The organism is Labrys monachus (genome assembly GCF_030814655.1).
In the GTDB taxonomy this organism is placed as follows: Bacteria; Pseudomonadota; Alphaproteobacteria; order Rhizobiales; family Labraceae; genus Labrys; species Labrys monacha.
Genome location: NZ_JAUSVK010000001.1, coordinates 2,500,647 through 2,557,815, shown reverse-complemented (window position 1 = coordinate 2,557,815; position 57,169 = coordinate 2,500,647). Strand labels below are relative to the sequence as shown.

Here is a 57,169-nt window from a genome sequence, read left to right as displayed (position 1 = left end):
TATTCGGAACGCTCGGGGATCGTCGACATCGGGCTCGAGGGCAAGATGCTGGCGGGGGCCTTCGCCGCGGCGGTGACGGCGGCGACCTTCGGCTCGGCCTGGCTCGGCCTCGCCGCCGCCGTGCTGACGTCGGTCGGCTTCTCGCTCCTGCACGGCGTCGCCTCGATCCGCTACCGCGGCAACCAGGTGGTCTCGGGCGTGGCGATCAACATGCTGGCGCTCGGCCTCACCGCCTTCATCGGCAATGTCTGGTATGGGCAGGGCGGCCGCACGCCCGATCTGTCTGGCGCCGCGCGCTTCCAGCCGGTCGACCTGCCGGGCGCCCAGGCCGTGCTCGGCGTGCCGGTGGTCGGCCAGATCTATTCGGACGTGCTGTCCGGCCATTCGATCCTGGTCTATTTCGCCTTCGCCTGCGTGCCGCTGACGGCCTGGGTGCTCTACAAGACCCGCTTCGGCCTCCGCCTGCGCGCCGTCGGCGAGAACCCGCAGGCCGTGGACACCGCGGGCATCTCGGTCTCCTGGCTGCGCTACCGGGCCGTGCTCGTCTGCGGCGTGCTGACCGGCGTCGCCGGCGCCTATCTGTCGACCGCCGATTCCGCCGCCTTCGTCTCGAACATGACGGGCGGGCGCGGCTATATGGGCCTCGCCGCCCTGATCTTCGCCAAATGGCGGCCCTGGCCGGCCCTCGGCGCCTGCCTGCTGTTCGGCCTGCTCGATGCGATCTCGATCCGCATCGGCGAGGGACTGGTCGTTCCGGGCATCGGGCAGGTACCCTCGGAACTGATCAGTTCCCTGCCCTATATCCTCACCGTGCTGATGCTGGCCGGCTTCGTCGGCGCGGCCAATCCGCCCCGGGCGGCGGGCATGCCCTATCTGAAGGAACGCTGACGTGATCGACGACCTCTTCGACGCCGCCAGGGCCGTGCGCGACAACGCCCACGCCCCCTATTCGCGTTTCAAGGTGGGCGCCGCCATCCGCGGGCGCTCGGGCCGGATCTATGCCGGCTGCAACGTCGAGAACGCGGCATTCCCGGTCGGCGCCTGCGCCGAGGGCGGCGCGATCTCGCTGATGGTGGCGAGCGGCGAGACCGCCATCGCCGAGATCCTGGTGCTGGGCTGGATGGATGCGCAGCCCGACGCGCCGGGCCTGACGACGCCTTGCGGCGGTTGCCGCCAGCGCATCCGCGAATTCGCCGCCCCCTCGACGCCCATCCATATCGCGGGCCCCAAGGGCCTTCGCCGCAGCTTCACCCTGGCGGAACTCCTGCCGGAAAGCTTCGGCCCCGACAATCTGGCGTAGCCCTCCAGGGATCGCAGGCATCCTGCTGCTCTCCCGGCAAGCGCGGCGTTTCCGAAGATGCAGGCAGGATGCCTACGGTCCCGGAGCTACAGCGCCATCAGTTCGGCGAAGCTCGCCAAGAGCAGGGCCGCCGTTGCGGCGATCAGGGCGACCGCGACCCAGAAGTGCGCTCTGTCGTCGGCGGCGCCGCCGCCTTTCAGGACGATGTGCATGCGTTCGATCATCGGACCGCTCAACCTCGACACTATCGACGAGCACATTGGCGCATGGAGGGTGCCGCCGGGTTAACGGGGAGCGCGATGGCGGACCCGCTTCGAATCATGGTTGAGAAGAGGTGAGCGAGGCGAATCGCCGCCGGCCCCTCCGGCAAGCCTCAGAGGAAGGAATGTCCGGCGCCGTCCCAACCGAGGTCGAGATGCGCGGCCACGCTCGCGGCGATGTCGGCGAAGCTGTCGCGCCGGCCGATGGTTCCCCGCCGGCCGGCGAGGCGCGCCAGGACCGGCACGAATTCGCGGGTATGATCCGTTCCGGGCCAGGTCGGATCGCAGCCATGATCCGCGGTGACCACAAGGAGATCGCCGTCCCCGAGGCGCCCGAGCAAAGCGGGCAGGCGCGCATCGAAACGCTCCAGCGCGGCGGCATAGCCCGCAACGTCGCGGCGATGGCCGTAGAGCATGTCGAAGTCGACGTAATTGGCGAAGAGGAAGCCGCCCGGCGGCAGGCGGTCCATGGCCTCCAGCGTAGAATCGAGAAGGGCGTCGTTGCCGGCGCCCTTCAGGGTCTCGCCGGTGGCGCGGTGAGCGAAGATGTCGCCGATCTTGCCGATGGTGACGGTGGTCCGCCCGGCCCGGGCGAGGATGTCGAGCAAGGTATCGGCAGGGGGCGGCACGGCATAGTCCCGCCGGTTGGCGGTGCGCATGAAGCCGGTCGCGGCGTCGCCGACGAAGGGCCTGGCGATCACCCGGCCGATATCGAGCGCATCGACATGGCGGCGCGCGATCCCGCAGAGGCCGAGCAGTCGATCGAGCCCGAACGCCTGCTCATGAGCGGCGATCTGCAGGACGCTGTCGACGGAGGTGTAGACGATCGGCCTGCCGCTGCGAACGCTTTCCTCGCCCAGTTCGGCGATGATCTCGGTGCCGGAGGCATGGCAGAGGCCGAGCACGCCGGGCAGGCCGGCCTCCGCGACGATGGCGGCGATCAGGCCGGGCGGAAAGACCGGCGGGACCTTCGGGAAATAACCCCAGTCGAAGGGGACCGGAAAGCCGGCGATCTCCCAATGGCCCGAGGGCGTGTCCTTGCCCTTCGACCGTTCCTCGGCATAGCCCCACAGCGCCTCGTCATCTCCCGGCGCTTCCAGCCCCGCGGGCCTGCGACCCGTCGCCGCCTGCGCGGCCGCTCCCAGGCCGAGGCCGGCAAGCACGGGCAGGCGAAGCGGGCCCGACCGCAGGCCGGCCCGGTCGGCGCGCCCGGCGGCGCAGGCCTCGGCGATATGGCCGAGCGTATCGGCGCCGGCATCGCCATAGGCGGCGGCATCGTCGGCCGAGCCGATGCCGAAGGAATCCATCACCAGGACGAAAGCGCGCGCCATCGTCAGGCTCCTCCGATCCGCTCGAGCACCGGCGGCAGCGGCGCCTGCCCGGCCTCCGCCGTCCGGTAGGCGCGGCGCAGCGCCATGCCAGCGGCTTCAGCGCTCGCCTCGCTGCGCGCATGCACCATGCCGAGGGGCCGGTCCGGCCCCACCCTGTCGCCGAGGGCCGCGAGCGCGGTGAAGCCGACGGCATGGTCGACCCCGTCCCCCGGACGGCTCCGGCCGCCGCCAAGCGCCACCACGGCGAGGCCGACGGCCCGGGTGTCGATGGCGCCGACCGGCCCGGCATCGGCGGCAAGGACCGGCCGGATCACCGGCGCGACGGGCAGATGCTTCTGCGGATGCTCGACGAGATCGGACGGGCCGCCGAGGCCGGCCACCATCCTGGCGAAACGCTCGGCACCGGCGCCGCTCGCCAGCGCCTTGCCGATCATCGCCTCGCCCTCCTCGCGGCTGCCGGCGAGGCGCCCGAGCACGAGGATCTCGGCGCCGAGCGCCAGCGTGACGGCTTCGAGGCGGGTATCCCGATGTACGCCGGTGAGGAAGTCGAGGGCGTTGCGCATCTCCACCGCATTGCCGGCCGCGCTCGCCAGCGGCTGGTCCATGGCGGTGATCAGCGCCGTGGTCGGCAGGCCCGCCCCCGTTGCGACCGCGGCGATCGAGGTCGCGAGCTCCCGCGCCCCCTCCAGGTCCGGCATGAAGGCTCCGGAGCCCGTCTTCACGTCCATGACGAGGCCCTGGAGCCCTGCCGCAAGCTTCTTCGACAGGATCGACGCCGTGATCAGTGGGATGGATTCGACCGTCGCCGTCACGTCGCGGACGGCGTAGACGGTGCCGTCTGCCGGCGCGAGCTCGGGGGTCGGCCCGATGATCGCCGCTCCCGCCTCGCGCACGACTTTGCGGAAAAGCGCCAGGCCGGGCTGGGAACGGTAGCCGGGAATCGAATCGAGCTTGTCCAGCGTGCCGCCGGTATGGCCCAGCCCCCGCCCCGAGATCATCGGCACGAAGCCGCCGCAGGCCGCGACGAGCGGCGCGAGCATCAGGCTGACATTGTCGCCGACGCCGCCCGTCGAGTGCTTGTCGAGCACCGGACCGGGCAGGCCCGGCACCGACCAGTCGAGCACCGTGCCCGAGCGCGTCATCGCCCGCGTGAGCGCGATGCGCTCGTCCATGGTCATGCCTCGGAAGAAGACCGCCATGGCGAAGGCCGCGACCTGCGCATGGGTGACGCTGCCGGCGACGAGGCCGCCGACGAAGGCATCGATCTGCCCGGCGGAAAGCACGCTCCCGTCACGCTTCCTGCGGATGATCTCCTGGGGAAGATCCGTGCTCATGCCGCCGTGATCCGGAAGCCGGTGGCCGCGCGCTGCATGTTTCCTCCCCGTGCCAGGCATGGTCGTTGCGATGCCGGGGACGATAGCGCCGCGGGTCGGGGATGCAAGGGCGCCAGCGCCCGGGAAGATCGGAGGCAGCCATGACCGCGCGGCGAAAGAATTGCCAACATTAATAAAAGTTTATAGTCCTCGCCCCCGTCTCCACCGGCTTTCGGCACGCAGGTTGCTATGTTAAGGGGGAGGCGGCGGCCCGCCGTGGAACCATGCGGGCCGTGCGGTTTGACAGGTCGATGAGGACTTAGACGCAATGGCGGAACGCCGTTCGAGCTTTGAATATGAAGATCTTCTGGCCTGCGGGCGCGGGGAAATGTTCGGTCCCGGCAATGCGCAATTGCCGCTGCCTCCGATGCTGATGTTCGATCGCATTTCCGAGATTTCCGAAGAAGGCGGGCCCAACGGCAAGGGCCTCGTGCGCGCCACGCTCGCCGTCCGGCCCGACCTTTGGTTCTTCCCCTGCCACTTCCAGGGCGACCCGGTGATGCCCGGCTGCCTCGGCCTCGATGCGCTGTGGCAGATGACCGGCTTCTTCCTCGGCTGGATCGGCCAACTCGGCCGCGGCCGCGCGCTCGGCGTCGGCGAGGTCAAATTCACCGACCAGGTGCTGCCGAGCGTCAAGCACGTCGAATACGGCGTCGATTTCAAGCGCGTCTTCAAATCAAAATTGGTGCTCGGCATCGCCGACGGCTGGCTGAAGGCGGATGGGCGCACCATCTATGAGGCCAAGGATCTGCGCGTCGGTCTGTTCCAGACCCAGCCCGCATAGGTCTGGCGCATTTTTGGGCATGACGGCCGAAGCACCGCGTGGCTAGACTGGACTTGCCTATCCTGATGCGTTTTGACATGAGACGGAGGCAAGCGCGGAGCACCGGCTCCGCGTTGGTTTCAGTGTGATCAATCCAGGGCCGCCAGCGGCCCTGCATGTTGTGGATGCGGTTCCGGAGGCAGGCTTCCGGGACCCGGGTTTTAGGCGGCGCAGCCGTGACCGCTTCGGCTGAAGCGGCACCGCTCCGGCGCAATTTCGGAAGGGACCGCCATGAGACGTGTCGTCGTCACCGGCATGGGCATCGTGTCTTCGATCGGCAATTCCACCCAGGAAGTCCTGTCGAGCCTGCACGAAGCCAGATCCGGCATCACGAGGGCCGAGCAGTTCGCCCAGCACGGCTTCCGCTGTGAGGTGTACGGCGCGCCGACCCTCGATCCGGCCACCCTCGTCGATCGCCGGGCGATGCGCTTCCACGGCGGCGGCACCGCCTGGAACCACGTCGCCATGGACCAGGCGATCCGCGATTCCGGCCTTGAGCCGAACGAGATCTCCAACGAGCGTACCGGCATCATCATGGGCTCGGGCGGCCCCTCCACCCGCACCATCGTGGATGCGGCCGACAAGACCCGTGAGTCCGGCTCGTCGAAGAAGGTCGGGCCCTTCGCCGTGCCGAAGGCGATGTCCTCGACTGCTTCGGCCACCCTTGCGACCTGGTTCAAGATCAAGGGCCTGAACTATTCGATCTCCTCGGCCTGCGCGACCTCGAACCACTGCATCGGCAATGCCTATGAGGCGATCCAATACGGCAAGCAGGACGTGATGTTCGCCGGGGGATGCGAGGAGCTCGACTGGACGCTCGCGGTGATGTTCGACGCGATGGGCGCGATGTCCTCGAAATACAATGCGACGCCGGCGGTGGCCTCGCGGCCCTATGACAGGAATCGCGACGGCTTCGTGATCTCGGCCGGGGCGGGCGTCCTCGTGCTGGAGGAACTGGAACATGCCAAGGCGCGCGGCGCGCGCATCTATGGCGAGATCGCAGGCTATGGCGCGACCTCCGACGGGCACGACATGGTCGCCCCCTCCGGCGAGGGCGCCGAGCGCTGCATCCGCATGGCGCTCTCCACCGTGAAGGGCAAGATCGACTATATCAATCCGCATGCGACCTCGACCCCGGCAGGCGATCCGCCGGAAATCGATGCGATCCGCAAGGTGTTCGGTGCCGGGGACAAATGTCCGCCTATCGCGGCAACCAAGGCGCTGACCGGGCATTCGCAGGGCGCCACCGGCGTGCAGGAAGCAATTTATTCACTTCTGATGATGAACAATGGCTTCATCTGCGAAAGCGCCCACATTGAGGAGCTGGATCCGATCTTCGCCGACATGCCGATCGTGCGCAAGCGCATCGACGACGCGAAGATCAGCCACGTCCTGTCCAATTCCTTCGGTTTCGGCGGCACCAACGCTGCGCTGGTCTTCAAGCGTCTCGACGCGTGAGGCCCGGCCGGACAGCCGACGCCGCCCTTCCGCGGGGAGGACGGCGGCCATGACAGCCCGTGGTTCATGACCGCGAAAAGTCATGGGTAACAAAGGGATAGATAATGTGATCGGCGGCCGGCCCAAAGTGCCGGAAGCTTAATCGAACTGTGCTAAAAGAACGATGTGGATACGGCCTGGTCAAGCACGGATCGGCTGGCGTCCGCACGAACACGATACACCGGATATTGGAGTTGCACGCCATGACAGGGCTCATGCAGGGTAAGCGCGGTCTGATCATGGGCGTCGCCAACAACCATTCGATCGCCTGGGGAATTGCCGCGAGCCTGGCCAAGCAGGGCGCCGAACTCGCCTTCACCTATCAGGGCGAGGCCCTGCAGAAGCGGGTCGAACCGCTGGCCAACAGCATCGGCTCGTCGCTGCTGCTGCCCTGCGACGTCGAGGACATCGCCTCCGTCGATGCGGTGTTCGAGGAACTCGCCGCGACATGGGGCACGATCGACTTCCTTGTGCACGCCATCGCCTATTCGGACAAGAACGAGCTCAAGGGCCGTTATGCCGATACCTCGCGCGACAACTTCACGCGGACGATGGTGATTTCCTGCTTCTCCTTCACGGAGATCGCCAAGCGTGCGGCGGCGCTGATGCCGCATGGCGGCTCGATCGTCACCCTGACCTATGGCGGGTCGACGCGCGTCATGCCGAACTATAATGTGATGGGTGTCGCCAAGGCGGCGCTCGAGGCCTCGGTGCGCTATCTCGCCTCCGATTTCGGCCCGCAGGGCGTTCGCGTCAACGCCATCTCGGCCGGCCCGGTCCGCACCCTGGCGGGCGCCGGCATCGCCGATGCGAGGCTGATGTTCAATTACCAGCGCAGCCATGCCCCGCTGCGGCGTACCGTCAGCATCGAGGAGGTCGGCGGCTCCGCGCTCTATCTCCTGTCGGACCTGTCGACCGGCGTCACCGGCGACATCCACTTCGTCGATTCGGGCTACAACATCATCTCGATGCCGCATCCCGAGGCGCTGAAGGCACAGGAAGCCGCAGAGGCCAGCATCCCGACCAAGGCGGCCGCGGAATAAGTGTCCCGGGAGGGCGGACAGCCTGTCCGCTCTGCCTGCGGGTCTGAGCGTTTCGGCAGGCGGACGGCATGTCCGCATTCCCCAATCGCCAAGTTCGTGCGCCAAGTTCGTGCGCCAAGTTCGTGCTCGACTGCCCCGGGGGCGAATATGTCCCCGGCAGGAGGCTTTTTGGAAGCGTCTTCCGATTTTTGACGGAAGCAGCGGAGCGTCAAGGACGCGTCTCAACGAAGACTGAGACCCGATAGCGTTTCCAGGGAAACGCTTCTGCTTAGTGGCCGTAGACTTCCTGATAGGCGCTGCGGAGCATGTCCGTGCGATCGGCCCGAAGGTCGGTCAAATCGGCGTTCGACAGAGAATTGATCTCGTCGATCATGCGCCGAAAGCGGGCGCGCTTGGCCAGACGGTCCTTGAGGTGAGCGATGATGCTTGCGAAAATCATGATGTGTTCCTTTCTGTTGAGTGCATTCTCCTCTTTTTTTGCTGCGTTGCAACAATCCATACCGCAACGCAGTGCCGCTTTCAGCGCATAGCTCGGGCATGTCAGTGCCCAATCCATGCGCTGAGAACATGGGTAAGTTGCATTTTTTCTAGGCTATGAGCCCTTTTGCTCGGCAATCTCGACATCGATCTGCCGGATCGCCTCGCGGATCTTCTCGACCTTGGCTGCCGTTTCGCGCGCCTGCCGCTCCGAATGGGCGTCCTTGTGCCTTTGCAGCGCCTGTATCTTGGACTGTTTGAGGAGCATGGCGATCTCGGCGGTCATCTTCGCCTTCTTCAGGGATCGTTCATCCATCGCAGCGGTTCCTCTCGTGCTATCCGGATATCTTCTCTACCGCAGGACGCCGGCCTTATGCACGCGCGACGTCGGCCGAGGCCGATCGGCCGCCCACGGCAAGCGCCCGGTCGACGGCAGCGAGGGCGTGGATGGTGGTGGTGTCGAACAGCGGCACGGCACTGTCCTCCGCCGAAACCAGCAGCATGATCTCGGTGCAGCCGAGGATCACGGCCTGCGCGCCGCGCTCGACCAGCCTTGCGATGACCTCGCGATAGGCGAGGCGCGAGGCGGGCTTCACCACGCCGGCGACGAGTTCCTCATAGATGATGCGATGCACGGCCTGCCGATCCTGCGCGTAGGGGATGACGACGTCGAGGCCGTAGGCACCGGCGAGGCGGCTCGTGTAGAAATCCTGTTCCATGGTGAAGGCGGTGCCGAGCAGGCCGACGCGGCGCAGTCCCGCTGCCCTGATCCTCTCGGCCGTCGGATCGGCGATGTGCAGCAGGGGAATGGAAACCGCGCCGGTCACCGCATCCGCCAGGCGGTGCATGGTATTGGTGCAGATCACGATGAAGTCGGCACCGCCCCGCTCCAGCCGCCGGGCGGCGTCGCGCATCGCCTCGGCCAACCCTTCCCAGTCGCCGGCATGCTGCAGCCGCTCGATGTCGCCGAAGTCGACCGACCACATCAGGCTGCGGGCCGAGTGGACGCCGCCGAGCCGGCGTCGGACCTCGCGGTTGATGATGCAGTAATATTCCGCCGAACTCTCCCAGCTCATGCCGCCGATGAGGCCGATGACCGCTTGCCGAGCCATGCCTTGTCCTTTCGCCGGCAGGGGCGCCGGCCCGCCCCTCAATAGCCCATGCCGCCGGCCTCCGCAGCCCTCCGGACGATGGCGGAGCCGCGCAGGGAACGCCGGGCGCAAGATTGCCGTTCAACCGCCGGCCATTTTGCTCTAGGTCTCACCGCTACCGACGAAACAGCCAATCCCAGGATTCCTTCATGAGCGACACCTTTCCCGACCGCCTCTCCGTCAATCCGAACAGCCCCCATTACGACGAGGCCTTGTTGGGACGTGGCATCGGCATCCGCTTCAACGGCGTCGACAAGAACAATGTCGAGGAATACTGCATCAGCGAGGGCTGGGTCCGCGTCGCCGCCGGCGCCGCCAAGGATCGCGCGGGCAATCCGCTGACCATCAAGCTCAAGGGCACGGTCGAGCCTTATTTCCGGACACAGGCTTGAGCGCAACCGCCGGCCCGGCACTCGTTCCGCGCCCGCACCAGCTGCAGGCGCGCGACGCGATCCTCGCCGCCCGTTCGGCCGGCCGGTCCGGCTTCCTCCTGGGCGATCTCACCGGTCTCGGCAAGACGCTGTCGGCCTGGCTCGCCATCGCCGCCATGCCGGAAGCCGAGGTGCTGGTGATCTGCCCCAAGGGTGCCATTCCGCAATGGCGGCGGACGATCGCGCAGGCGGGGGCGGCCCCCAAATCCGTCACCCTGCTCAATTTCGAGCGCACGAAATCGCTGCTCGCGCCGCCGGCGGCGAGCACGCGGCGTTCCGTCCGCGGCCGGAACAACGAACTGGCCAAGCACGGCACGCCCAGGCGCATCTGGCCGCTGGTGGTGATCGACGAAAGCCACCGTATCCGCAATCCCGCTTCGCAGCAGGGCCTGGTCTGCCGCCAGATCGCGGCGGCGGCCTCCTTCACGCTCTATATGAGCGCGACGGCCGGCCAGGCGCCGCACGAGCTGTCCTATCTCGCGCGGCTGATGGCGGAGGCGACGGGCAGCGCCGGCGGCGACCTCGATTCCTTCCGCGCGCTGATGAAGACGCTGCGAATCGGGCGCCCGCGCGGCCGCTGGAAGAACTGGTCGTGGGAGCCCAATGACGGCGACCGGCGGGTGATGTCCGAACTCCTCTACAAGGGCCGGAAGGCCATCGGCCTCAGGCGCCGCCCGGAAGACATCGCCGGCTGGCCGGAAGTGCAGCGGGAACTCGCGCCCACGGCTCTCGAGCCCGCCGAGCGCCGCCTCTACGAGGCGACCTGGCGCGAATTCCGGCGCGAGCTCGGCCTCCTCGGCGGCAGCACCCGCCGTCCTGCGGGCTGGGCGGCCGATCTGCGCTTCCGCCAGAAGGGCAGCCTCCTGCGCATCGCCGGCACCGCCGATTTCGCCGACGATCTGATGGCGAACGGGCAGCAGGTCGCGTTGTCGGTGGCCTTCCTCGAGACCAGCGCGCTGCTGGCCTCCAGGCTCGCCGGCCGGGGCTGGCGCGTCGGCGAGATCAACGGCACCCGGTCCGGCGAGGAGAACGAGGCGGTGCGGACCGCGTTCCAGCGCGGCGAACTCGACGCCGTCGTCTTCACCGTGACCGAATCGATTTCGCTCCACCGCGGCGAATTGCCGGGCGGGGAGCGCGAGCGCTCGCTCGTCATCCATGACATGCGCCACAGCGCCATCCAGCTGCAGCAGATCGAAGGCCGCTGCCATCGCGACGGCCAGCGGGCGGTGATCTACTACGCCTATGCGGAAGACACGGTCGAGGAGCGGATCGCCGCCACCGTCATCGCCCGAATGGCGGACATGGACGGCATGGCCGGCGACGACACCGCCCTGCTGGACGAGATCGCCCGCGTCATCGAGGAATAGCCCGGGAGCACAGGCATCCGTCCGCTCCCGCACCGCCGAAAGAGGGCGCGATCCTGTCCCGCCCGAATCATGGGGTTCTGAGCGCCGCCCGCACCCCTGAAAAGCAAAACCCGGCACGAGGCCGGGTTTTGACGATAGCGGATGGCGAAGGATCAGAATTTGTAGCTGACGCCCAGCTCGGTCGTGGTCTCGTTGAAGCGGGTCTTCACCCGGTCGCCGAGCAGGGTCATGTTCTGCTTGCCGAAGTCGGTGTAGCGGACTTCGCCGCGCACGATCCAGTTCTGGTCGATAGCGTATTCGACGCCGGCGCCCGCCGTCCAGCCGACACGGGTCTTGCTCGACGAATCGGAACCGGTGCCGGGAATCTCGACGCTGAGCTTCTCGTCGGCGAAGGCGACGCCGCCGGTCACGTAGGGCAGGATCTGGTCGAAGGCATAGCCGGCGCGGGCGCGGACCGAACCCTGCCAGTCGCTCTTGAACTTGGCCGAGCCGAAGGTGCCGTCGACGGTCTGGGAGGTCGTCTTCGACAGGCTGGTGTAGTCGATGTCGCCTTCGAGGCCGATCACGACATTGTTGTCGAATTCCTCATTGTAGCCGGCATGAGCGCCGCCGATGAAGCCGGTGTTGTTGAACTTGGCGCGGATGCCGAACTCCGAATCGGTGCTCTTGGCGTCACCGAAGACGGCGCCGGCGTGCACACCGGCGTAGAAGCCGGTCCAGCTGAACACGGGTGCGGCGATCGGCGCAGCAGGCTCGACCGACTGGGGGGCGAGATCGGCCGCAAAGGCCGAGGTCGAGGTGAGCAAGAGGGCCGCGAGGGCCAGACGGATCTTCATTTAAATCAAACTCCAACTACTAGAAGACGTTGAACGGACAATGCCAGAAAACCGACGCAGAGTCTGTAACCGCAAAGCCACACTCACCCAGCGATTCTTGACCGGAAGGGGTAAATTTTGTGTCAAAATTCAGGCTTAGAGATTCATTGCTATGGTTAATCGCGGATGAATATTCGTTCATCCAATCACAACAGGCATCAATTCTTCATATTTCCGATCGCCCCCGAAAACATTACATAAGAAATGCTGCAATATAACATTGAAATGTCGAAGTGAAACGCAGACGAAAGGGTGGGTATCGGCGCACCACCAGGCAATAGGGCCCGAGCGGTGCGGCGTTCAATTGCTTTTGCGCCGCGGCATTACGCCGGCCGAAAGAAAACGGCAGTCGCGCCGGCAGCAACGAGGTCGCAGCCGGTTGACCGGCTGCCGGCGCGCGGCGGCGCCCCGGCGTCCGCCCTGCCATAAAAAAGGAGGGAGCGCGCGTCTCCCTCCTGCTTCGGTCTTGCCGCAATCGCCTCTGTTCAGAGCACGAAGAACCAGTTGGCGAGGAGAACCACGGCGAGGCCCGCCACCAGGGTGAGATAAGGCAGCATGCCCGCCTTCTTCACGGCGAGGTCCGATTGCTTGAGGCCGAGATCAGCCAGCATGTGCTCGGGGAACTTGCCGCCGTCCTGCACATAATGCCGGAAGCAGAAGACGGGGATGATCAGCGCGGCGAAGATGAGCCCCGCCCACAGCGCGTTCGGGTTCCAGGTCTTGGCGCCGGCGCCCATGAAGACGGCGTTGACATAGGCGAAGATGGCGCCGAGCGCGATGACGAAGGCCGGCGCCTTCCAGGGCCGCGCGATATGGCCGTTGTCGACGCGATGGATCCACCCGGCATTGAGGTTGAGGAAGTTGAAGATGATATAGCCGCAATTGGAGACGGCGAGGATGAAGAAGAAGCTGGTCGCGTCCGTCGAGGCGATGGCGAGCACGATCAGGTTGCAGACGAGATCGGTCCACATCGCACGCGTCGGCGCGCCGTGCGCGTTCACATGGCTGAGGTAGCGCGGCAGCCAGCCGTCGACCGATCCCTGGTAGAGTGTGCGCGAGGATCCGGCCATCGCCGTCATGATCGACAGCATCAAGGCGAGGATCATCAGCATCACCAGGAGATTGGTGATGAGCGTGCCGCCATGCACCATCTGCGCCATGGCCGAGGCGACGCCGGAGCCGTCGACGATCGAGGGCGCCAGCATGCCGTCGAGGCCGAGCACGCCCTGGAAGGTGAAGGGAACGAGGATATAGAGCAGCAGGCAGAGCAGGCCCGAATAGAAGATCGCCTTGAAGGTGTCGGTGCCGGGGTCCTTGAACTCGCTGGTGTAGCAGACCGCCGTCTCGAAGCCGTAGGTCGACCAGGCGGCGATGAACATGCCGCCGAGCACCAGGGTCCAGCCCGGGATGTTCCAGCTGCCGGGCGCGGGAGCATAGGCGCTCGCCAGCGGTACCAGCGGCGAGAAATTCGCCCAGTTGATCTGGCCTGTGATGATCGGCACGACGCCCACGATCAGCATCGGGACGATGACGAGCAGGCCGATATATTTCTGCATGTTGGCGGTGCCGAGGATGCCGCGATGCTGGATGGCGAAGGTGATCAGCATCAGCACCGCGCCGATGAAGAAGGTGGCGTTGAGCGAGAAGCCCACCGGGCCTAGGGTGTGGCTGAACAGCGCCCAGCTGCGGATCGCCGGGGTCGCCGCAGTGGTGACGGCGATGACCGCGTCCGCGGGGGCCGTGCCGGCATGGCCGGCGATGTAGCTGACCACCTCGGGCGAGGTCGGCGTGAAGACCGGGATGGGGAACAGGGCGTTGAGGATATAGGCTGCCGCGATCGAGCAGCCGAGCGAGAGAACCGGCGACCAGGCGAACCAGTTGCACCAGACCGACAGCGGCGCGATGAACTTCGAATAGCGCAGCCAGGCGGTGGCGCCATACACCGAGGCGCCGCCCGACTTGTTCGGGAACAGGCCGGCTATCTCGGCATAGGTGAAGGACTGGATGAAGCCCATGATCATGGATGCCGTCCAGATCAGGAAGGCGAGCGTTCCCGTCGTGCCGGCGATGCCGCCGATGGAGAACAGCACCAGCGCCGGCACGCCGCTGGCCACCCAGAAGGCGCCGCGCCAATCGATATGGCGCAGAAGCTGGCCCTCGCCTTCCGCGCTCGTCACATAGCCTGTCGTTGTCGTCATCAATCGTTCCCCACGCTTCGTCCTGATGGATGCTTTGCGCGGCGGTCAGCCATGGCGGAACGGTGTGTCGTCACGGCCAGGCTTTACCCACCGTCTCTCTTTTTTCCTATGAGTGAAGAGTGACACACTGCTGCCGGGCGTCAATATCTTGTTTTCGGCGAGGTGCGGCAAACGCACGCCAAAGCGATTATTTTTTAGGCAGGCAAGGGTCCGCCGGCGCGCCGCTCTCACCGATCGCACCGCCCTTGGAGAAAAGAATTCGGCCGCCGATAATTTCCTGCTGGACAAACTTGTTTCTTGTCTGGAAAATTTCAGCCCATCAGCGGGCGATGACAGCCGCGCAAATCACACAGGCGATCCGAAGGGAAGCAGCGATGTCGGCAGCGAAAATGTGGGGCGGCGAACCGTTCTGGGGCCTCGGCTTCGAATGGGATCCGCAATGGATGCTCACCGAGCGGCAGAAGGCGCTGCAGGCCAAGCTCATCGAGCTCTGCCAGACCGAGCTGCGCGCCAATGCGATCGAGAGCGACAAGAACCGCATCTATCCGCGCAAGAATTTCCAGATCCTGGCCAGGCACGGCTTCCTCGGCCTGATCGTGCCGAAGGAACTCGGCGGCCTCGGCGAGAACCACACCTGCGCCGCCATGGTGGTGGAGACCATCGCCCGCTATGGCTGCGCCTCGACGGCGATGTGCTACACCATGCATACGGGCGCGGTCGCCGCCGCGCTGCTGCGCCACCATGACAACCCCGCCCTCAAGGACATCCTCAGCCGCATCGACAAGGACTGCCTGATCGGCACCCTCTCCTATTCTGACCCCGAGACCGGCTCGCATTTCTGGTACCCGATCTCCTCCGGCGCGGAAGAGACCAAGGACGGCTGGCACGTGCGCAAGAAGGCGTCGTGGACCACCTCCGGCGGCTTCGCCGACTGGTATATCGTCCAGACGACCAGCCCGAACTTCAACGGCAATTACGCCGACCTGTCCTGCTTCCTCATCCTCGGGGACGAGGCGAGCTACGACCCGGCGAGCTGGAACGGCCTCGGCCTGCGCGGCAACCAGTCCGGCCCGCTGGAGATCAACAAGGTGGTGCCGAAGAACCGCCTGGTCGGCCCGGTCGGCGACGGCGCCCGCTCCAATGACGAGGTGGTCGACCCCTACTTCCTGCTGTGCTCCTCGGCCTGCTGGAGCGGCATTGCCCTCGGCATGATCGACATCGCCAAGGCCCACACCACCAAGAAGACCCATAAGGATGTCGGCATGCGCGTCGCCGATTATCCGACCATCCAGGACTATGTCGGCGAGGCCATCATCGACACCAATGTCGTGCGCTCGATGGACTTCCTCATCGCCAAGGCGCTCGACGACGCCACCAACAACAATGACTGGTCGATCCACAAGGACGACGTCACCGTGCTGCCGCGCGCCAGCCTGCTGCACTGGCTGTGGCAGCTCAAATTCGCCGCCGCCAAGAACGTCGCCCATGTCTCGGACAAGATGCTGCATGCCTGCGGCGGCACCGGCTACAAGCCCGAGCTGCAGATCGAGCGCTATCTGCGCGACGCCAAGGCGGGCTGGGTGATGGGGCCGACCAACGAGGTGCTGCGCCAGTTCGTCGGCAAGGCCTCGCTGCTCGGCTTCGAGGCGCTCGATTACTGGAACACCTCGATCAACGAGCGTGTTCTCAACAACGAGATCAAGAAGATGGACGCCGACGGCAAAAGGGCGCTGGCCGAGCGCCTGCTGGCCGAGGCGAATCCGAGCGCGATGCGCAAAACGGCGTAGGATCGGACCGGGGCGCTCCGGCGCCCCGCCTTCGACGAGCATGCGAGGAAAGATGGCCCAGGGCTCTGCAACCAAGCCGATCGCAGCGGGGACGGACTCTCACCACGAGATTCTCGATCCCCAGCGATTCCGTGGCGCTCTCGGCCTGTTCGCGACCGGGGTCACCATCGTCACCGCCAGCCACCGCGAGGCGGGGCTCATCGGCATCACCGCCAATTCCTTCAGCTCGGTGTCGCTCGACCCGCCTTTGGTGCTGTTCTCGGTGGCCAACACCGCGCGCAGCCTCAAGGCCTTCCTCGAGGCGCCGGGCTTCGTCGTCAATGTGCTGCGCCGTGACCAGCGCGCCTTGTCGAGCCGCTTCGCGCGGCAGGGCGAGGACAAATGGGCCGGCGTCGCCTACACCGCCGGCCGCTTCGGCGCGCCGATCCTGCCCGACACCATGGCCGCCTTCGACTGCCTGCATTACGCCCAGTACGAAGGCGGCGACCACCGCATCATCGTCGGCCGCGTGGTGGCGATGGAGCACAATGTCGAGGGCGAGCCGCTGCTGTTCTTCGGCGGCCGGTACCGAGCGCTCGGCGAGGAGATCACGTGATGGCGGGCGGGCTTGCGATATCCGGTTGGAAGGGGGGGCGTTGCCCCTCACCCTTACCCCCTCCCCGTAAGAACGGGGCGAGGGGGCGTCCGGCGCTTGTGCGAGATGACGAACGCACGGAGCAGGCCTCGACGTCGAAGTCCCCTCGCCCCGCCTGCGGGGAGAGGATAGAGGTGAGGGGCCGCGCCCCCCTGGCCCAAAAACCTGTTCTCAAGACCTCCCCGGCGAGGCCCGGCCATGCATGAGAGCCTGCGCATCCGCGGCGGTTCGAGCCAGGTCTTCGCGCTCGGGGAAGGCGACCGGCTCACCCTCTATGACCTCGAAGGCGGCCAGGACGCCCTGCTCTACGCCTTCTCGCCCGCCGACACCCTGCCCTCCTCCCACCCCGCCGCACCGCCGGGCGCCTTGGCGGATCTCATCGCCGCCAACGAGAATGCGGGTCCGACGCGCCATCGCCTCGCCGGCCGCGACCTCGCCGCGGCACGCGGCATCCTCGTCTCGGGACGTGAGGCCGGCGCCGGCGAGGCGCTGAGCCTGTCGGCCGCCGCCGACATGACCCTCGTCCTGGTGGTGCCCTCAGCCCCCTCGACCGCCGACGCGGTCACCCCCGCCACCGATTTCGGCGCGGAGATCGCGCGCTCCGAGGCGAGGCCCGCCGTCGGCAGCCAGCCGGCGCCCCCGCTCGCCGAGCCCCTGCTCGACCTGCGCATCAAGGCGGCGACGGCCGAGCGCTTCGAGGTCAAGGCCGGGCAATATATCGAGATCATGGACATCGACGGGCGCCAGTGCTCGGACTTCCTGGCCTTCGACACCGCTTTGCTGGCCGAAGGCATCGAATGCGGGCTCGACGCCACTGCGACGCGCACGATCATGGGCCGCGCCTATCCCGGGCCCGGCCTGTTCTCGAAATTCTACGACCAGCGCATGCGCGCCACCGTCGAGGTGATCCAGGATACCTGCGGGCGGCACGACACGTTCGGCCTCGCCTGCACCATGAAATATTACGACGACATGGGCTATCCGGGCCATGATTCCTGCTCGGAGAACTTCAACAAGGTGCTGGCCCCGCTCGGCATCGCCGCGCGGCCCGGCTGGCCGGCGATCAATTTCTTCTTCAACACGCAGGTCAACCATGACGGCACCATCGGCGCGGACGAGCCGTGGTCGCGCCCGGGCGACTATGTGCTGCTGCGCGCGCTGACCGACCTGACCTGCGCCGCCTCGTCCTGCGCCGACGATATCGACCCCGCCAATGGCTGGAACCCGACCGACATCCAGGTCCGCGTCTACGGCGCGGAACATGAATTCCCCAAAGCGATCGCGACCCGCATGACACCCGATTCGCCGCCGGTCTTCACCAAGGAGACGGCCTTTCATTCCAGGATCGCCCCCCTGTCGCGCCGCATGGTCGAATATCGCGGCTATTGGCTCGCCAATTCCTTCCTGGCCGACGGTGCGGTCGCCGAATATTGGGCCTGCCGCGAGAAGGTCGCGGTAATCGACCTCTCCGCCCTGCGCAAATTCGAGGTGCTCGGCCCCGATGCCGAGGCGTTGCTCGACCATGCGGTGACGCGCGACATCACCAAGCTCGCCGTCGGGCAGGTCGTCTACACCGCGATCTGCTATCCGCATGGCGGCATGCTCGACGACGGCACCGTGTTCCGGCTCGGGCCGCAGCAGTTCCGTCTCGTCTGCGGCGATCCCTATGTCGGCGTGCATCTGCGCGCCCTCGCCGCGCAGAAGGGCTTCAAGGCCTGGGTGCGTTCCTCGACCGACCAGCTCCACAACATCGCGGTGCAGGGGCCGCGCAGCCGGGAACTGCTCGGCCGGATCGTGGTGACGCCGCCGACGCAGCCCTCCGTCGCCGAGCTCGGGGTGTTCCGCTCGGCCATCGGCCGCCTCGGCCATGCGCAGGGGCCGGCGGTGGTGGTGTCGCGCACCGGCTATACCGGCGAACTCGGCTATGAGATCTGGTGCCATCCGCGCGACGGCGTGGCGCTGTGGGACGCGGTGTTCGACGCGGGCAAGCCGCTCGGCGTGGTGCCGATGGGGCTCGAGGCGCTCGACATGCTGCGCATCGAAGCCGGCCTGATCTTCGCCCATTACGAATTCTCCGACGAGACGGACCCGTTCGAGGCCGGCATCGGCTTCACCGTGCCGCTGGTTTCCAAGAAGGGCGATTTCGTCGGCCGCGAGGCCCTCCTCCGACGCAAGGCGGAGCCGCAGCGCCGGCTGGTCGGCCTGGAGATCGAGGGGCGGGAGAGCGCCCATCACGGCGACCCCGTCTTTGCCGGCCGGGCGCGCATCGGCGTGGTCACCTCGGGCATGCGCTCGCCCATCCTCGACAAGACCATCGCCCTCGCCCGCGTCGACATCGCCTCGAGCGCCATCGGCACGGAGATCGAGATCGGCAAGCTCGACGGCCACCAGAAGCGGCTCAAGGCCAAGGTGGTGCGCTTCGCCCATTACGATCCCGACAAGACCAGGGTGAGGATGTGAGGGGGACCTCTCCCGGAGACGCTGCATCGCCAGGCGGCGCTGCGCCGCTCCGGGATGGCGGGAGGCGTTGTTTCACGGTCCCGTGTCTGCGGCGCAGCCTTGCATGCTGCATCGCGCACGGGATAACCAACCAGAGAATGCCGGTGCGAAGACCGGCACACTGCAGAGGGAAATATCGATGAGCGTTATGTCGTGGCGGCGATCGCCGCTCGCCGACCGTCACCGGGCGCTGGGTTCCACTCTCGAAGACTGGAACGGCATGGAGACGGCCTGGACCTATTCCACCAGCGATCTCGCCGACGAGCACGAGGCGATCCGCACCAAGGCGGCGCTGATGGACGTCTCGGGCCTGCGCAAGGCGCATCTGGTCGGCCCGCATTCGCATCAGGTGCTGCAGCGCCTCACCACCCGCGACGTGCGCAAGATCTATCCCGGCAAGTCGGTCTATGCCTGCGTCCTCAACGATGCCGGCAAGTTCACCGACGACTGCATCCTCTACCGCACCGGCCCCAACAGCTGGATGACGGTCTATGGCTCGGGCACCGGCTTCGAGGACATGGCCCGCGACGCCGTCGGCAAGAACGTCGCCGTGCTGTTCGACGACGACCTGCAGGACCTCTCCCTGCAGGGGCCGCTGGCGGTGAAATATCTCGCCCGGCATGTGCCCGGCATCGAGAGCCTCAAATATTTCCACCACATGCAGACGACCTTGTTCGGCAAGCCGGTGATGATCTCCCGCACCGGCTATACCGGCGAGCGCGGCTACGAGATCTTCTGCCGCGCCGAGGATGCCCGCGAGATCTGGGACACCATCCTCGCCGAAGGCAAGGAAATGGGCATCGTGCCCGCCTCCTTCACCGCGCTCGACTGGCTGCGGGTCGAAAGCTACCTGCTGTTCTATCCCTATGACAATTCGCAGATGTATCCGTTCGAGAACGAGGGTCCCGGCGACACGCTGTGGGAACTCGGCCTCACCTTCACGGTCTCGCCCGGCAAGACCGGCTTCCGCGGCGCCGAGGAGCATTTCCGCCTGAAGGGCAAGGAGCGCTTCAAGATCTTCGGCGTGCTCGCCGAGACCGACAGGATCCTCGATGCCGGCGACGAGCTCTGGGCGCAGGGCCGGAAGGTCGGCGTCGTCACCTGCGGCATGTATTCGCGCCTGACCGGGCGTTCGATGGCGATCGCCCGCATGGACGTCGACGTCGCCGTGCAGGGCACGCCGCTGGAAGTGCGCGGCAAGGCCGTGCAATGCGCGGCGATCGCCCATACGATCACCTTCGACGATCCGGAGAAGAAGAAGCGCACGGCGGCCTGAACGCGGCGGAAGATCGGCCTTCGGTCCTCGTCTCGACCGGAGGCCGACCCCCGGCACATGGCCCGCTCCTTGCTTGGTGAATGCACGTTTCATTGCGGAGACAAACGAACTGCCATGCTCGTATCCGGCATCAAGAGCCGCCCCGTCTACGGCACGCTCAGCCCCCATGCGACCGCCAGCCTCCACCTGATGGTGGCGGACGGCGAAGGCGCGGCGGCCATCCTCGACCTCGCCAGGACCGCGCCCGACGATTTCTTCGGCAAGGCGCACATCATCTATGTGGCGGGCGCAGCCGCCGCGAAGGATTACGGTGGGCGCCTGCGGGCCCTCGGCCCCGACATGTTCTACGAGGGCCCGACGATCGCCGCCGCGCTGCCCCGCCTCGCGCAGACCCTCGCCAACGCCCATATGGGCACGCAGATCTATCTGGCGGGCACCGAAAGCCTGATCGGCCAGGCGATGAAGGCGGCGATCGAGGCCGGCGTCGACCATCTCTCGATCCAGACCGAGCATCGCGGCTCGGAAGCGCGCCGCGTGCAATGCGTCCACTGCAAGGGCATCACCGAGGACGTCCATGTCCAGCCGGTGACCTGCGCCCATTGCGGCCTGACGCTGCTGGTGCGCGACCATTATTCCCGCCGGATCGCCGCCTTCCAGGGCGTGTGCATCGACGCCGAGGTTCCCGGCGAGGTCCCCCCCATCCAGGAGGCCTTCCCATGAGCGACAAGACCCCCAAGATCGCGGTGCGGGTCTGCGAGGTCGCCGAGGTGACGCGCGAGATCAAGCGCTTCCGCTTCACGCCGGTCGACGGCTCGCCGCTGCCGACCTTTTCCGGCGGCGCGCATGTCGTGGTCGAGATGCAGGACGGCGAGACGCTGCGGCGCAATCCCTATTCGCTGATGAGCCCGCCCTCGCAGACCTCCAGCTACACGATCAGCGTCCGGCGCGACGATGCCGGGCGCGGCGGCTCGCGCTTCCTGCACGATGCGGTGGCCGAGGGCGCGGAACTGCTGATCAGCCATCCGGTCAATCTCTTCTCGGTGGACCAGCGCGCGAAGAAGCATCTCTTCTTCGCCGGCGGCATCGGCATCACGCCCTTCCTCGCCATGATGGCGCAGCTGTCGGACGAGGATCGCGGCTTCGAGCTGCATTACGCCATGCGCTCCAGGCAGCACGGCGCCTATCTCGACGAACTCGCCGAGGCCTATGGCCGGCGCGTCCATTTCTATTGCGACGATGCCGGCGAAGCGATCCCGCTGGCGCGCCTTCTCGGCAGCCAGCCGCTCGGCACGCATCTTTATGTGTGCGGCCCGGCAGGCATGATCGAATGGGTGCTCGGCACCGCCCGCCGGCTGGGTTGGCCGGAGCAGAACCTGCATCACGAGCGCTTCCTCGCGCCCGCCTCCGGCTCGCCCTACACGGTCGAGCTGGCGGCGTCCGGCCGGACCGTCACCGTCGGCCCGCATCAGAGCATGCTGGAGGCGATCGAGGCGGCCGGCGTCGACGCGCCCTATCTGTGCCGGGGCGGGGCGTGCGGCCAATGCGAGACGCGGGTCGTCGCCTGCGACGGCACCCTGCTGCACAACGACCACTATCTCTCGGATGCCGAAAGGGCGTCGGGCACCAAAGTGATGCCCTGCGTCTCGCGCTTCGAGGGCGAACGGCTCGTGCTCGACCTGTAATCCCGGGCCGCGGCAGGCTGCCCACAGGGTGCTGATCTGCCGTGGAAAACGCGGACGGGGAGGGGCGATCACCGATCGCCCGTCTTGGAAGCGCGGAGCTGCGGCGAGGAAGAAGGTCGATCGGTGATCGACCCTCCGATCGTCCGCCTGCGTTGGTGCATACGGGCAAATGCCCGCCGTTTCAATCTCTTACAGCCGGAGGGCATCGCCATGGGCATCGAATTTCGCAAGGAAACCTTCCGCGACGACTTCACCTTCCGCAACAGCGAAAAGGCGATCCGGCGCTTTCCGTTCCCCTTCGACAAGGACGCCTACATGTATGCGGTCAACATCGAACCGCATACGGCCGGCCCGGAAGGATCGGTGTACGAGCATCCGATCGACGTCGACGAGCATTATGTCTCCGAAATGGCCGACCGCGCTTTGGTGCTGAAGGAGGATCCGCTGCGCTGCCAGTCGCTGCCGCATATGACGCTGGCGGGCTGGGACCTGCTCGAACTCCTGATGGTCTCCAAGGCCACCTCCTATCCCGAGCATTTCGAGCTTCACCGCGACGGCGACCAATGGCGCTGGATCAACCGGCCGCTCGGCATCGACGACCGCTTCACCTTCGGCGATCTCGCCACCCTGCCCTACGGGCCGATGGAATACATCACCCGCCAGAGCCAAGGCGATTTCTGCATCCTCGACCAGCGCGACGGCAATCTGTGGATGGATGCCGGCATCGTCACCACGCAGGCCGACTGGTCGCTCGACTTCGATATCGGCATGAACTTCTTCGAATGGCACGGCCCGGTGCCGCTGGCGCATGAGCTCGGCGTGTTCGAGCGCGCGCTGAAATTCATGCTCAATCTGCGCCAGGGCTCGCCGGTGCGCCGGCTCAACTGGACGATGACGATCAATCCGCGCCTCGACACCTCGCCGGAGAACTACCACAAATGGGGGCCGGACCGGACGACGATCACGCCCGAGAATGTCGGCAACAAGCTGCATCTGCGCGTCGAGCTGCAGAGCTTCTTCCGCCTGCCGCGCTCCAACGCCATCGTCTTCCCGATCCGCTGCTACCTGATCAAGCTGGAAGAACTGGTCACCATCCCCAAATGGGGCCGCCGCCTGCACCGGGTGCTGCAGAGCCTGCCGCCCGAACTCGTCGACTACAAGGGCTTGTCGCGCTACCGCGACACCGCCATCGCCTGGCTTTCCCAATATGACGACGGCGCCCCGACCAGCCCCGGCGGCTGGCCGGATTGAATCCGGCCGGCAGCGGCATCCGAACGCTGGATTCACGGATCCATGATAGCCTCGCGGGCACAACCGCGAGGGAACCGGCATGGATATCCGCTATCAGTGGCTGAAGCTGACCAGGAACGGCAATATTCGCAACTACACGGTCACACGGCAATTCTTCAACGAAGACCTGTCCTGCGATGCAGCCTTGACGGCCACCAATTTCGAAGGGGTCAGGGGCGGCTCGTTCTGTACGGCGGGCTTTGTCCAATGCACGAGCGAGCGAGGCGTCGAGGAATTCGCCGGCGGCCTCTGGGACAACCCCTCCGGCTATGATGCGCTGAACGATTACGATACCTGCTTCCTGCAGCGCGACAATGTGACGACCATCACCATGGCCTTGACGGGCAACCAAGGCGCCATGGCCCGATTCGCCTTCTTCATCAGGTCTCCAACCGGCTCCGAAACGAAATCGGCACGCATCTGGAGCGATATGGCAGGACCTCGCCAGACCGTGTTCGCCATCGACACTGCAACGGGCGAGGCGGTGCACATCCACGAGACATATGGCGACAAGGATTTCCTCGCCCGCGTATCGGCGGATGACGGTCTCGAAAAGGCCGCCCTCGCACTGGCGGCAAGGGGAACGAAGGCGAGGCTGACCGCGATCAAGGCCGCGAAGACCTTCCGTTATGATCCTCTGAAGCACTACCGGTTCGATAGTGCCCGCAAGAGTGTGGTCGCCCTGCCGGCCGGCGATCCGAAATAGCCGGGCCGGCGCAAGCCCTTCCTACCGCTTGATCGCGATGCTCCGGCCGGCGCCCTCGGGCAGCGGCAGGCCGGCATCCTCACGGGCGAGCGCGGCAAGGATCGTGCCGCTCTCGGCCAGCCAGGGCGCGGATTTCGGCGCCTCGCCGCCTTGGTCGATCGACATCAGGAGCTGTTCGGAGGTCGCCGCAAGGACGTCGCGGCTCGTGTCGCGCATCGACAGGAACACCCGCACGCGCTTGGCGTCGACCTCCAGCACCTGGCAGGCGACGGCGAGCGGCGCCCCGAGCTTGACCTCGCGCAGGAAGCGCACATGGGTCTCGAGCGTATAGACGGTGTGCCGCGTCGCCTGGCGGACCTCGGCCGTGAGGCCGATGCGCTCGACGAAGACATCGACCGCTCGCGCGAAGATGACGGCGTAATAGCCGTCATAGAGATGGCCGTTATAGTCGATCCATTCGGGACGGACGGTTTCGTCGAGGAGATGCATGGAAGATCCTGGGATCGCAGGCGTCCCGCCCACATGCGCTAACATAACGGAAATACCCGCCTTCTCCCGGTTCGGGAGAAGGTCCCGGCAGGGGGATGAGGGTCTAAACTTCAATGCAGATAGCTCAATAGTCGCGCTGGAATTGCAGAAGTCTAGACCCTCATCCGGCGCTTCGCGCCACCCCCAGCATTTCCGCAGGAAATGCGAAGTCCCGCATGGGAGAAGGAAAATCGCGCTATTGTCGGCAAAGTTAGCGCATATGGGCGAGACGCCTGCTCTTGAAACATCGCGGTTCGGGAGAAGCAGGCTGGAAGCCTGGGTCCCGGGATCAGATCCTTCCCTCCAGCCCCTCGGCTTCGGGCCAGTATTTCTTCGCCAGCGCCATCACCTCGATGAGGAAATCGTCGCGGCGGCGCTCCAGTTCCTTGATCGGGCGGCCGGCGGCCTGGTGCTCGCAGCCGTCGGCGACGCGGTCGATCAATTCCTCGGTCAGTTCCGGCGCGACCAGCTTGGTCCAGGGCAGCTTCAGCGCCGGGCCGAACTGGTGCAGCATATGGCGCATGCCGCCTTCGCCGCCGGCGAGGTGGAAGGTGAGGAAGGTGCCCATCAGCGACCAGCGCAGGCCGCAGCCATAGACGACGGCGGCGTCGATTTCCTCGGTGGTCGCCACCCCGTCATTGACGAGCCAGAGCGCCTCGCGCCACAGCGCTTCCATCAGCCGGTCGGCGACGAAGCCCTCGATCTCGACGCGCACGTGCAAGGGGCGCATGCCGATGGAAGCATAGAACGCCTTGGCGGTCTCGACAGCTTCCGGCGACGTCGCCTTGCCGCCGAGGACCTCGACCAGCGGCAGGAGGTAGACGGGATTGAAGGGATGGCCGACGACGAGGCGCCCGGGGCGCTGCATCCGCGCCTGCAGGCGGCTCGGCAGCAGGCCCGACGTCGAGGAGGCGATGACGGCACCGGCCGGCGCAGCCGCGTCGATCTCGGCGAGCAGATCCTGCTTCAGTTCCTCGCGCTCCGGTGCGTTCTCCTGGATGAAGTCGGCCTTGCCGACGGCCTCGGCGACGCTGGCCGCGAAACTCAGCCGCTTGCGGTCGGCGCCCGGCGCCAGGCCGCTGCGTTCCAGCGCGCCCCAGGCATTGTCGACGGCGGCGCGCAACTTCGCCTCCGCATCGGGGCCGGGGTCGTAGGCGACCACGTCGAGCCCATGGGCGAGCGCCCGCGCCGCCCAGCCGGCGCCGATGACGCCCGTTCCGACAATCGCCAAGGTCATGGCCATCTGCGTTCTCCTGTTCGAACGGAATAGACAGGGCAAAGGCCGCCGCGCCTTTGCATGACGCGACACGCCCAAGGCCGGGCGCGACAGGATCGCGTCCCGGGGACCATCGGCGGTCCGGGCCATGCCGCCTGTTCCGTTTTTGCCGGGATGCGTCGCTTCGGGTCTGGATTTGCGGCCGGCGCCATGATGATGTCGCCGCCCAACCAGCGGTTATTCCATGTCCGTCATCGCCGATTCGCCGAGCCACCGATCCGACCATCGGATCGGCGTCTTTTTCGTCGCCGCCTCCGCGCTCGCCTGGAGCGCCAGCGGCATCTATGTCCGCCTTCTCTCCATCGATGCCTGGACGACGGTCAGCCTGCGCGCGGCCATCGGCGCCGCCTACCTTATCGTGGGCCTCCTGGTGACGCATCGGCGCAACGCGCTGGCCGTCACCCTCTCGATCGGCTGGCTCGGCATCGCCGTCGCGGCCTGCGCCTCGCTGTCCATGCTGGCCTTCGTCGGCGCGCTCTATCACACCAGCATCGCCGACGTGTCGGTGATCTATGCGACGACGCCGTTCGTCGCCGCCGGGCTGGGCTGGCTCGTCCTGAAGGAGAGCGTGCCGCTGCGCACCTTCGCCGCCGCGCTCGCGGCCCTGATCGGCGTCGCCATCATGGTGGGCGGCTCCTTCGGCTCGGGCCGCCTGCTCGGCGATGCGCTTGCCCTGGCGATGGCGCTGACCTTCGCCATCGTCGCCATCATCGCACGCGCCCGTCCGGGGCTCGAAATGCTGCCGACCAACGTCCTGTGCTGCCTGTTCACGGCCCTGGCGGGCCTTCCCTTCGCCGCACCCGCCACCGCGACGGCGCAGGACTGGCTGGTGCTCGCCGTCTTCGCCTTCACCTCGATCCCGCTCGCCTTCTTCATGTTCCTGGCCGGCGCGCGGCGGATCCCGGCGGCCGAATCGGGCCTGATCACCACGCTGGACGTGGTGCTTTCGCCGCTCTGGGTCTATCTGATCTTCGCCGAGAATCCGGGGCGCGCCGCTCTGGTCGGAGGCTGCGTGGTGTTCGTGGCCGTCGTCTGGCACATCCTCGGCGGGCTGCGCCGGACGTAAGGGGCTCCGGCGCCTCGGGCCGCAATTCAGGCCCGGGCGGGATCGGCGTCCGCGCCGCCCGGCAAAGCGCGGGCGAAGGCCGCCAGCATCACGCCGGCCAGCACCACGGCGCCGCCGACGATGGTCGTCAGCCGCGGCGTCTCCTGGAACAGGAGAAACACCCAGACCGGGCCGAGGATGGTCTCCGTCTGCGCCAGCAGGACGAGTTGCCCGGCGCCGACATAGCGGGCGGCGCGGTTGAGCAGGATCATGCCGCCGCCGATGAAGACGCCGCCATGCACCAAGGCGGCGAGGTTCTCCGGCATGGGCGTCGCCACGCTCCCACCCGTCATCCACAGCATCAGGCCGCAGCTGACGATGGTGAGGAGCGCCCAGCCGAGGACGACGCCGGACATGTCGCGGTCGCGGCCGAGCCGGGCGATGATGGAATAGAGGCCATAGGCGCAGCCGGTGCCGAAGGCGGCGAGATTGCCGATCGCATCGCCGCTGCCCAGTTCCCCCCAGGTCATGACCAGGAGGCCGGCGACACCGACGGCGATGCCGAGCCAGGTGCCGAGGAGGATCCTCTCGCCGAGGACCAGCCAGGCCAGCAGCGCCCCGATCAGCGGCGCGGCGCTGGAAAACAGCATGGCATTGGCAATGGTCGTCGTCTTCATGGCATAGATGAAGAGGAAGGCCATCAGCGTCATGCAGACCGCGCCGGCGAAGCCGAGCCAGCCGCTCCTCGCCAGCTGGCGAAGCGGCGAGAGTCCCTGCAGCAACGCCATCGCGACCATCAGGGGCAGCAGGCCGAGACCGCGCCAAAGCAGATACTGCACCGCGTCGAGATGCGGCGACAAGCGCACGGTGACGCTGCCGAAAGAGAACACCGTGCCGGCGGCGAGCGCCAGGAACGCGCCGAAATAGACGAAGTGACGAGACGGCATCGCGGTGAACGCAACCTGCTGGACGGATGACCACAATGCGCAAATGAGCGGCAGGAAATATCGCGGAACCGACATTGCTGTCGTTATCGCAAACGGAATTGGAGAATGACGGGGAGTCCCAGGCGGTTGAATTAATGTCCGCGGCAGCAGAAATAAGCTACCGCTTGATACTACCAGGTAGCATGCGGCATCAGGAGACATTGCCATGGAAACCGAAAAGCTCAGCATCAGCCTCCCGAAGGACATGGCGCAGATGATCCGCCAGGCCGTGATGGGCGGCCGATATGCATCGAATAGCGAGGTGATCCGCGAAGCAGTCCGCGACTGGCAGGACAAGGAGCGCGAGCGGAGCGACAGGCTCAGGAATATTTCCGACCGCATCAACGCCGCAGCGGAAAGCCCCACACGCATCAGCGACGATGAGATGGGTCGTCACTTCGATGATCGCCTCGCCGGAAAGAGGTCGCCGTGAGAGGGCTTTTCTACACGCTCCAGGCCCAAGCCGATCTGGAGGACATCTTTGATTTCATCGCGACGGACAATCCGCTGCGGGCACGGACCTATATCGATGAGATCCGCCAGGCCTGCCGCAATCTCTGCGATGCACCGATGATCGGCACAGAAAGGCCCGATCTGCGGCCCGGCCTGCGGATCCTGCCCTTTGGCGTCGCATCGTCATCGCCTACGAACTGCCGCCAGACCGGGTCGACATACTGGGGATTTTTCCGGCGGCCGGGACTATGAAGCCATCATGGTCGGCAGAGGCGGCTGAGCGCGGCCCCTTCGGTGTGCCGGTCTGACGACCGGCGCAGCCATTGGGGCAGTCCCCACGCCGTCTGTTCAGCCCGAAACCTTCAGGCTCCGGTGCTGCGGCGGGGCGACCGCCTGATGCGTCTGCGCCGCCTCGTAGGCGGCTTCGACCAGCGCGAAAGTCTTGAGGTTGTCCTCGCCGCTGGTGTCGGCCGCCCGCTTCTCCCGCCAGGCGCCGATGATGGCGCGCTGGGTCAGCAGCACGCTTTCCTGGGCGATATGCCAGGGATGCGCGGTCCAGGGCAGCAGGGGCGAATCGACGATTCGCTCGCTCGTCACGCCATCGCTGGTGACGACCATACGGAAGCCCGGATTCATGCGGATGGCGCCGCGCGTGCCTTCGATGACGAGGAGGGTCTGCGGGAAGGGATCGGGCAGCTCGCGGCTCTCATAGGTGTTCTCCACGATGCTGACGGCGCCGGATGTGTGGCGCAGCATCATGGTGGCGGTATCCTCGCCGAGGTTGAGCGGGCTGCGCCGCTGCGTCTCGCAGGACAGGCGCTCCACTTCGCCGAGATAGAAGCGGGCGACATCGAGGACATGGATGCCGACATCGAGGATCGAGAAGCGGGCTTCCTTCCGGAAATAGGGCTGGTTGCGGTAGATGTCGTAGCCGGTCCGGAAGGAGATGCGCGCCCAGGTCACCTCGCCGATCACGCCGCTGTCCAGCACCGACCTGACCGCCTTGAGCGGCACCTGGTAGCGGAAATTCTCGTGCACGGCCATCTCCACCCCCGCCGCCGCGGCGGCGTCGACGATGGCGACCGCTTCGTCCCAATCCGGAGCGAGAGGCTTCTGGACGATGGCGGGGATGCCGCGCGCGAAGACCTGCGTCGCGATGGCCCGGTGGGTGTCCATCCGGGTGGCGATGTCGACGAAATCGAGCTTCTCGCCGTCGAGCATCGCCGCGACATCGGTGTAGTGGCGGGGGATGCCGAACTGCCTGGCGGCGGCCTCCGCCTTGTTCGGATCGATGTCGCAGACGGCAACGAGCTCCACGCCGTCCGCCTTCATGTCACGCCATGCATTCAGGTGGTTCTGGGCGAAAAAACCGCAACCGATCAGAGCCCCACGCATATTCTTCCCCATTCATGCCGCCTTCGGCGGTCGCGGAGGATACCGATGTCCGCCGCTTCGCGCCAAGATGGACGAATTTGAGGCCTCGCCGCAAGCCGCAACGCGGAATCGCGCCCGAGGTATTCCGCCTTTTGCCCAGGCGGCGGACAGCGGAATGTCGACGGAGGCGAATTTTCCCGGCAGAACGCGCCTTTCCAGCAGAATATCCGCAGGATCGGCCACCGGATCGAAAAGCATGCCTCATTTCCATTCGGATCCGACTGAATTGAGGATTGTCCACAACACGTCGAAACGCCGATATACACTGTTTTATTGCCTCTCCCGGCGCCGTCAACTTGCATGGACTTGCAGGCCTGCGGCGTCGGCGGCGATATCCCTTGCGTCCGCCCGATGGCGGCCATAGGGTGCCGAAACCGGACCGCCCCTGCGCCGCATCTTGCCATCGGCGGGGCGGTTGCGGCAAGAAGGCCGGCCGGGGGACGGCCGCGCCCTGCTTCCGATAGCCGGACATCGTCCGGACGCCCCCCGTGCCGACAACGCCTGAACGACGACCTCGCCGCCGCTCCGGCGGCATATGCCTTCATGCAAGACAGGCCGAACATCTTCGCGGCCTCGGGAAAGGAGCCGTCCATGACCGACAAGGGAGCGCAGCCGCAAACCTTCACGCTCGGCAGCATCGCCTTCGCCCTCGATCCCAACGGCAGTTTCCTCAGGGCCGTCCGCATGGCGGGCGAGGAGATCTTCCGCGGCATCGGGTTCGCCGTGCGGGACGCCAATTGGGGCACGCCCTCCCTGGAGGCCACGCCGCGGATCAGCCGGGACGACGCGTCGATCCGCATCGACAGCGAAGGCCGGCTCTTGCAGGGCGGGGCAACGCTGGACTGGTCGCTGCGCTGGACCATCCGGGGTGAGACGATCGAGGGCCATCTGCAAGCCTCGTCCCGCGAGGGCTTCCACACCAACCGGACCGGCTTCGTCGTGCTGCACGGGCTGGAAGCCTCGCGCAACCGCCCGGTGCGCATCGTCCATCCCGATCGGGAGGAGGCGGAGGACTCCGTCTTCCCGGATCTCGTCAGCCCGCACCAGCCTTTCTTCGACATCGCCGGCATGGCCTATGAGACCGGCGCCGGACATGGTGTCGAGATCGGCTTCGAGGGCGAGGTCTTCGAATGCGAGGACCAGCGCAACTGGACCGACGCGTCCTACAAGACCTATTGCCGCCCGCTGCGCCTGCCCTTCCCCTATGTCGTGGGGCCGGACGGCATCACCCAGACCGTGCGCATCCGGCTGGCCGCGGCGGCCGGGGACGCGGCGGCCGGCAAGACCGGCGGCAGAACGAAATCCGTCTCGGCTTCCTGGGTCGGCCCCGCCTTCCTGCTGCCGGCGATCGGCGTCGCCTCCGCGCCGGCCATGCCCGGCCCGCGCTTCGCCGAGGCCGTCGGGCTGCTGCGCCCGGACCTGCTGGCGATCGAGGTCGACCCGACCATGGCCGACGCCGCCGCGCAGGTCGCGGCGAAGATGCCGGCGACGAGCGGGCCCGTGCGCCTCGACATGCGCGCCGCGCCGCCGGAAGCCACGCGCACTCTGATCGAGGCCCTGGCGCCCGTGCTGGCCGAGAGGCCGGATGTCCGCCTGACGCTGTGGGACCGGGACGAGGCGGCGATCGAGGCGGCGCGGGCTCTTCTTCCGGGCGTCGCCATCGGCGGCGGGACGGGCGCCTTCTTCACCGAGCTCAACCGCTCGGATCCTCCCTCCAATGTCGACGTCCTCGGTTGGACCTCCAATCCGACCGTGCACGGCTTCGACGACGACACCATCGGCGAGACCACCGAGCCGCTCGGCGACATCCTGCGCACGGCGCAGGCGCGCTGGCCGGGGCGGAAATTCGAGATCGGCCCGATCACCCTCGGCTTCCGCTACAATCCGAACGCGACCTCGCCGGAAGGGCGCGCCCGCTCCGCGCCGCCCGATCCGCGCCAGGGCCGGCCGATCGCGGCCGCCTGGATGCTCGGAACCGTCGTCGGCTTCCTGCACGACCAAGTCGACAGCCTGGCCTTCTTCGAACCCGAGGGGCCGAAGGGCTTCGTCCGCAGCGATGGCGAGATGACGCCCGCCGGCCACCTGTTCCGGCGCCTCGCCGGATGCGACCGCGCCCGCGTGCACCGGGTGACATGGTCGAACCAGCCGCGATGGCTGGGCCTGCTGTTCGCCTCCGCCGACACCCCGGCTCTCGCGGTCGCCAATCTCCAGGCCGAGAGCGCGGCGATCGCCTTTCCGGACGGTGCCTGGAACGGCGTCGAGATCCTCGGCCGCAACGGCTTTGCGCCGGTGCCGGCGGCCGCCGACCGCCGGGTGGAACTGCCCGGCTTCGGCGTCGCATGGGTCTCGTGAAGCGCCCGGACGCGGGAGCGGGGCGTTCGGGGGCGAGCCGGAAAGCCGCGTCCTATCCTTCGAACCCGCGATAACGCCGCCGGTAGTCGGCGTCGTAGAGCGCGCTGTCCCGAAAATCCTCCGCGCCGAGCGTGCGGCCGATCAGGATCAGCGCCGTGCGCTCCATCGGTTCGGCCGCCAGCCGGGCCTCGATGTCGCCGAGCGTGCCGGTGACGACGCGCTCGTCCGGCCATGTCGCCCGGAAGACGATGGCGACCGGGCAGTCCTCGCCGTAATGCGGCTTGGTCTCCGCCACCACGCGCGGCAGGGCATGAATGGATAGATGGACGGCGAGCGTGGCGCCGGTCTCCGAAAAGGCCTCCAGCGTCTCGCGCGGCGGCATGGCCGAGGCCCGGCCGGAGGTCCGGGTCAGCACGACCGACTGCGCGACCTCCGGCAGGGTCAGCTCCCGTCCGAGCACGGCCGCCGCAGCGGCGAAGGAAGGCACCCCAGGCGTGACCGTATAGGGTATGCCGAGCGCCCGCAGACGCCGCGTCTGCTCGCCGAGCGCGCTCCAGATCGAAAGATCGCCCGAATGCAGCCGGGCGACATCCTGCCCTCGCGCGTGGGCGGCCTCGATCTCGGCGATGATGAGGTCGAGCGTCAGGGGGGCGGTGTCGACGATATGGGCATGCTGCGGCGCGAGAGCCACGATCTCGGCGGGGACCAGCGAGCCGGCATAGAGGCAGACCGGGCACCGGGCCACGAGGTCCCGCCCGCGCACGGTGATGAGGTCGGGCGCGCCGGGGCCGGCGCCGATGAAATGGACGGTCATGGGCAGTTCCCCAGGGCGGGCGGACATCCCGGCGATTGGTTTGCCATGTCGCCTGTCCGCATCTTCGGCGAAAATAGGAGCGGACCGGATGGCCGCGTTGCAGATTGCGGTCTCATTCGCTCACCGCGATGGCGCAGGTCGCGTTGGCGCTGGCGAGGCGGGCCTGCAGCAGGCGCGACCGTTCGCCCGCCCCGGCCAGGGCCGCGGTCTCGGCGACGCTGCCGAGGCCCGTGAGGGCCACCACGCGTTCGGACCGCGTCAGCGCCCGCGGCTCGGCCCCCTTGAGGGCGGCATCCGGCATCAGCACCAGGGGCACGCCGAGGGCGAGCGCCGCGGCGGCGAGGCCGCTCTCGCCCTGCTTGAAGGCGGGGGCGAACAGGCCCGTGAGATCGCCGGGCGCAAGGTCCACCTGCGCCAGCGCCTGCCTCACCAGCGCGGCGATCTCCTCCGCACTGCAATGGCGGCGGCAGCCGAGGCCGGCGGCGACGATCCGGTTCATGGCTTGACGACGCTCCATTGCGTCACCGGCATGGCGGGACGCCAGCCATGCAGGCCTCCGACCGGCACCAGCCGCTCGACCGACAGGCGGACCATCTCGCCGCCATGGGCGGCGAAGCGCGATGCCAGAAGATGCTCGCTTTCGAGCGTCACCGCATTGGCGACGAGGCGGCCGCCCGGCTTCAGCGCCGCCCAGGCGGCGTCGAACACGCCGGCGTCGCCGCCCCCGCCGCCGATGAAGACGGCGTCGGGCGGGTCCAGTCCCGCCAGGGCGGCCGGGGCCGCCCCGGTCACGACGCGAAGCCGGGGCACGCCGAGGGCGGCGGCGTTGGTGAGCGCCCGCGCCGCCCGCTCCGGATTCTCCTCGATGCCCACGGCCCGGTTGGCCGGGTGGCGCAGGAGCCATTCGATGGCGATCGAGCCGGCGCCGAGGCCGATATCCCAGAGCAATTGCCCGCGCAGCGGCTGCAGCGCCGACAGCGTCACCGCGCGGATCTCGCGCTTGGTCAACTGGCCGTCATGCTCGAAGAAGGCGTTCGGCAGGCCGGAGGCGAGCGGCAGGGGCCGAGCGCCCGGCCCCGCGACCGCCTCGACCGCGAGCACGTTGAGCGGATCGACATCGAAGAGGTCGAAGGCCTCGGCGCTCGCGCGGCGGATGCGTTCGCCGTCGCCGCCCAGCCTTTCGAGCACCGTCAGCCGCGACAGGCCGAAGCCCATGCCGACGAGCCGAGCCGCCACCTTGGCCGGCGTCGTGCCGTCCCAGGTCAGCGCGAGGATGCGAGCGTTCGGCTGGACATGCGGGACGATCGTCTCGAAGGGGCGCCCGTGCAGGGAGACCAGCGCGCAATCCTGCTGCGCCCAGCCGAGCCGGGCGGCCGCGAGGGCGAAGGCCGAGGGGGCGGGATAGCAGGCGATCTCGTCGGCCGGGAAGAAGCGGGCGAGCGTCGCCCCCACGCCCCACAGGAAGGGATCGCCCGAGGCGAGCACGACGACGCGGCTGCCGCGCGCCGCCTCGATCGGGCCGACGGCGTCGGTCAGCGGGCTCGGCCAGGCGAGGCGTCGGGCGGTGCCGTCGGGGATCATGGCGAGGTGGCGCGCGCCGCCGACCAGCATCCTCGCCTGCGCGATCACCGAGGCCGCCGCCGGCGAGAGCCCCGCCAGTCCGTCCTCGCCGATGCCGACGATAGACAGCCAGCGGCCGGGATGGTTGATAGCGCTCATCCGACCCTCGCGAGGATGAGATGCATCCGATCCAGATCCTGATCCTCGGCGGCACCAGCGAGGCGGCGGCCCTCGCCCGCCTGCTGGCCGGCCGCACCGACATCGGTGCGATGATCTCGCTGGCCGGCCGGACGAAGAATCCGGCACCCCTGCCGATCCCCCACCGCATCGGCGGCTTCGGCGGTCCGGAGGGGCTCGCCGCCTTCCTGGCCGAAAACCGGGTGGCCGCCCTCGTCGACGCCACCCATCCCTTCGCCGACCGCATGTCGGCCAATGCGGTGGCGGCCGCGCGCATGAGCGGCGTCCCCCTCCTCGCGCTGCGCCGCCCGGCCTGGCAGGCACAGGCCGGCGACCGCTGGACCGAGGTCGCCGACGCCGAGGCGGCGGTGGCGGCGCTCGGCGCCCGGCCGCGCCGGGTCTTCCTCACCACCGGCCGGCTCGAACTGCCGGCCTTCCTGGCCGCGCCGCAGCATTTCTATCTCGTCCGCTCGGTCGACGCGCCCGAAGCGCTGCCGCCGCTGTCCCGGCTCATCCTCGCCCGCGGCCCCTTCGCCGAGGACGACGAATGCGCCTTGATGCAGGCGGAAGGCATCGAGGCGGTCGTCACCAAGAATTCCGGCGGCACCGCGACCTATGGCAAGATCGCCGCGGCCCGCCGTCTCGGCCTGCCGGTGATCCTGCTGCGCCGGCCGGCCGTGGCCGAGGTGGAGACGGTTTCGACGGCGGAGGAGGCGCTGGCATGGATCGAAAGACGGGTCTAGCGCAGGACGGTCGGCAGCTCCTGGTGTGGTGCCGCCCCTCACCTCCATCCTCTCCCCGCAAGGCGGGGAGAGGGGACCTCGGCGTCGCGCAAGACTGGCGCGCCCCTCGTCTCGAAGCACCGTCGTCGAAACGCGACGCCTGCCGTTCCTTCTCCCCGCCGGCGGGGAGAAGGGTCGGATGAGGGGCTGCGCAATCGGGAAAAGAGAGCTCGACATTGTGCTGCGCGCGGCCGGCGGTGCTGGTGCCAATCTGCTCATCCTACCCCTCCCAGCGGCGGGGCGAGTAGACGATGGGCTCGCGTCCGGGCCGCTCGACGAGGCGCGTCTGCGACGAGCCGACCAGCACCAGCGTGCGCATGTCGACATCCGCGGGCCGCACCGCCGACAGGCTGGTATGGATGATCTCCTCGTCCGGCCGGCCGACCGCCTTGGCGAGGACGACGATGCGATCGCCGGCCCGGGCGCGCAGAAAATCGAAGGCGCGGGCGATCTGGCCCGGCCGCGCCTTGGAGGCGGGATTGTAGAAGGCGAGCACGAAATCGCCGTCCGCCGCCGCCGCGAGACGCTTCTCGATGACCGGCCAGGGCTTGAGGTTGTCGGAGAGCGAGATCACGCAGAAATCGTGGCCGAGAGGAGCGCCGACCCGCGCCGCCGCCGCCAGCACTGCCGTGACGCCGGGCGCGACGACGATGTCGAGGTCGCGCCAGGCCGGCTCGCCCGCCTCGACCGCCTCGAAGATCGCCGCCGCCATGGCGAAGACGCCGGGATCCCCGCCCGAGACCACCGCCACCTGCGCGCCGCCCGCGGCCAGCGCCAGCGCATGGCGCGCCCGGTCGATCTCGACGCGGTTGTCGCTGGCGTGCCGGCGCGCCGGGCCCGGCGGCACGCGGTCGACATAGGGACCGTAGCCGACGATGTCGGTGGCCTGCGCCAGCAGTTCCGCCGCTTCCGGGGTGAGCCACTTCGCCGGGCCGGGTCCGAGGCCGACGACCATCACCCGCCCGCTCACAGCAGGCGCCCCTGGCCCGGCACCAGAAGGATGGCGAAATAGGGCGCGCCCTCGAAATCGGCCGGCGGCAGCGGCAGGATCCGTTCTCCTGCCATGGTGCCGCGCTCGACATAGACGGCGCGCGAGGCGAGGCCCAGTTCCTCCAGCACGGCGCGCACCTTGGCGAAATTCCGCCCGAGCTTCATGATCACCGCGGCATCGGCCCGTTCGAGATGATGCCGCAGCGCCTCGCGGTCCAGCGTCGCCGGCAGCACGGTGAGGACATCGTCGCCATAGGTGATCGGCGTGCGGGCGCGCGTCCAGCAGCCGGCCATGCCGGAAACGCCGGCCACGACCTCGGTCTCGTAGCGGGGCGCAAGCCGGTGGAAGATCGGCATGAAGGAGCCGTAGAAGAAGGGATCGCCCTCGGAGACGACGACGACGTCGCGCCCGGCATCGAGATGTCCGGCGAGGCGCTGCGCCGACCCGTCGTAGAACCCCGTCAGCGCGGCATGGTAGGCGGCATCCGCCGCCGGCACCTCGATCGTCATGGGATAGGCGAGCTTCTCCTCGACCACGCCCTCGGCCAGGAAGCCCTCGACGATGGTGCGGGCATGGCCGCGCTGGCCCTGCTTGCAGAAATAGGCGACCACCGGCGCGGCAGCCAGCAGGCGGGCGGCCTTCAGCGTCATCAGCTCCGGATCGCCCGGGCCGACGCCGACACCGTAGAGACGTCCCCTGGCGCTCATTCGATTTCGCTCGCCAGCGCGTTGATCGCCGCCGCCGTCATGGCGCTGCCGCCCTTGCGGCCTTCGACGATCAGCCAGGGAACCTTGCCCCACGCCCGCAGCGCCTCCTTGGACTCGGCCGCGCCGACGAAGCCGACGGGAATGCCGAGGATGGCCGCCGGCTTCGGCGCGCCCCGGTCGATCATGTCCATGAGGTGGAAGAGCGCGGTCGGCGCATTGCCGATGGCGACCACGGCGCCCTCCAGCCGCTCGCGCCACAGCTCCATCGCCGCCGCGGTGCGCGTATTGCCGATCCGCTCTGCGATCCCGGGCGTGCGCGGGTCGTCGAGCGTGCAGACGACTTCGTTGTCCGCCGGGAGACGCTTGCGGGTGACGCCGTTGGCGACCATCTTGGAATCGCACAGGAGCGGGCCGCCGGCCCGCAGGGCGGCGCGGGCGCTCGAAACGAGATCCGGCGCCATCTGCACATCGCCGGCGATCTCGACCATGCCGCAGGCATGGATGATGCGCACGACGACCGGCGCCTGTTCGGGCGAGAAGCGCGACAGGTCGCTCTCGGCGCGGATCATCGCGAAGGAGCGGCGATAGATCTCGGCGCCGTCACGGATATAGTCGCGTTCAGACATGGTCTCTTCTCTCGGGTGCCGATCGCTCGGCGCCGCCTCCTCAAGGGCTGTCTCTCTCGGCGCTGTTTTTCTTGGCGCCGTTTGCGGCCACCCGCCTTTTCAAAAGCGCCGCTATTTCGCCAATGTCCATCGGCGCGGTTTCGCTCGGCGCGCGGCTGTCGGCATCGAAGGCGAGCCCATAGCGCCCGCCCTGCCCCACCAGCACGATCGACGCCGGCGCCCGCCGCGCGCAGCCCTTGGCGCAGCCCGACACATGCACGGAGGCGCCCGCCCGGATGAAGGGCGCGAACACCGGCGCGAGCCTGGCGGCATCGGCCTGCGCCGAGGCCTGGCCGGATAGACAGGAAGGGCTTCCGGGGCAAGCGGCAATCGCCAGCCGCGGGTCGGTATCGTCGACGACAAGGCCGAGAGAAGCAATTGCCGTGCCGAGCGACGCCGCCTCGCCTGCCGGGACGGGGGCCAGGATGATGGCGCGCCACGGGCTGAGGCGCAGGGCCGTGCCCTGTTTCTCCGCCAACGTCGCGAGGCCTGCGAGCTGGTCGGCATCGAGCCGGCCGAAAGGCGCGGCGGCGGCGAAGAAGCCGGAGGCGTGTCCGTCGCCGAAGAGCTTGCAGCCGGCGAGCAAAGGCGCACGTCCCTCTCCCGGCTCGGGAGAGGGCTGAGGGGCCAAGCCGGGACGGATGAAACGCGAAGCGGGGCTCAATTCCTCGAGCACGCCCCCCTCGCCCCCGCCCCTCTCCCGACCCGGGAGAGGGGTTTCGCACGCTTCATCCTGCAGCCGTTTCACCAGATCTCGCATGCGCCGCTCATCGGGCCGGCGATGCCGGAGGAAGGCCCTGGCGACGTCCAGCGCCGCCTCGATCGCATTTTCCGGCGCGACGAAGCCGAGAGTCGCATGGCCGGCGGTCAGTCTGAAGACGTCGGCGTCCGCTGCCCGCAGGCCGATGTCGGCCTCGACGCCGTCGAGCCGCAGCGCACCGCCGCCGTCGACGAGGAAGCCGAACTTGGGCGGCAGGGCGTGCAGGGCGGGATCGGCGGTCAGGCGCCCTTCCAGCCGGCGCGTCAGCGCGGTGACATCGATGAGGGCCATGGGATCGAGCCCGGCGAGCGGGCTCGCCAGCACGTTGCGCACCTGTTCGGCCGCCTCGTCCGCATCGAGCACGCCGAGCGCCGAGAGGCGGTCGAGCAGCGGCGGCAAGGTGTCGTCGGAGACGCCGCGCATCTGCAGATTGGCGCGGGCGGAGAGATCGAAGAGCCCGTTGCCGAAATCGCGTGCAGCCTGCGCCAGGGCACGCGCCGTGCCGGCGGGCAGCGCCCCGCCCGTCAGGCGCACGCGCACGAGGAGGCCGTCGCCGGTCCGCATCGGCCTCAGCGCTCCCGGGCACCAGCCCTTGCGCAATGGCGCGCTCATGCCGCCGCCTCCCTGGGTTCGTCGAGCAGCAGGCTCGCCGAATTGCGGCGCGGCTGCCACAGCCCGCGGCGGATGGCCTCGGCCAGGCGGCCGCGGATAGCGCGCCCGGCGGCAGGATTGTGCCGGTCGAGGAAGGCGCTCACCGCCTCGTCCTCGACATAGGCGGCATGCATGCGGTCGAAGGCGGCATTGGTGACGACGCCGGCCGTCGCCGAGAAGGCGAACAGCGAATCCATCGCATTGGCCATCTCGGCGGCGCCGGCATAGCCGTGCTGCATCATGCCCTCGATCCAGCGCGCGCTGGCGGCCCGGCCCTGGACGAGCCGCGCGATCTCCTCGCCGAGGCTGCGCAGCTTCGGCGCGTCGGGATCGGTGAGGTCGGCATGGTAGAGCGCCGCCTTCGCCCCCAGCGCCTCCAGCGCGGCGGCGAACCCGCCCTGATAGGCGGCGAAGGTGACGTCGTCGAGGATGTCGGTCTCGCGATGGTCCTGCCCGTGCACATGGGCGTCGGCGCTGGCGACCCGCTCCGCGAAGGCGACGGGCGCGGCATCGCCGTCGACGCCCGAGCCATAGGCATAGGCGCCGGCGGCGAGATAGTCGCGGCCGAGATCGGCGCGGCTCTCCCAGGCCCCGCGCGCGATGCGGTCGGTGATGCCGGCGCCATAGGCGGCGGGCGCAGCGCCGAAGACGCGCAGCGCCCGTTCGCCGGAACGCCGGCGCGCCGCGGCGAGCGGGTTCCACGCCTCGTCCTCCTCCAGCGCCGCCACGGCCTGCACCGCCTGGTCGAACAGGGCGATCTGCTGGGCGAAGACGTCGCGGAACAGGCCCGAAATCCGCAAGGTGACGTCGATGCGCGGCCGGTCGAGCCGTGCCTGGGGCAGGATCTCGAAGCCGGAGACGCGGCTCGACGCATTGTCCCACACCGGCCGCACTCCGAGCAGCGCCAGGGCCTGGCCGAGATCGTCGCCGCCGGTGCGCATCGTCGCCGAGCCCCAGAGATCGAGCACGATGCGGCGCGGATGGTCGCCGTGATCCTGGAGATAGCGCTGCACCAGCGCGTCCGCCGCCCGCGAGCCGATCGCGAAGGCGGCTCGGGTCGGCACGGCACGCGGGTCGAGCGTGGTGAGGTTGCGCCCGGTCGGCAGGACGTCGGCACGCCCGCGCGTCGGCGCACCGGCCGGCCCCGGCCTGACGAAGCGCCCGTCGAGACCGGCGATCAGCCCCGCCATCTCGGCCTCGCCGCAGGCCTCGAGGCTGCGGGCCAAGGCGGGACGCGCCGCCTCGCCGCTCGAAGCCACGAGGACGTCGAGCAGATGGCCGACCTGCTCGGGACGACGGCCGAAGACGTGCAGCCCGTCGCGGATCTGGAGTTCCTTGACGTCGCAGAGGAAGGCGTCGAGCCGGGCCAGCATGTCCTCCTCACCCAGCCCCGGCGTGATGCCGCATTCGGCGGCGAGGCCGCTCTCCTCGGCCCGAGCGACGATCTCACGGCGCAGATAGGCCATGCGGCGCTGGTCGAGGCCGTCGGCGCTGGCATATTCGTCGATGAGGCGCTCGACCTCCAGCGCCGCACCGGAAAGCCCCGCCTCGCGTAGGGGCGGCGTCAGGTGGCCGATGGTCACGGCCCCGAGCCGCCGCTTGGCCTGCGCCGCCTCGCCGGGATTGTTGACGATGAAGGGATAGAGCACCGGCAGCGCGCCCGCCGCGATCTCGGGAAAGCAGGCCTCGGACAGCGCCGCCGCCTTGCCCGGCAGCCATTCGAGCGTGCCATGCGTGCCGAGATGGATCATCGCATCGATGCCGAAATGCTGCCGCAGCCAAAGGTAGAAGGCGAGATAGGCATGGCGGGGCGCCAGGTCGGGCGAATGATGGTCGCCCTTGCGGTCGAGCGCCGAGCCGCGATCGGGCTGGACGGCGACGGCGACATGGCCGCAGGCGAGGCCGGCGAAGCGGAAGGCGCCCCCGCTGCAGAGCGGATCGGAAGACGGCGCCCCCCATTGGGCGGAGAGCCTGTCGCGGACGGAGCGCGGAAGGGTTTCGAGCCAGGACGCGTAATCGGCGAGCGGAAGGTGCAGATCCCCGGGACCGCCGGCATCCTGCCCGCCCTTCTCTTCATTGCATGCGCCGGATGCGCCGGCGGGATGCCGGTCCGACGGCCGGCTCAGCCGGTCGAGCAGATCCGCCTCGTCCTTCGGCCGGTCCGCGATGCGGTAGCCGTCGGCCTCCAACCGGTCGAGGATCGCCAGCGTCGAAGCGGGCGCGTCCAGGCCGACGGCATGGGCGAGGCGGCCCTCGACACCCGGATAATTGGACAGCACCAGCCCGATCCGCCGCTCCCCGCGCGCCTTCGCGGCGAGCCGGGCCCAGGCGGCGGCGCGGCGGGCCACGGCCTCGATCCGCCCGGCATGCGGGGCGTGGACGAGCCGCGCGAAGCCCCCTTCCTGCCGCTCCGCCTTGAACGAGATCACGCCGGCGAGCAGGCGGCCGTCGAGTTCCGGCAGCGCCACATGCATGGCAAGGTCGCTCGCCGAGAGCCCGCGCGTCGAGGCCGCCCAGGCCTCCTCGGCCGAAGAGGACGTGACGACCTGCAGCACCGGGCAGCCGGCCGCGTCCAGCGGCGAGGCGCCGTCGTCGCCGATGGCGGAAAAGGCGGTGGCGTTGAGGAGGATGGCGGGCTTCAGCCCGGCAAGCTGCTGCCGTACCCATTCGGCCGTCTCGCCCTCCTTGAGCGAGCCGACGTAAAGTGCCGTGGTGTCGAGGCCGCGGGCTTCGAGCGCCTCCACCAGCGCCGTGATCGGCGCCGTGTCGGCGGACAGCAGGACCGAGCGGTAGAACAGGATGACGGCGCGGCCCCACACTCCCCTGGAGGGGGAGTGTGGGGCCGCAGGGCCGGGGTGGGGTGGAAACTCGGAACGCCCAGCAGAATCACCCCGCCCCGATGCTTCGCATCGACCCTCCCCCTTCAGGGGAGGGTGAAGGGCGCCGCCTGGGACGAAAACACCATATTTGGGCATTGCCGCCGGCGCCGCCGGCGCGCCGAAATCGAGGCCGCCAAGCCTCGCAGCATAGAGAAGGGACGCTCTCGCATTGGCCGGGCCCCCTTCGCGCCAATAGCGGTCGATCCGCTCCAGGGCTTCCGACGGGACGGTGGAGAGCGCGGCGAGCCGGCCGTCGGGCCGGGCGTCGCCGGGAATGAACGCCAGCGCGATGCGATTGCTGCGGGCGGCGGCGGCGAACTCCTCCACGCCGTAGCGCCAGTAATCCATGCCGCCGAGCAGCCGCACCACGATGGCCTTGGCGTGTCGGGCGACACTGTCGACATAGAGGTCGACCGACATCGGATGGCGCAGCTTCTGCAGCGGCGCGATGCGCAGGCCGTCGAGCCCGGAAGCGGCCGCCAAAGCGAGATCGCTGTCGCTCAGCGAGGCGAACACGATCGCACCGGGCGCCTGGCCCAGGTCCACCGCCGCCTCGCCGGCATCGAGCGAGCGCGTATCCGCCGGCAGGAGATGCATCAGCCGTTCAGCGCCTTGCGGATGCCGTCCTGGTCGAGCCCCTTCTCGCCGATGACGACGAGGCGGCTGGAGCGCGCCTCGCCTACCGCCCAGGCCCGGTCGAAATGCTGCGAGAAGCGGGCGCCGACCCCCTGCACCAGCAGGCGCATCGGCTTGCCCTCGATGGCGACGAAGCCCTTGATGCGCAGGATGTCGTGGTCTTCGGCGGCCTTGCGCAGCTTCGAGATCAGCGCGTCGGCTTCGAGGATGGCCGGCAGGTCGACGACGAAAGTGTCGAAATCGTCGTGGTCGTGCTCCTCCTCGGCATCGTGATGCGAGGGCCGAGCGGCGAGATCGTCCTCGGCCGCGGCGCCGAGCCCGAGCAGAACGGCGGCATCGATGCGCCCTTCCGAGGTGCGCACGACCTTGACCGCCCTCGGCACCGTCCTCTCGATGTCCCTCTCCACGCCCGCCAGCTCGCTCTCGCCGAGCAGGTCGGCCTTGTTGAGCACGACGAGGTCGGCGCAGAGGAGCTGGTCCTCGTAGACCTCCTCCAGGGGATTGTCGTGGTCGAGGGCGCCGTCCGCCTCGGCCTGGCGCTTCAACTCTTCCGGATCGTCGGCGAAGCGGCCCGCCGCGACCGCGGCACCGTCGACCACCGCGATGACGCCGTCGACGGTGACGCGCGAGCGGATCGCCGGCCAGTTGAACGCCTTGACCAGCGGCTTGGGCAGCGCGAGGCCGGAGGTCTCGATGACGATGTGCTCGGGCGCGTTCGGCCGCGCCAGCAGCATTTCGAGCGCCGGCACGAAATCGTCCGCCACCGTGCAGCAGATGCAGCCATTGGCGAGCTCGACGATGGCGTCCTCGGGGCAGCTGTCGATGCCGCAGGACCTGAGGATGTCGCCGTCGACGCCGACATCGCCGAACTCGTTGACGATCAGCGCCAGGCGGCGGCCGCCGGCCGTCGCCAGCAGGTTGCGGATCAGGGTGGTCTTGCCGGCCCCGAGGAAGCCGGTGACGATGGTGCAGGGCACCTTGCTGTTGCTGGCGAGGCTCATTCGGCGGCTTCCTTGTGATCGAGGAGAGGCGGTATGCGCGCGATCATGCCGCGCTTGAACGGTTCGGGACGGCCGCGCCAGGGCATCAGCCCGTCGGTGGAACCGGCGAGCAGCGCCGCGGCGGCGAGGACCTCCGTGCCGCTTTCGGCGACGAGATCGCCGAAGACATAGGTCCAGCAGCCCGGCGCCGAGACGGCGACGGTGCAGGAGCGGCGGCAATTGCCGAGGCACTCGACCGGCCGCAGGGCCATGCCGGCCGGCAGCGCGTCCGCCAGCGCCCGGTGCAGGCGCGCGCCGGGGCGCGGCGCATCGGCATCGTCGTCCGCACGCCGGCAGGTGACGCAGACATGGATCAGCACGTCATGAGGCTCGGCCTGGGATGGATCTGCGCGCATTCGGCCCTTTCGTCCTCCGCCGCGGCGGAACTGGCAGGGCGCAAGCGGTCGTCGGACAGGCCGGCGACCGCCGAAAGCGGAACCGGCATCCCGGAGCGCCCCGCCCGGACCGGCCTTTGCCCCGCACCGATCCTGCGGGCGGGCAAAACGAAGGAGGAGCAGGCCGCCTGCATCGAGGCGGCCGGTTCCCGTGGACGGCAGGTCTCCTGGCTCGCGGTTCATCGCGTTCCGCCGCCTTCCCGGTTTCCCAGTGGCCCAGTGGCGGAGCGCTCGCCGCTTACAGTTGCGGGGGCAGCCGCGGCATGGGGGCCGAAGCCCCGCACCGCATTCCCTTTGATCTCTCGACGAGAGACCGTCCGAAGCCGACTAAAGGACCTTGCTTGAAAGCTTGTCAATCGGCCCCTCCACGAAAACAGCCGACAAGGGGCGGCGAGCGGGGAGGCCTGTCCGAAGAACCTTCGCCGAACGAGCGGCCGCCCCTGACCGACGCGGCGCTTGCCTTCCCGGCGCGCAGCCTGCAAGTACGGAGCATGATCGCTCCTCGCCTCACCTTCGTGCTCGGCGGCGCGCGTTCCGGCAAGAGCCGGTACGCCGAGGAACTCGTCGCGGCCGAGCCTGCGCCGTGGTGCTATATCGCCACCGCCCAGGCCTTCGACGACGAGATGCGGGCCCGCATCGCCGAGCATCGCTCCCGCCGCGATGCGCGCTGGCAGACCAGCGAAGCCCCGCTCGGCCTGCCCGGCGCGCTGGCGGCGGCGGCGGGTCCGGTCCTCGTCGACTGCCTGACGCTCTGGCTCACCAACCTGATGCTGGGCGAGCATCCCCTGGCACCGGCCTTCGACCGGCTGGAGGCCGCGATCGCCGCCGCGTCCGGGCCGGTCGTCATGGTGTCGAACGAGGTCGGCCTGTCGATCGTGCCCGACAATGCCCTCGCCCGCGCCTTCCGCGACGATCAGGGCCGGCTCAACCAGCGCGTCGCCCGGCTGGCGGATCGGGTGATCTTCATGGTGGCAGGCTTGCCGATGGTGGTGAAATGACGGACGAAGCGGCGCGCCACAAGGCGAAGATGGAAAAGCGCAAGGCGGTGCAGGACGCCGAGGTCGCCTCCAAGACCATCGAGAAGGGCCTGCTGATCGTCAATACGGGCCCCGGCAAGGGCAAGTCGACCGCCGCCTTCGGACTGATCATGCGCGCGCTCGGCCATGGCTGGCGGGTGGGCGTGGTGCAGTTCATCAAGGGTGCGTGGTCGACAGGCGAGCGCGCGGCGCTGGAGCGCTTCGCCGACCTCGTGACCTGGAAGAGTATGGGCGAGGGCTTCACCTGGGAAACGCAGGACCGCGCCCGCGACGTCGCCGCCGCCGAACGGGCCTGGCAGGCGGCGCTCGGGATGATGGCCGATCCCGGCATCCGCCTGCTCGTGCTCGACGAACTCAACATCGCCCTGCGCTACGACTATCTCGACCTCGGCGCCGTCGTCGAGGCCCTGAAGCGGCGCCGGCCGGACCTGCATGTCGTCGTCACCGGCCGCAACGCCAAGCCGGAGATGATCGAGGCCGCCGACCTCGTCACCGAGATGACGCTGGTCAAGCACCACTTCGCCGCCGGCGTGAAGGCGCAGGAAGGCATCGAATTCTAAGCGGAATCCTGCTTAGGGGCGGGCCGCTGCAGGGTCCTTTCCCCTGTGGAAATGGGAGCTTTACCCAATCGACCCAAGCCTTCCGGCGGTCCTTTCTTAGCGGCGGCATTGCAACCGACGGTATGTCCATGCCACTAATATCTCACGATCGTAGAGGGGCAGATCGGGGAGCGAGTGGTGACAGGGGCTGGGACGGGGGCGTTCCGCGCCGGCGAGGGTTTGGGGCGATCCTCCGGCAGGACAATCTATTATTTTGATATCGTTGAGGATTATCCCGCCATTGGCGGGGTGGTCGAATTCTCGCGGACGCTTTTCCGCCAGTTGAAGCGGCGCTATGGCGACAGGCTCGTCTCGGCGCGCGCGAGGGCGCCGGCGCTCGGGCTTCCCGGGGCGGAGATGCCCTATCTCCACCGCGAGCGGCTGGTGGCGGAGCGCATCGCCGCGGCCGATCCGGATTCGGTGTTCTTTTTCCCCAACTTCCAGTCACCGGTTCCCGGCCGGGCACGCGCCGGCGGCCCGCGCGTGGTCAATGTGCTGCACGACGTGCAGTTCGCCTATCTGCCCGAGCTGTTCTCGGCCGAGAGGGTCGATGCGCTGTACCGCACCTTCGCGGAAACCCGCGACAATGCGGATGAGGTGGTCTTCATCAGCGAGGCGGCGCGCCGGCAGTTCCTGGACAAGATCGGCACGCCGCGCCGTCACCGGGTGATCTACAACCCCGTCGACGTCAACCCCGTCGACATGGCGGCTTCGGCCGGGCCGGCCGGCGGCGAACGCGCGCCCTTCCTGCTCGCGCCGATTCATTATCACCCGCACAAGAATTTCGCCGGCCTGCTGTCCTTCTTCGCCGCGCTCGCCGGCCACGATCCCGCTCTGGAGCTGGTGGTCACCGGCCAGGGCGGCGAAAAGTTCGACCGCCATCTCGCCGCGCTGCCGGCGAGCATACGAGGGCGCGTGCGCCATCTCGGCTATGTCGAGCGGCGCCGGCTGGAGCGGCTTCATCGCCGGGCGCGGGCCTTCGTCACCCTGTCGCGCTTCGAGGGGTTCAACCTGTCGGCGGCGGAGGCGGCGAGCCACGGCACGCCCCTCCTGCTTTCCGATCTGCCGGTCCATCGCGAGCTGTTCACAGGGCAGGCCTGCTTCCTCGACCCGGCTTCCCCCTCGATCGCGGCGGCGCTCGACTTCCTGGCGGCACGGAGCGGGCGCGAGAGCCCGCCTTGGCCGCTCGCCGCGACGTGCCAGCCCGAGCAGGTCGCACAGGCCTATGCCGGCGTGATCGACGATCACGCGCTCGGCGCGCCGGGGCGCGGTCCCGCGATCCGGCGACGGCACCCGCGCCCGCAGGGGCTGGCCGCGGCCATGCCCCACCCGGCCGGAATCGGCGCCCTCCGGCGCCATGCGGCACGCCTGCTGGCCGGCACGCTGCTCGCCGGCGTGGCGGCAGGCCTGCTCACCATGGCTTCACCGGCCCATGCGGATGGCGGCGCCGGAGGTGGGCGAGCAACAAAGGTCCCGCCTCCCGTCCGCTTCGTCCCCGGCGCCGCGGGCGGAAGCGGGTATGAGGGCGAGAACGGCCATGACGGGGCCTCGGGCTATTTCGGCGGCGCCGGCGGCGGCGCCGGCGGCGGTGCCGGCGGAACGGGCGGTGTGTGTGGTTCCAGCTGTTCGGGGCAGTTGCCGGGGACCGGCGGTGCCGGCGGCACCGCCGACCATCCCGACGGGCTCGACGGCGGCATGGCGACGAAGAGCGGTATGCAGAGCGGGGGCGCCGCCGGGGGTGGCGGCGGCGGTTATCATGGCAACGGCTTCACCGGCACCTTTACCGGCTCGGATCTCAAGGGCGGCAATGGCGGAAAGGGCGGCGACGGCTACGCCGACGTGACCGGGGCCGCCGGCGGCGGCGGCGCGGGCGGTTACGGCGCCCTGATTGCCGGCACCGGTGCGATGAGCAATGCCGCGACCATCACCGGCGGCAATGGCGGGGCCGGCGGCAACGCCTATGTGAACGCCAATGGCGGCGGCGGCGGCGGCGACGGAGGGGTCGGCGTCTATTTCATCGATCCCGGCGTCGTCTTCACCAATACCGGTTCGATCACCGGCGGCAATGGCGGGGCGGGCGGAACGGCGCCGGCGCTGACGGGCCAGTTCGAAGGCCTGGACCCCAATGGCGCACCTGGCGCCGGCGGTGCGGGCGTGGTCGGCAGCGGCCTCACCGTCATCAATGGCGGCACCATCGCCGGCGGCTGGTCGGGCAACGGCGAGACGCAGGCGAGCGCCCTGCTGTTCCTCGGCGGCGACAATGTCCTCACTTTGCTGGGCACCACATCCGGCCTCGACGGCGCCATCGAACTGCAGAACGGCGCCTCGCTCACCTTCGAGCAGCCGACCGACGTCACCGTCGCCAACGTCGTCACCGGCGACGGCACGCTGGTGAAGACGGGCGCCGGCTCGCTGGACCTGACCGGCGACAGCTCGGCCTTCACCGGCTCGACCACCGTCGCGGCCGGACGCCTGGCGGTGAACGGCGCCCTGGGCGGAACGGTCACGGTGCAGTCGGGGGCAGTGCTCGGCGGGAACGGCACCACCGGCTCGGTCACCGTGGATGCGGGCGGCACGGTGGCGCCGGGCAACTCGATCGGCACGCTGCATGTGAACGGCGACATCACCTTGTCGGCGGGCTCGACCTATGTGGTGGAATTCGCCGGCAACGGGGCGAGCGACCGCATCAGCGCCACCGGCCAGGCGACGCTGAACGGCGCCGATCTGCGCCTGGTCGCTCTCGACCCGCAGCTGAGCTACAAGACCGGGCAGAGCTATGTGATCCTCGACGCGGCGGGCGGCGTGGTCGGGAGCTTCGGCGCGGTGACGACGCCCTCGATCTTCCTCGACGCCACGGTGAGCCAGACCGCGACCGAGGTGAGCGTCGTCGTCTCGGCCGGCGGTCCGGGCGGGGCGTCGCAGGTCTTCACGCCCGTGGCGCAGACGGCGAACCAGAGGGCCGTCGCCGGGGCGCTGGGCTCGTTGCCGCAATCGGGGGCCTCCCTGGGGCTGTACAACGCCTTGCTGTTCCTGACGTCGGCCGACGAGGCGCGCTCGGCCTTCGACCAGCTCGCCGGCGAGGTGCACGCCTCGGCGCAGAGCCTCCTGGTGGAGGAGAGCGCGCTGCTGCGCGGAGCGCTGATCGACCGCCTGCGGACGTTGCAGGGCGGCGTGGCGGCTCCGGCGGCAGCGGAGCATTTCGGGCTGTGGATGCGCGGGTTCGGCAATTGGGGCGACATGGACGGCACCGCCGGCACAGCGGGCCTCACCACCTCCACCGGCGGTTTCCTGGTGGGGGCGGACGCGCCGGTGGCGGATGGCTGGCGGCTCGGCATGGCCGGCGGCTACAGCCGCAGCGACTTCAGCCTGGCCGGCCGCAACGCCTCGGGCGACAGCGACAACTGGCATCTGGGCGTCTATGCCGGCAAGGCGTGGGGGCCGCTGGCGCTGCGGGCGGGCGCCGCCTACACATGGCACGAACTGTCGACGACGCGCTGGGTCGCCTTCACCGGCTATTCCGACGGCCTGTCGGCGAAATATGACGCAAGGACGCTCCAGGCCTTCGGCGAGGCTGCCTACCGGATCGACACCCTCGGCGCGGCTCTCGAGCCCTTCGCCAACCTCGCTTATGTCGGCCTCGACCAGGACGGTTATGCGGAGACGGGCGGAGCCGCCGCCTTGACGGGGCGCTCGTCCAGCATGGATACGGGCTTCTCCACGCTCGGCCTGCGCGTCTCGAAGACGGTGAAGCTGGGCGGGATCGATGCCATGCTCCGCGGCTCGGTCGGCTGGCGCCATGCCTTCGGCGACGTCACGCCGGTGGTGACGCAGGCCTTCGGCGGGTCCGACGCCTTCACGGCCGCCGGCGTGCCGATCGCTCGGGATGCGGCGGTGCTGGAAGCGGGCCTCGACATCGTGGTCGGCGACCAGACGACGCTCGGCGTCGCCTATAGCGGGCAGTTCGGCGGCGGCGTCACCCAGAACGGCTTCAACGCGACGTTCCGAACCAAATTCTAGCGTTTTTCAAGGAAAGCCGGACGACTCCGGCCGAGACATTCGCCGGCCAGGACATTCGCCAAAACGACGAATTGCAACGAGGGGCACCCGGCCGCACCGGCCGGGGCATGCCCTTGCGGATGCGACCATGCGCGCCGCACCCGTGCACCCCGCCTTGCCCGAGCGCAAGCGCGCCGCGGATAATGTCAACCGCGTTCAATTATTGTAATAGAGCAATTGTTCATCTCCGAACGGTCTGGCGCGGACCGGTCCGCGCCGGCTCGCGCCGGTCCGAAGCAGCCGAATTCGGCGCTATGCCGCCCCGCAATTGGGTGCATCAAGCTATATAACGGCTAAAAAACTGCGCTTGCCGAGGCGGCGCAACAATCTCCTCCGCATCCGCTTGCTCATCCCCCTCCCGCCGCAGGCCGCACTTTCACGTTGACGAACTATCCCCCTCGTGCGACTAAATATTCAACGGCTGAATAATTGCTCGAAAACGAGCCGGAAACGCAGCCTGCCGTCGCCGCCCCGCTCGCGACGGATCACAGCGCAGGCCACTGCGCCTCAAGGAGGAAACCATGACGATCAGGGCACTTCGCCTCGCCGCAGCGGCCGGCGCCGCCATCATCGCGCTGGCCGCGGCCGGGAACGCGGCGGACGCCGCCGGCGGCAAGAAAATCGGCATCGCCGCGCGCGAGATCACCAACGACTACAATCGCGGCATCATCGAGGGCGCCCGCAAGGTGCTGGAAGCGGCCGGCGACACGGTCGTGGTGGCCGATGGCCAGGCCGATCCGCGCAAGCACAACGACAACATCGAGAATCTCGTCAACGCGCATGTCGACGGCATCATCATCCAGCTCGGCGACGCCCAGCAGCTCGCGCCGGTGGTCGCCAAGGCGACTGCCGCGGGCATTCCCGTGGTCACCACCTCGGTCGGCGCCAAGACGGAAGGCGCCCTGACCGATGTCGGCGGCGACGAGGCGCTGATGGGCACGCTGATGAGCCGCGCCTTGCTCTCCAGCATCAACTACCAGGGCGATGTCTATGTCGTGTGGGTGCCTGGCGCGCCGCTGCTGGAGACCCGCAAGCGCATCCTCGAAGCGATGGTGAAGGACTATCCCAAGGTCAAGCTGCACGAGGTGCCGACCGAGCACAGCCCGGCCAAGGTACAGTCGCAGATCGAGGACATCCTCACCGCCAATCCCGATCCCGGCAGCGTCGCCGCCGTGTGGGGCGCCTATGACCTGCTGACCTCCGGCGCCGTGCAGGCGATCCGCCAGGCCGGCCGCAACGAGATCAAGGTCGCCTCGATCGACGGCGACCGCGTCGGCTTCCAGATGCTGCTCGAGGACGGCAGCCCCTTCGTCGCCACCGTGGCGCAGGACGTGCCCCATATCGGCGAGCTCGCCGGGCAGACCATGCTGCAGGCCCTCGACGGCAAGAAGGAATTTCCGAGCTCGATGTTCACCGACGCCTATGTGGTGACCCATTCGAACGGAGTGGCCGCCGCCGAGAAGCGCTGGGGCAAGGATGTCTGGAAGGACATCCAGATCGATCCCAAGGACGTGACGGCGCGCTGGCCGCAGGACGGCTCGATCCTCGTCGTCCACCCGACGCTGCCCTGAGCCGCGGCGCTTGCGAAACGGGACCCGGATCGCAGGCGCCCCTTCCATATGCGCTAACTTTAGATTGTTAAACGTAACGTTTGGGCCTTCCCTCCCCCTTGCGGGGAGGGAATAGAAGGGTGGGGGTCGGGACAACAATCTCATTGGTCGAGACCATGTCTCGCCCCCCATCCCTTACCCTTCCCCGCAAGGGGGAAGGGAGACCCGAGCGTTGCACTCGTCTAAGTTATGTTAGCGCCTATGGGCGCCCCTTCCCTTCCGCGCGTTCCGGCGGACATTTTCCCCGGATCGCGCCGGTGACGGCGTCCAGTGCCGGACGCCGTCACGCCGGTTCACCCCGAGGAGCCTGACGCCATGGCGATGACGCAGATCGACCGCGATGTCGCGGGCGCCGCCCCGCCCCCCGCCCCGCCCGTGCTCGAATGCCGCAACATCCGCAAGGTCTTCCCGGGCGTGGTGGCGCTGGACGGCGTCGATGTCGCGATCACGCGCGGCGAGATCCACGCCTTCGTCGGCCAGAACGGCGCCGGCAAGTCCACCCTGGTCAAGGTGCTGACCGGCGTCTATCCGGCGAGCGAGGGCGAGATCCTCGTCGACGGCGTCGCCACGCGGATCGCCAGTCCCGTCGACGCCGAGGCGGCCGGCATCGTCATCGTGCATCAGGATCAGCAACTGGTCGGCCAGTTCGACATCACCCGCAACATCTTCCTCGGCCGCGAGATGTCGCGCGCCGGCCTGCTCGATTTTGCCGCCATGGGGCGCGAGGCCGAGGACCTGCTCCGGCGGGTCGGAGCGGGCTTTCCGGCGACGACGCTGGTCCGCGACCTCAGCGTGGCGCAGCGCGAGCTCGTCGCCATCGCCGCCGCCCTGGCGCGCCGGCCGCGCGTGCTCATCCTCGACGAGCCGACGGCCTCGCTCAGCAATTCGGAAGCCGACCATCTCTTCGGCATCATCCGCGGCCTGCGCGAGTCCGGCGTCACCATCATCTACATCTCGCATTATCTCGACGAGGTCTTCGATCTCGTCGACCGCATCACCGTGCTGCGCGACGGCAGGCTGGTCTCGACCAGCCCGGTCGGCAAGACCTCGCGCCAGCGGATCATCGACGAGATCGTCGGCCGCTCGCTCAGCCAGCTCTATCCCAAGGAGGCGGTGCCGCTCGGCGCCCCGCTCCTGGAGGTCAGGGGCCTGTCGCAAGGCAAGGCGCTGCGCGACGTCTCGCTGTCGATCCGCGGCGGCGAGATCTTCGGCATCGCCGGGCTGATGGGCGCCGGCCGCACCGAACTCGCCATGGCACTGGTCGGCGCGCTGCCGCGCAGCGGCGGCGACGTCATGCTGCAGGGCAAGCCGTCGCGGCCGCGTTCGCCGCGCGAGGCCAAGAATGCCGGCTTCGCCCTCATCCCCGAGGATCGCCGGCACGAGGGCCTGGTGACCGACCTCTCGGTGCGCGAAAACCTGTCGCTGCCGAATATCGGCCGCTTCGCCACCTTCGGCCTCCTCGATCTCGCCCGGGAAAAGGCCTCGGCTCTCGATCTCGTCGACCGGCTGAAGATCGCGACGCCGAGCATCCGCCAGATCACCCGCAACCTTTCGGGCGGCAACCAGCAGAAGATCGTCATCGGGCGCTGGCTCACGGGCAACGCCAAGGTCTTCATCTTCGACGAACCGACGACGGGCGTCGATGTCGGCTCCAAGGTCGAGATCTACCGGCAGATGACCGAGGTCGCCCGCCAGGGCGCAGCCGTGATCTTCATCTCCTCCGACTTCGAGGAACTGGTCGGCATGTGCGACCGCGTCGCGGTGATGCGCAAGGGCGAGATCGTCTCGACGCACGAGGCCGCCGGCCTCGACGTGCCCGGCCTGATGTATCTGGCGACCGAGAGCGGCGGCCCCGCCGAGGCGCCGGGAGCGGGGACGGCCGCCGGCTCGCCGCGCGGCGCGGGCGCCTTCCTGACGCGCTGGGGCACCATCGCCGGCATGGCGATCGTCCTCGCGGCGATCGGGGCGGTGACGCCGGATTTCCTCGCGCCGGCCAATCTCCTCGACGTGCTCAAGCAGGGCAGCCTCCTCGCCTTCATCGCGCTGGGGCTGACGGCGGTGCTCGTCGCTGGCGGCTTCGACATGTCGGCCGGCGCGGTGAGCCAGCTCGCCGCCAATCTCGCGGCCGGCACGGTGGCGGCCGGCTTCGGCTCCGCCGCGGCGCTCGCCATCGGTGCCGGGGCGGGCCTCGCCGCCGGCCTGTGCAACGCCGTGTTCGTGCTGGTGTTGCGCATGCCGCCCTTCGTCGCGACGCTCGGCTCGATGTTCGTCGCGATGGGCCTGTCGCTGCTCTACAATGGCGGCCAGGCGCTGACCCTCTACGACCAGCCGGCCTTCTTCTTCATCGGCCAGGGCTATCTCGGGCCGGTTCCCTTCATCGCCGTCATCCTGGCGGTCACGCTTCTCATCCTGCACATCCTCTTCAAGCACACGCCGGCGGGCCTGCGCATGTATGCGGTGGGCGAAAACCTCGCCGCCGCCGAACTCAGGGGCATCGACCGCCGCCGCGCCGTGGTCGCCTCCTTCGCCATCGGCGGCATCGTGCTGGGCCTGTCCGGCGTCGTGCTCGCCTCCTACAGCTACGGCGCCTCGGCGCTCGCTACCGGCCTCGACTTCCTGATCAGCGCCCTCGCCGCGGCCTTCCTCGGCACCAGCCTGTCGCGCACCGGCGAGCTCGACATGATCGGCACCACCATCGCGGCGATCTTCCTCGCGGCGCTGGCCAACGGCCTCGTGCTGATGGGCGTCTCCAACCTCGCTCTGCCCGGCATCCAGGGCAGCGTCCTCATCCTGTCGATCCTGCTTGGCGTCATCCACAAGCGCGGCATCGGCCAGGTCACCATCTTCTAGCGAAAATTGCGATTTCATCGCAACTTCTCTCTAACCTTTTGTTTTAACGCATTTTCTTAATCGAAAAGTCTGTCAGCTTTTCCGGAAAATGCCGTTGGGGGAGCCGTCGCCGTGACGAATATCGAAGCCACTGCCCCGTCCGGCCGGGCGACGAGCGCCGCCATCGAGTTCCTGCGCAATTACGGCGCCCTCATCGGCATGGTCGCCGTCTTCCTCCTGATCGGCTTCATGAAGCCGAGCTTCCTGCACGCCGCCAATATCAGCAATGTGCTGCGCCAGAGCACCATCCTCGTCATCATCTCGCTCGGGCTGACCGTGGTGATGGTGATGCGAGGCGTCGACCTCAGCATCGCCCAGATCACCGACGCCGCCGCCATCATGGCGGCCGGCCTCCTGATCCATGGCGAACCGGCCTGGGTCGCGTTCCTGGCGCCGGTGGCGCTCGGCGCGGTGCTCGGCGGCATCAACGGCGTGCTGATGGCCTATCTCGGCATCCCCGCCATCATCGGCTCGCTCGGCATGATGTTCGTGATCCGCAGCGGCGAGCTGATCTATACCCACGGCTCCGAGCCGCAGATCCTCTTCACCCTGCCCAAAGCGGTGACGGAGGGCTTCCTCTTCCTCGGCAAGCAGACGATCGGCCCGGTGCCCGCTCTGGTCATCCTCGCGGCCGCGATGGCCCTGCTCGCCTATGCGCTGATGGCGCTGACCCCGTTCGGCCGGCAGGCCAAGGCCGTCGGCAGCAATGTCCGCGCCGCCTATCTCGCCGGCATCGACATCCGCCTCGTCTTCGGCGCCGGCTTCGTGGTCAGCGGCCTGATGGCGGCGGTGGCGGGCGTCGCCATGGCCTCGCGCACCGGCATCGCCGTGCCGCGCGGTGCCGAACCCTATCTGCTCGACGCCTTCGCGGCGGCCTATCTCGGCACGCTCGCCTCGCGCACCGGCGCGATGACCATTCCGGGCACGCTCATCGGCGCGCTGTTCGTCGCCTTCCTCGGCAACGGCCTGACGATGCTCGGCTTCAGCGCGCCCTATCGCTACGCCTTCAACGGCGGCTTCATCCTGCTCGCGATGGCGGTCGGCGCCCTCAGGCGGATGAAATGACCGACACGGCAACCCATTTCGAGAGGAGACCGGCATGAGCATCGTCATCGACGCCCACAACCACATCGGCACCCGCCACGGTGCGACCCAGACCGGCGCGGACCTCGTCGCCAAGATGGACAGCACCGGCGTCGCCAAGGCGGTGATCTTTCCCTTCACCGAAGGCAATTTCACCAATGACGCGGTCAAGACGGCCTATGACCAGTTCCCGGAGCGTCTGATCCCCTATTGCGCCGTCAATCCCTGGCAGCCCGACGCCGCCGCCGAAGTGCGGCGCTGCGTGCGCGACTGGGGCTTCAAGGGCCTGAAGCTGCATCCCACGCTCAACGGCTATCACCTCGCCGATCCCGGCCTCGTCAACCCGCTGTTCGAGGAAGCCGGCGACCTCGGCATTCCCATCATCGTCCATGGCGCCAGCGACCTCTACAACGCACCGCCCGAATTCGCCGAGATGGCGCGGCGCTTCCCGAAGGTGAAGCTGCTGATGGCGCATATGGGCTTCTTCTGGGCGGTCGACCAGGCGATCGCCTATGCCAAGGAGTTGCCCAACCTCTATCTGGAGACCTCGCGCGCGCCGATCTTCGAGATCACCACCGCCGTGCGCGAGCTCGGCCCCGGCAAGGTGATCTGGGGCACCGATTCGCCCTTCGTCGACTATGAATGGGAGTTCAGGAAGATGGAGCGCTGCTCGGCCGACAAGGCTGTCTACGACCTCGTGGTCGGCGGCACCATGGCGGAAATCCTGCACATTGCGGGATGAGGCCGAAGAGGCGGTTGAGGACTGGGCGCGATCTTCCTTCTCGGAAGCGGAAAAAGGTGGCGCGAAGCGCCGGATGTGGGTCTGACATTCGACAATTCAGGAGAGAATTCGTCGAGCTCTTCTCGTTCGGGTCCAGACCCTCATCCGCCTGCCGGCCCCTTCTCCCGAACGGGAGAAGGGGGCTGATCCGCCTTCCCCGGCGCCCCTGGACGACCACCTCCGCAATACCAAGACGATCCGTGCCCCTTCGACGCCAGCGGCGCCTATAACTGAACGGCTCATGAAAACATCTCGGAACGACGACGCGAAAGAACTGAACGACCGGCCGGATGTCTCGCCGAGCGACCGCAAGCTCGAACTGGCGGCGCGCGCGGCCTGGCTCTACCACGCCAAGGGCCGCCGGCAGGACCAGATCGCGCTGGAGCTCAACATCTCCCGGCAGATCGTGCAGCGGCTGATCGCGCTCGCCGCCAGCGAGAAACTGATCCGCTTCCAATTGATCCATCCGCTGTCCGAATGCATCGAGCTGGCGGAGCGGCTCCGGCAACGCTTCGAGCTGATCTATTGCGATGTCGCGCCCGCCGAGAAGGACCGGGAAGAGGACATCTCCACCGTCGCCACCGCCGCCGCCTTCTATCTGGAGAACCTCCTGCAGCAGAAGGCGCCGATCACCATCGGCGTCGGCAACGGCGCGGCGATGCGCGAGACCACCCTGCGCATCCCGCCCCTGAACCGGCCGCAGCATAAATTCGTGTCCTTGATGGGCAATCTCACCCGCCACGGCCGCGCGAGCCATTACGATGTGGTCATGCGGCTGTCGGAGCGCGTCGGGGCGCAATGCTATCCGCTGCCGATGCCGGTGGTGACGAACACCGTGGCGGAGCGCGAAGTCCTGCAGGCGCAGCTCGCCTACCAGTCCTTCCTGTCGCTCGTCGAGGAGGCGAGCGTGCTGATGATGGGCATCGGCTATATGGGCTGGCAGGCGCCGCTCCATCTCGACGGCTTCATCACCGATGTCGAGC

The 57,169-nt window shown here is 68.4% G+C and carries 50 protein-coding genes and 1 riboswitch (2 of these 51 only partly in view); of the genes, 28 read left to right on the top strand and 22 right to left on the bottom strand.

Going from position 1 to position 57,169, the window contains the following annotated elements; genetic code table 11:
• Together J3R73_RS11535 and cdd are read left to right on the top strand one after the other, a co-directional pair.
• Positions 1-888, top strand: the 3' portion of a protein-coding gene (locus J3R73_RS11535) for an ABC transporter permease (RefSeq protein ID WP_370879891.1). 87 nt of this gene lie to the left of the window's left edge; only the last 888 of its 975 coding nucleotides appear in the window; its start codon lies beyond the left edge, outside the window; the stop codon is at positions 886-888.
• Between the two features lies 1 nt (position 889).
• Positions 890-1,300, top strand: coding sequence for a cytidine deaminase (gene cdd, locus J3R73_RS11530; protein ID WP_307426575.1), 411 nt, complete (start codon positions 890-892; stop codon positions 1,298-1,300).
• A gap of 86 nt (positions 1,301-1,386) precedes the next feature.
• On the opposite strand, the gene J3R73_RS11525 is transcribed toward cdd, so the two are convergent.
• The 3 genes from J3R73_RS11525 to deoA form a co-directional block, all read right to left on the bottom strand.
• Positions 1,387-1,524: a hypothetical protein gene (locus J3R73_RS11525; RefSeq protein WP_307426573.1), complete on the bottom strand. Its 138-nt coding sequence runs from the start codon at positions 1,522-1,524 to the stop codon at positions 1,387-1,389.
• 149 nt (positions 1,525-1,673) lie between these two features.
• A complete protein-coding gene (locus J3R73_RS11520) occupies positions 1,674-2,891 on the bottom strand; it encodes a phosphopentomutase (protein WP_307426570.1) in 1,218 nt (405 codons plus the stop codon).
• 2 nt (positions 2,892-2,893) lie between these two features.
• Entirely contained in the window at positions 2,894-4,225 is a 1,332-nt protein-coding gene (gene deoA, locus J3R73_RS11515; protein ID WP_307426567.1) for a thymidine phosphorylase, read from the bottom strand.
• A gap of 307 nt (positions 4,226-4,532) precedes the next feature.
• Here deoA and fabA point away from each other — a divergent pair, with 307 nt between their 5' ends.
• From fabA to fabI, 3 genes are all read left to right on the top strand, one after another.
• Positions 4,533-5,048, top strand: coding sequence for a 3-hydroxyacyl-[acyl-carrier-protein] dehydratase FabA (gene fabA / locus J3R73_RS11510; protein ID WP_307426565.1), 516 nt, complete (start codon positions 4,533-4,535; stop codon positions 5,046-5,048).
• Positions 5,049-5,318: 270 nt separating this feature from the next.
• Positions 5,319-6,545 (top strand): beta-ketoacyl-ACP synthase I, encoded by a 1,227-nt coding sequence (gene fabB, locus J3R73_RS11505; RefSeq protein ID WP_307426562.1) that lies wholly within the window; start codon positions 5,319-5,321, stop codon positions 6,543-6,545.
• A gap of 242 nt (positions 6,546-6,787) precedes the next feature.
• A complete protein-coding gene (gene fabI, locus J3R73_RS11500; protein ID WP_307426559.1) occupies positions 6,788-7,627 on the top strand; it encodes an enoyl-ACP reductase FabI in 840 nt (279 codons plus the stop codon).
• Between the two features lie 268 nt (positions 7,628-7,895).
• Here fabI and J3R73_RS11495 read toward each other — a convergent pair whose 3' ends face one another.
• From J3R73_RS11495 to J3R73_RS11485, 3 genes are all read right to left on the bottom strand, one after another.
• Positions 7,896-8,183: a hypothetical protein gene (locus J3R73_RS11495; RefSeq protein WP_307426556.1), complete on the bottom strand. Its 288-nt coding sequence runs from the start codon at positions 8,181-8,183 to the stop codon at positions 7,896-7,898.
• 36 nt (positions 8,184-8,219) lie between these two features.
• Positions 8,220-8,390, bottom strand: coding sequence for a hypothetical protein (locus tag J3R73_RS11490; RefSeq protein WP_307426554.1), 171 nt, complete (start codon positions 8,388-8,390; stop codon positions 8,220-8,222).
• 85 nt (positions 8,391-8,475) lie between these two features.
• Positions 8,476-9,216, bottom strand: a complete 741-nt coding sequence (locus J3R73_RS11485) for an aspartate/glutamate racemase family protein (RefSeq protein ID WP_307426551.1) — start codon at positions 9,214-9,216, stop codon at positions 8,476-8,478.
• A 188-nt stretch (positions 9,217-9,404) separates the two neighbouring features.
• Between J3R73_RS11485 and J3R73_RS11480 the strand changes: the two genes are divergently transcribed.
• Both J3R73_RS11480 and J3R73_RS11475 read left to right on the top strand, forming a co-directional pair.
• Positions 9,405-9,647, top strand: coding sequence for a DUF3297 family protein (locus J3R73_RS11480; RefSeq protein ID WP_307426550.1), 243 nt, complete (start codon positions 9,405-9,407; stop codon positions 9,645-9,647).
• Positions 9,644-11,053 carry a DEAD/DEAH box helicase family protein gene (locus tag J3R73_RS11475; RefSeq protein WP_307426548.1) on the top strand — a complete coding sequence of 470 codons (1,410 nt, stop codon included), beginning with the start codon at positions 9,644-9,646 and terminating at the stop codon, positions 11,051-11,053. Before J3R73_RS11480 ends, J3R73_RS11475 begins: the two co-directional genes overlap by 4 nt.
• 152 nt (positions 11,054-11,205) lie before the next feature.
• On the opposite strand, the gene J3R73_RS11470 is transcribed toward J3R73_RS11475, so the two are convergent.
• Positions 11,206-11,889, bottom strand: coding sequence for an outer membrane protein (locus tag J3R73_RS11470; protein ID WP_307426546.1), 684 nt, complete (start codon positions 11,887-11,889; stop codon positions 11,206-11,208).
• A gap of 524 nt (positions 11,890-12,413) precedes the next feature.
• A complete protein-coding gene (locus tag J3R73_RS11465; RefSeq protein ID WP_307426543.1) occupies positions 12,414-14,126 on the bottom strand; it encodes a trimethylamine N-oxide permease in 1,713 nt (570 codons plus the stop codon).
• 374 nt (positions 14,127-14,500) lie between these two features.
• Here J3R73_RS11465 and J3R73_RS11460 point away from each other — a divergent pair, with 374 nt between their 5' ends.
• From J3R73_RS11460 to J3R73_RS11425, 8 genes are all read left to right on the top strand, one after another.
• Positions 14,501-15,913: an acyl-CoA dehydrogenase family protein gene (locus J3R73_RS11460; RefSeq protein ID WP_307426540.1), complete on the top strand. Its 1,413-nt coding sequence runs from the start codon at positions 14,501-14,503 to the stop codon at positions 15,911-15,913.
• A gap of 52 nt (positions 15,914-15,965) precedes the next feature.
• Positions 15,966-16,508, top strand: coding sequence for a flavin reductase family protein (locus J3R73_RS11455; RefSeq protein WP_307426537.1), 543 nt, complete (start codon positions 15,966-15,968; stop codon positions 16,506-16,508).
• 237 nt (positions 16,509-16,745) lie between these two features.
• On the top strand, positions 16,746-19,007 hold the full coding sequence (locus J3R73_RS11450; protein WP_307426534.1) for a trimethylamine N-oxide demethylase: 2,262 nt from the start codon (positions 16,746-16,748) through the stop codon (positions 19,005-19,007).
• Positions 19,008-19,194: 187 nt separating this feature from the next.
• On the top strand, positions 19,195-20,322 hold the full coding sequence (locus J3R73_RS11445) for an aminomethyl transferase family protein (protein ID WP_370880077.1): 1,128 nt from the start codon (positions 19,195-19,197) through the stop codon (positions 20,320-20,322).
• Positions 20,323-20,436: 114 nt separating this feature from the next.
• The gene (locus J3R73_RS11440; protein ID WP_307426526.1) at positions 20,437-21,042 is read left to right on the top strand and encodes a dimethylamine monooxygenase subunit DmmA family protein; all 606 of its coding nucleotides are present in this window, start codon (positions 20,437-20,439) and stop codon (positions 21,040-21,042) included.
• A complete protein-coding gene (locus J3R73_RS11435; RefSeq protein WP_307426523.1) occupies positions 21,039-22,004 on the top strand; it encodes a PDR/VanB family oxidoreductase in 966 nt (321 codons plus the stop codon). The genes J3R73_RS11440 and J3R73_RS11435 overlap by 4 nt, the downstream gene beginning before the upstream one ends.
• A 210-nt stretch (positions 22,005-22,214) precedes the next feature.
• Entirely contained in the window at positions 22,215-23,255 is a 1,041-nt protein-coding gene (locus J3R73_RS11430) for a heme-dependent oxidative N-demethylase family protein (protein ID WP_307426520.1), read from the top strand.
• A 79-nt stretch (positions 23,256-23,334) separates the two neighbouring features.
• Positions 23,335-24,000 (top strand): hypothetical protein, encoded by a 666-nt coding sequence (locus J3R73_RS11425; protein WP_307426515.1) that lies wholly within the window; start codon positions 23,335-23,337, stop codon positions 23,998-24,000.
• A 21-nt stretch (positions 24,001-24,021) separates the two neighbouring features.
• Here the strand turns inward: J3R73_RS11425 and J3R73_RS11420 are convergent, their stop codons facing one another.
• Both J3R73_RS11420 and J3R73_RS11415 read right to left on the bottom strand, forming a co-directional pair.
• The gene (locus tag J3R73_RS11420; protein ID WP_307426512.1) at positions 24,022-24,489 is read right to left on the bottom strand and encodes a thioesterase family protein; all 468 of its coding nucleotides are present in this window, start codon (positions 24,487-24,489) and stop codon (positions 24,022-24,024) included.
• 328 nt (positions 24,490-24,817) lie between these two features.
• Positions 24,818-25,771, bottom strand: a complete 954-nt coding sequence (locus J3R73_RS11415) for an L-carnitine dehydrogenase (RefSeq protein WP_307426507.1) — start codon at positions 25,769-25,771, stop codon at positions 24,818-24,820.
• A 217-nt stretch (positions 25,772-25,988) separates the two neighbouring features.
• Here J3R73_RS11415 and J3R73_RS11410 point away from each other — a divergent pair, with 217 nt between their 5' ends.
• Positions 25,989-26,870: a DMT family transporter gene (locus tag J3R73_RS11410; RefSeq protein ID WP_307426505.1), complete on the top strand. Its 882-nt coding sequence runs from the start codon at positions 25,989-25,991 to the stop codon at positions 26,868-26,870.
• 26 nt (positions 26,871-26,896) lie between these two features.
• Here the strand turns inward: J3R73_RS11410 and J3R73_RS11405 are convergent, their stop codons facing one another.
• Positions 26,897-27,871, bottom strand: coding sequence for a DMT family transporter (locus J3R73_RS11405; RefSeq protein ID WP_307426502.1), 975 nt, complete (start codon positions 27,869-27,871; stop codon positions 26,897-26,899).
• A gap of 130 nt (positions 27,872-28,001) precedes the next feature.
• Here J3R73_RS11405 and J3R73_RS11400 point away from each other — a divergent pair, with 130 nt between their 5' ends.
• Together J3R73_RS11400 and J3R73_RS11395 are read left to right on the top strand one after the other, a co-directional pair.
• A complete protein-coding gene (locus tag J3R73_RS11400; RefSeq protein WP_307426499.1) occupies positions 28,002-28,268 on the top strand; it encodes a type II toxin-antitoxin system ParD family antitoxin in 267 nt (88 codons plus the stop codon).
• On the top strand, positions 28,265-28,540 hold the full coding sequence (locus J3R73_RS11395) for a type II toxin-antitoxin system RelE/ParE family toxin (protein ID WP_307426496.1): 276 nt from the start codon (positions 28,265-28,267) through the stop codon (positions 28,538-28,540). The genes J3R73_RS11400 and J3R73_RS11395 overlap by 4 nt, the downstream gene beginning before the upstream one ends.
• Before the next feature lie 96 nt (positions 28,541-28,636).
• On the opposite strand, the gene J3R73_RS11390 is transcribed toward J3R73_RS11395, so the two are convergent.
• Entirely contained in the window at positions 28,637-29,683 is a 1,047-nt protein-coding gene (locus J3R73_RS11390; RefSeq protein ID WP_307426493.1) for a Gfo/Idh/MocA family protein, read from the bottom strand.
• Between the two features lie 630 nt (positions 29,684-30,313).
• Here J3R73_RS11390 and J3R73_RS11385 point away from each other — a divergent pair.
• Positions 30,314-32,074 (top strand): D-apionate lactonase family protein, encoded by a 1,761-nt coding sequence (locus J3R73_RS11385; RefSeq protein WP_307426490.1) that lies wholly within the window; start codon positions 30,314-30,316, stop codon positions 32,072-32,074.
• Positions 32,075-32,126: 52 nt separating this feature from the next.
• On the opposite strand, the gene cobM is transcribed toward J3R73_RS11385, so the two are convergent.
• From cobM to cbiE, 3 genes are all read right to left on the bottom strand, one after another.
• The gene (gene cobM, locus J3R73_RS11380) at positions 32,127-32,888 is read right to left on the bottom strand and encodes a precorrin-4 C(11)-methyltransferase (protein ID WP_307426487.1); all 762 of its coding nucleotides are present in this window, start codon (positions 32,886-32,888) and stop codon (positions 32,127-32,129) included.
• 112 nt (positions 32,889-33,000) lie between these two features.
• Complete coding sequence (locus J3R73_RS11375; RefSeq protein ID WP_307426484.1) at positions 33,001-33,387, bottom strand: cobalamin biosynthesis protein; 387 nt, start codon at positions 33,385-33,387, stop codon at positions 33,001-33,003.
• Positions 33,384-34,607: a precorrin-6y C5,15-methyltransferase (decarboxylating) subunit CbiE gene (cbiE, locus tag J3R73_RS11370; RefSeq protein WP_307426481.1), complete on the bottom strand. Its 1,224-nt coding sequence runs from the start codon at positions 34,605-34,607 to the stop codon at positions 33,384-33,386. Before cbiE ends, J3R73_RS11375 begins: the two co-directional genes overlap by 4 nt.
• 20 nt (positions 34,608-34,627) lie before the next feature.
• Here cbiE and J3R73_RS11365 point away from each other — a divergent pair, with 20 nt between their 5' ends.
• Positions 34,628-35,368 carry a cobalt-precorrin-6A reductase gene (locus J3R73_RS11365; RefSeq protein ID WP_307426479.1) on the top strand — a complete coding sequence of 247 codons (741 nt, stop codon included), beginning with the start codon at positions 34,628-34,630 and terminating at the stop codon, positions 35,366-35,368.
• Positions 35,369-35,627: 259 nt separating this feature from the next.
• On the opposite strand, the gene cobJ is transcribed toward J3R73_RS11365, so the two are convergent.
• The 7 genes from cobJ to J3R73_RS11330 are packed head-to-tail and all read right to left on the bottom strand — an operon-like array spanning position 35,628 to position 44,092.
• Positions 35,628-36,377 carry a precorrin-3B C(17)-methyltransferase gene (gene cobJ / locus J3R73_RS11360; RefSeq protein ID WP_307426476.1) on the bottom strand — a complete coding sequence of 250 codons (750 nt, stop codon included), beginning with the start codon at positions 36,375-36,377 and terminating at the stop codon, positions 35,628-35,630.
• Entirely contained in the window at positions 36,374-37,105 is a 732-nt protein-coding gene (locus J3R73_RS11355) for a precorrin-2 C(20)-methyltransferase (protein WP_307426474.1), read from the bottom strand. Before J3R73_RS11355 ends, cobJ begins: the two co-directional genes overlap by 4 nt.
• Entirely contained in the window at positions 37,102-37,731 is a 630-nt protein-coding gene (locus J3R73_RS11350; RefSeq protein ID WP_307426471.1) for a precorrin-8X methylmutase, read from the bottom strand. Before J3R73_RS11350 ends, J3R73_RS11355 begins: the two co-directional genes overlap by 4 nt.
• Positions 37,732-37,771: 40 nt before the next feature.
• Positions 37,772-39,142 carry a precorrin-3B synthase gene (cobG, locus tag J3R73_RS11345; protein WP_307426469.1) on the bottom strand — a complete coding sequence of 457 codons (1,371 nt, stop codon included), beginning with the start codon at positions 39,140-39,142 and terminating at the stop codon, positions 37,772-37,774.
• Entirely contained in the window at positions 39,139-42,657 is a 3,519-nt protein-coding gene (cobN, locus tag J3R73_RS11340) for a cobaltochelatase subunit CobN (RefSeq protein WP_307426466.1), read from the bottom strand. The genes cobG and cobN overlap by 4 nt, the downstream gene beginning before the upstream one ends.
• On the bottom strand, positions 42,657-43,697 hold the full coding sequence (gene cobW / locus J3R73_RS11335) for a cobalamin biosynthesis protein CobW (RefSeq protein ID WP_307426462.1): 1,041 nt from the start codon (positions 43,695-43,697) through the stop codon (positions 42,657-42,659). Before cobW ends, cobN begins: the two co-directional genes overlap by 1 nt.
• On the bottom strand, positions 43,694-44,092 hold the full coding sequence (locus J3R73_RS11330) for a DUF1636 family protein (protein ID WP_307426458.1): 399 nt from the start codon (positions 44,090-44,092) through the stop codon (positions 43,694-43,696). Before J3R73_RS11330 ends, cobW begins: the two co-directional genes overlap by 4 nt.
• A 179-nt stretch (positions 44,093-44,271) precedes the next feature.
• Positions 44,272-44,464: riboswitch (cobalamin riboswitch) on the bottom strand.
• A 158-nt stretch (positions 44,465-44,622) separates the two neighbouring features.
• Here J3R73_RS11330 and cobU point away from each other — a divergent pair.
• The 8 genes from cobU to J3R73_RS11290 form a co-directional block, all read left to right on the top strand.
• A complete protein-coding gene (gene cobU / locus J3R73_RS11325) occupies positions 44,623-45,129 on the top strand; it encodes a bifunctional adenosylcobinamide kinase/adenosylcobinamide-phosphate guanylyltransferase (RefSeq protein WP_307426455.1) in 507 nt (168 codons plus the stop codon).
• Positions 45,126-45,728: a cob(I)yrinic acid a,c-diamide adenosyltransferase gene (cobO, locus tag J3R73_RS11320; protein WP_307426452.1), complete on the top strand. Its 603-nt coding sequence runs from the start codon at positions 45,126-45,128 to the stop codon at positions 45,726-45,728. Before cobU ends, cobO begins: the two co-directional genes overlap by 4 nt.
• Before the next feature lie 177 nt (positions 45,729-45,905).
• On the top strand, positions 45,906-49,784 hold the full coding sequence (locus tag J3R73_RS11315) for an autotransporter domain-containing protein (protein WP_307426449.1): 3,879 nt from the start codon (positions 45,906-45,908) through the stop codon (positions 49,782-49,784).
• A gap of 560 nt (positions 49,785-50,344) precedes the next feature.
• Positions 50,345-51,394 carry a substrate-binding domain-containing protein gene (locus J3R73_RS11310; protein ID WP_307426446.1) on the top strand — a complete coding sequence of 350 codons (1,050 nt, stop codon included), beginning with the start codon at positions 50,345-50,347 and terminating at the stop codon, positions 51,392-51,394.
• 354 nt (positions 51,395-51,748) lie between these two features.
• Complete coding sequence (locus tag J3R73_RS11305) at positions 51,749-54,283, top strand: ATP-binding cassette domain-containing protein (RefSeq protein WP_307426443.1); 2,535 nt, start codon at positions 51,749-51,751, stop codon at positions 54,281-54,283.
• A 111-nt stretch (positions 54,284-54,394) separates the two neighbouring features.
• Positions 54,395-55,387: an ABC transporter permease gene (locus J3R73_RS11300; RefSeq protein ID WP_307426440.1), complete on the top strand. Its 993-nt coding sequence runs from the start codon at positions 54,395-54,397 to the stop codon at positions 55,385-55,387.
• Positions 55,388-55,421: 34 nt separating this feature from the next.
• Positions 55,422-56,147 (top strand): amidohydrolase family protein, encoded by a 726-nt coding sequence (locus tag J3R73_RS11295; RefSeq protein WP_307426438.1) that lies wholly within the window; start codon positions 55,422-55,424, stop codon positions 56,145-56,147.
• Positions 56,148-56,427: 280 nt separating this feature from the next.
• On the top strand, positions 56,428-57,169 hold the 5' portion of the coding sequence (locus J3R73_RS11290; RefSeq protein ID WP_307426435.1) for a sugar-binding transcriptional regulator. It continues 254 nt past the right edge of the window; 742 of the gene's 996 nt are visible here — the first part of the coding sequence; its start codon is at positions 56,428-56,430; the stop codon falls past the right edge of the window.

Bases quoted from the DNA above. Each gene is read 5' to 3' on its own strand.
- cobG (WP_307426469.1), bottom strand. From the start codon at position 39,142: ATGAGCGCGCCATTGCGCAAGGGCTGGTGCCCGGGAGCGCTGAGGCCG.
- J3R73_RS11330 (WP_307426458.1), bottom strand. From the start codon at position 44,092: ATGCGCGCAGATCCATCCCAGGCCGAGCCTCATGACGTGCTGATCCAT.
- J3R73_RS11480 (WP_307426550.1), top strand. From the start codon at position 9,405: ATGAGCGACACCTTTCCCGACCGCCTCTCCGTCAATCCGAACAGCCCC.
- J3R73_RS11440 (WP_307426526.1), top strand. From the start codon at position 20,437: ATGCTCGTATCCGGCATCAAGAGCCGCCCCGTCTACGGCACGCTCAGC.
- J3R73_RS11305 (WP_307426443.1), top strand. From the start codon at position 51,749: ATGGCGATGACGCAGATCGACCGCGATGTCGCGGGCGCCGCCCCGCCC.
- cobO (WP_307426452.1), top strand. From the start codon at position 45,126: ATGACGGACGAAGCGGCGCGCCACAAGGCGAAGATGGAAAAGCGCAAG.
- J3R73_RS11495 (WP_307426556.1), bottom strand. From the start codon at position 8,183: ATGGATTGGGCACTGACATGCCCGAGCTATGCGCTGAAAGCGGCACTG.
- J3R73_RS11525 (WP_307426573.1), bottom strand. From the start codon at position 1,524: ATGATCGAACGCATGCACATCGTCCTGAAAGGCGGCGGCGCCGCCGAC.
- J3R73_RS11445 (WP_370880077.1), top strand. From the start codon at position 19,195: ATGTCGTGGCGGCGATCGCCGCTCGCCGACCGTCACCGGGCGCTGGGT.
- J3R73_RS11520 (WP_307426570.1), bottom strand. From the start codon at position 2,891: ATGGCGCGCGCTTTCGTCCTGGTGATGGATTCCTTCGGCATCGGCTCG.
- J3R73_RS11295 (WP_307426438.1), top strand. From the start codon at position 55,422: ATGAGCATCGTCATCGACGCCCACAACCACATCGGCACCCGCCACGGT.
- J3R73_RS11405 (WP_307426502.1), bottom strand. From the start codon at position 27,871: ATGTCGGTTCCGCGATATTTCCTGCCGCTCATTTGCGCATTGTGGTCA.
- J3R73_RS11430 (WP_307426520.1), top strand. From the start codon at position 22,215: ATGGGCATCGAATTTCGCAAGGAAACCTTCCGCGACGACTTCACCTTC.
- J3R73_RS11465 (WP_307426543.1), bottom strand. From the start codon at position 14,126: ATGACGACAACGACAGGCTATGTGACGAGCGCGGAAGGCGAGGGCCAG.
- J3R73_RS11425 (WP_307426515.1), top strand. From the start codon at position 23,335: ATGGATATCCGCTATCAGTGGCTGAAGCTGACCAGGAACGGCAATATT.
- cobW (WP_307426462.1), bottom strand. From the start codon at position 43,697: ATGAGCCTCGCCAGCAACAGCAAGGTGCCCTGCACCATCGTCACCGGC.
- J3R73_RS11485 (WP_307426551.1), bottom strand. From the start codon at position 9,216: ATGGCTCGGCAAGCGGTCATCGGCCTCATCGGCGGCATGAGCTGGGAG.
- J3R73_RS11420 (WP_307426512.1), bottom strand. From the start codon at position 24,489: ATGCATCTCCTCGACGAAACCGTCCGTCCCGAATGGATCGACTATAAC.
- J3R73_RS11470 (WP_307426546.1), bottom strand. From the start codon at position 11,889: ATGAAGATCCGTCTGGCCCTCGCGGCCCTCTTGCTCACCTCGACCTCG.
- J3R73_RS11350 (WP_307426471.1), bottom strand. From the start codon at position 37,731: ATGTCTGAACGCGACTATATCCGTGACGGCGCCGAGATCTATCGCCGC.
- cobN (WP_307426466.1), bottom strand. From the start codon at position 42,657: ATGCATCTCCTGCCGGCGGATACGCGCTCGCTCGATGCCGGCGAGGCG.
- J3R73_RS11435 (WP_307426523.1), top strand. From the start codon at position 21,039: ATGAGCGACAAGACCCCCAAGATCGCGGTGCGGGTCTGCGAGGTCGCC.
- J3R73_RS11410 (WP_307426505.1), top strand. From the start codon at position 25,989: ATGTCCGTCATCGCCGATTCGCCGAGCCACCGATCCGACCATCGGATC.
- J3R73_RS11365 (WP_307426479.1), top strand. From the start codon at position 34,628: ATGCATCCGATCCAGATCCTGATCCTCGGCGGCACCAGCGAGGCGGCG.
- J3R73_RS11375 (WP_307426484.1), bottom strand. From the start codon at position 33,387: ATGAACCGGATCGTCGCCGCCGGCCTCGGCTGCCGCCGCCATTGCAGT.
- cobU (WP_307426455.1), top strand. From the start codon at position 44,623: ATGATCGCTCCTCGCCTCACCTTCGTGCTCGGCGGCGCGCGTTCCGGC.
- J3R73_RS11455 (WP_307426537.1), top strand. From the start codon at position 15,966: ATGGCCCAGGGCTCTGCAACCAAGCCGATCGCAGCGGGGACGGACTCT.
- J3R73_RS11355 (WP_307426474.1), bottom strand. From the start codon at position 37,105: ATGAGCGCCAGGGGACGTCTCTACGGTGTCGGCGTCGGCCCGGGCGAT.
- cbiE (WP_307426481.1), bottom strand. From the start codon at position 34,607: ATGAGCGCTATCAACCATCCCGGCCGCTGGCTGTCTATCGTCGGCATC.
- J3R73_RS11310 (WP_307426446.1), top strand. From the start codon at position 50,345: ATGACGATCAGGGCACTTCGCCTCGCCGCAGCGGCCGGCGCCGCCATC.
- J3R73_RS11415 (WP_307426507.1), bottom strand. From the start codon at position 25,771: ATGGCCATGACCTTGGCGATTGTCGGAACGGGCGTCATCGGCGCCGGC.
- J3R73_RS11400 (WP_307426499.1), top strand. From the start codon at position 28,002: ATGGAAACCGAAAAGCTCAGCATCAGCCTCCCGAAGGACATGGCGCAG.
- J3R73_RS11450 (WP_307426534.1), top strand. From the start codon at position 16,746: ATGCATGAGAGCCTGCGCATCCGCGGCGGTTCGAGCCAGGTCTTCGCG.
- fabI (WP_307426559.1), top strand. From the start codon at position 6,788: ATGACAGGGCTCATGCAGGGTAAGCGCGGTCTGATCATGGGCGTCGCC.
- deoA (WP_307426567.1), bottom strand. From the start codon at position 4,225: ATGAGCACGGATCTTCCCCAGGAGATCATCCGCAGGAAGCGTGACGGG.
- J3R73_RS11460 (WP_307426540.1), top strand. From the start codon at position 14,501: ATGTCGGCAGCGAAAATGTGGGGCGGCGAACCGTTCTGGGGCCTCGGC.
- J3R73_RS11390 (WP_307426493.1), bottom strand. From the start codon at position 29,683: ATGCGTGGGGCTCTGATCGGTTGCGGTTTTTTCGCCCAGAACCACCTG.
- fabB (WP_307426562.1), top strand. From the start codon at position 5,319: ATGAGACGTGTCGTCGTCACCGGCATGGGCATCGTGTCTTCGATCGGC.
- J3R73_RS11385 (WP_307426490.1), top strand. From the start codon at position 30,314: ATGACCGACAAGGGAGCGCAGCCGCAAACCTTCACGCTCGGCAGCATC.
- J3R73_RS11490 (WP_307426554.1), bottom strand. From the start codon at position 8,390: ATGACCGCCGAGATCGCCATGCTCCTCAAACAGTCCAAGATACAGGCG.
- fabA (WP_307426565.1), top strand. From the start codon at position 4,533: ATGGCGGAACGCCGTTCGAGCTTTGAATATGAAGATCTTCTGGCCTGC.
- cobM (WP_307426487.1), bottom strand. From the start codon at position 32,888: ATGACCGTCCATTTCATCGGCGCCGGCCCCGGCGCGCCCGACCTCATC.